The sequence below is a fragment of the Aquimarina latercula DSM 2041 genome, assembly GCF_000430645.1.
GTDB classification, from domain to species: Bacteria; Bacteroidota; Bacteroidia; order Flavobacteriales; family Flavobacteriaceae; genus Aquimarina; species Aquimarina latercula.
In genome coordinates, this window is the sequence record NZ_KE387186.1 from 57672 (window position 1) to 115342 (window position 57671).

The following is a 57671-nucleotide window of genomic DNA, read 5'->3' on the forward strand; positions in this document are numbered from 1 at the left end:
AGTTAGGGCTAGCTAAAAATGAAAACCCAATTCAGGGATCTTTTATTATCGAAGAATTAACCGATTTGGTAGAAGAGGCTGTACTTACAGAATTTGATAGAATTACAGAGCGTGGAGGTGTATTAGGAGCTATGGAGACCATGTATCAACGTAGTAAAATACAAGAAGAAAGTTTGTATTATGAAACACTTAAACATACAGGTGAATTTCCTATTATAGGTGTAAATACTTTCTTAAGTTCTAAAGGATCTCCAACGGTAACTCCAGGAGAAGTAATTCGTGCTACAGAAGAAGAGAAGCAATATCAGATTACTATGTTAAATGAATTGCAGAAAGGAAATACAAATGAAACTTCTGAATTATTAAAAGATTTACAGCAAAAAGCGGTTACTAACCAGAACATTTTTGAAGCATTAATGGAAGTGTGTAAGAAATGTTCTTTAGGTCAAATTACTTCTTCATTATTTGAAGTAGGTGGGCAATATCGAAGGAATATGTAATTGAAATATTTTTTTCAATTTTAATACTATCAAAAACTTATAGAATCCCGCTTTGACGCGGGATTTTTCTTTTCTGTTAGTTTTTCTATCTTTAGAGAAACACAACTCATCATGAAAAGAATACTCATAATATTATTCCTTGTTTGCTGTAGCGCTTTTGGACAGCAAAAATCATTAAAAGCTTTAGTCGGTGGAACATTAATCGACGGCTTTGGTGCTTCTCCCATAAAAAATAGTGTAATAATCATAGAGAATGATAAAATCAAAGCTATTGGTACAATAGAAACCTTAAAAGTGCCTGCAAATGCAGAAGTAATTTCTACAGAAGGAATGTCGGTGTTGCCGGGACTTTGGGATATGCATGTGCATACAATGATTAATGGTCATGCCGATTATTCTTATTGGGATAAAACGTATCCACCATTATTAGAGGATGTTATCATGCCTTCTTCAGCAGAACAATTATTAATGGCAGGAGTTACCTGTGCTAGAGATCTTGGAGGCCCGCTGAAAGAAAGTATTTCTGTAAGAGATCGAATTAATAAAGGAGAAATTCCGGGAGCTACTTTGTATGTTTCAGGGCCATTTATCCAGAAAAAACCCTATCCTGGAACCGAAGCATTTCGTTGGGGAATTAATGGAGCAGAGGATGCTAAAAAGAAAATTAAAAAATTGGCAGATGCAGGTGTGGACTGTGTAAAATTAATCGATCAAGATCAAATGACTACTACAGAATTAAAAGCTGTAGTTGATACGGCTCATAAGTACAATTTAAAAGTAGTTGCTCATGGACATAGACCACAAGAAATAAGAGCAGGACTTACCGCTAATGTGGATTGTTTTGAACATACAGGTTTATCATCTGCTCCTAGATATCCGGATGATGTAATGGATGCGATTAAAGAGCGCACTGCTCAAATGAATCTTGGACCACTATTTTGGTGTCCAACGGTAGAAGGATTATACAATTATGAATATGTAAGGGATAACGGAGAGCATTTAGATAATGATTCTTGGCATAGAGGGCTTCATGATACTATAATTACAGATATAAAAAATAGTTTTGCGCATAAAGATCGTTTACCATATTTTCAGTTAACACCTTTACGTAAACCAACATTAGAAACGAAGATTAAACAATTAATGGATGCAGGAGTAGTATTAATGATTGGGACTGATAGTGGTATCCCAATGAAATTTCACAGTCAATCTACTTGGAATGAATTAGATGTGTGGGTAAATGAGTTTGGGATAGATCCTATGTATGCAATAAAAGCAGCTACGTATTGGCCATCAGTTTGGATGGGAGTTTCTGATAAAGTAGGTACTATTACAGAAGGTAAGTTTGCTGATATTATAGCAGTAAAAGGAGATGTTTTAAGACATGTAAACTTATTGCAAGATGTTGATATGGTGATTAAACACGGTAAAAGATATAAATAAGATTAATAATGAAAATAGTAAACTATAGGTTGCGGCAAGATTTTTGATTATAGATGTAGCATCAAAAAACATCTTATGAACTTTTACAAATACCGTGTAATACTCTTATTTACTCTTCTTGTTCATTCTTTTGGAGCATCTCAGACAAAACAAATTATTATTGTTGATGAGCTTACTAATATGCCAATAGAAGGAGTTCATTTGTTATATGCTAATCTAGAAGAAGGAAGTTATACAAATGCTGATGGTGCTGCAAATATTATCGTTAGAGAAGAGATATTAACGATCTCCCATCTTAATTATCAAGATGTAACTATAACACCAAAAGAAATAACATTGTTAAATACTATTTCTTTAAAACCCGATGATGTTCAGCTAGATGAGGTAATTGTTAACTCTTTTGATTTAAGAAAAGCGTTGCAATATGTATTGGATAATTATTATAACCTATACGTGGATTATCCAACAGAAAAAGAATGTTCTTTTAAGGAAACCCTATTAGTGGATGATAAAATACATCGTCTAATCCTTTCGGATCTTAAAATCTGGACAAAAGATGCAGGTTTTAATAATAGAAAACTAGAGAGAAACATAAAACTTAAATTAGGTACTGTTAGTCAAAGCAAGAACGTTCCTATGGATTTTGATATTAATGATAAAGGCGAATCTAATCCAGAATCTAGTGGACATATTATCACTAAAAGTCTATTACTTAATACATACTTAGATGTAGCTATAGCTGGATTTTTGAAATATTCAGGAATGATAGAAGAAACGGTAGAAGTATCTTCATCTGATGTTATAATAGTTTCCTTTACAACGGACTGGAAGAACGTTAATGAAATAGCTAACCGAACAAAAGGCAGGTTTGTTTTTGATAAAAAAACGCAAGCAGTTATCGAGTTTGTTAAGGAGATTGAATTACGTAATGATATAAAGAAAAAGACTTCTACTTTTTCTAATAGAGAATATGAGTATGAAAGTAAAAGTCAGGTTATCTCGTATAATTTTGCTAAGAAAGTTGATAAAAAATATAGTCTAAGTAAATTTAGTATAGAAGCTAATGTGACTTTATCTTATGATAACAAAAACTATAATACTAAATTTAAAAATGATCTTTTTGTTCTAAAAGAATCCAAAAAAAGGAGGTTTGGAAATACTGGGGTAGTGGATTTAGAACAACCGATTTACAAAATGTTGCCGTCTAACGTGATTAATTCTAATGCTATTGTATTAACAACAGAAGAAAAAGAGTTTTTAGAATCTAAAGATTGATCTGATTGTGTTTTTTTAGCAATAGTTTTCTATAAAGCTGATTAGTAATAAAATATAAAACTTTTTTAGGGAATAAATTTTATTTTTTTATCTTCATCTAACTATATAAACCAGTAAATTATTTGCTTTATTTTCGATCAATTGGGAGGAAATAACCTTCAAAAGGTAAGTAATTGATTCAAAAGATATAAGTAATGTTAAGATATATCATATTATTGAGTATTTGTGTAAATACTTTTGCTCAAACCTATGAAACAGGAAAACTCATAGATTCTATTCTTGTCTCTGATAAAAGTAAAGAGACATTTGCGATGTATCTTCCTAGTGCTTTTGATGCCAATGTAACATCACCAATTGTTTTTATTTTTGATCCAGGAGCAGAAGGTAAAAGAGGAATACAACAGTTTATTAAAGCTTCTGAAATTTATGGATATATATTAGTATGCTCCAATCACACTAAAAATGGACCGTACGATCGTAATTTTGATATTACCAATCGTTTGTTCGAATTTATGTTCGCTAATTTTAAGATTAAGCAAGATCAAATATATTTATCTGGCTTCTCTGGAGGATCTCGCTTAGCTTCGGCCATTGCAGTATTAACAAATCAAGTAGCTGGCGTTGTAGGATGTGGTGCAGGCTTTTCTTTAGAATCTTCTCATGTTCCCAGTACGCAGAGTTTTGCGTATGCCGGTGTTTGTGGTGATAGGGATATGAATTATCAAGAAATGATTCGTGCAAAAGGATATTTACAAAAACTAAATTTTACAAACACATTAATAACCTATGATGGTCATCATAGTTGGACGCCTCCTGATCAAATTTTAAGAGCATTCGATTGGCTCGAAATTCAGGCACATCTTCAAGGTATTCGTAAAAAAGATGATTCAGAAATTTATAAGAATTATCAAAAAGTTTACAACACTGCATTAGAGGCGCAGGAAGAAGGAGATTTACTAATCGCTGTAGAAAATTATGAACGCGCTTTGACTACTTATAATTCGTTTTATAAATTGGATAGTATTGTGGATAAATTAAAAGTAATCCGCAAGAGTAAAGAATATAAGAATTTATTAAAATCTGTGTCTAAGGCATTTGATAAAGAAGTTACTTTGACCAAGAAGTTTACTACACGTCTGTTTGAAGATTATAAAAAACCTGATAAAATTGATCTTTCTTGGTGGGAAAAAGAGTTGGGGAAATTAGAAAAGCTAGACGAAAAAGAAGATCCGCAAACAAAAAAAATGCTAGAAAGGTTGAGATTCCAGATTTTTGCTGTTGCACACTCTATGAATAATCCCAATCTATATCAATCTAATCAGAAACAGAAGGAACTTACTAAGAAAATAAGGAAGTTGATTTATCCATAAATTGATTATAAGGACATCATCCAGTTACGCTGAAGTTTTTTGAACTTTTTTACCTCTTTGCGAAGTAGTCTAACAAAATCTTTACCATTACTTTCAGAATGTTCTAGTCGTTGACAATTTCGATAAAGTTTATTAGTTAAATTCTCTAATAAACAAGCATGTTTTAAACGATCATTTTGGAAAACTTGATTTTCTGCCTTAAGAATTTCAGGAACTAAAGAATCAGAATCTTTTATAATATCACCCGTAAAATAAATAAAAGGATTTTCATTTCCGTTTTTCTCTAACGCAGAAAAATCATGAACTAAATATTTAGAAACACTCTTTGATAGAATGAGTATTTCCATAGCTTTTTTATATAATATTTTATTTTTAGGGCTCGAATTCATGGTTAAGTCAAAATTAAGAGTATTTATAGGGATATTGCTTTTTACTTTAAGGTATAATGTTTAATTTGCTTTAGAAAATAATGTAAATTCTATTTTTTACTTAAAATTATAATGGATATCACAAATTGGAAAATTCTTCAATTATTACAGGAGAATGCGAGACTATCTAATGCGGAAATAGGAAGAAGCGTGGGGCTAAGTTCCCCAGCTGTTGCCGAACGAATTAAAAAAATGGAAGATTATGGTATTATTGAAGGATATACAACCAAAGTCTCTTATGCCAAAACGGGTTATCAACTAAAAGCTATTATAACTTTAAGAGCTTTTATGGGACGTTTAAAACCATTTCTATCAAAAATATCTGAATTTAAAGAAGTACTTAATTGTTATCGAATTACTGGTAATGAAAATATTATTATGGAAGTAGTTCTGGAGGATCAGGTTCATCTTCAGGGTTTTATAGATAGATTGATAACGTATGGGGAGGCTAAAACTCATATTATTTTATCTAATGTGGTCGAAAACAACCCGATTTTGAATAGAAATAATAAATAAAATATATACTATCTTTAGAATATCATGTACGTTACTTTAGAATATTATGTTACGGCAATAGTTTGTTTAATTACTGCTTTCGTAATACATAGGATTTATTATAAAGAGAAGATAAAGAATCAGTCTTCTATAGCGATTAGTGGTATTAAATGGTTCGGATTTGCAATTTTTTTATGGGGGTTGGGCGCTCTCATAAATGTTATATTGGTCCAATTAATAGATATTGAAACCACTAATAAGATTGTCATTTATCTGGGAGTATTTATTTCTTTAACCAATTCACTTAGTATTTTACTGTCATTACCATCTATAGAACATCAGAAAGAACGTAATATCGTGGTTAGATTGGTACAGCGTTTTTCTGAGAAAGAGTTTGTAACACTTTTTAGTGGTGTTCTAGCAATGATTGCTTTTGTATTTATCGTCACTTCTTATAGTAATACAGAGATTAGTAATAATTTTATTTGGCTTATAGATATTCCAATTTCTTTAATTGTGGCATTTGCCTTATTAAATGAACTAAGCAAAGCTTTTGCAAACCGGGCTATGAAATTTATGGTAGTTCCTTGTTTTTTGTTATTTGTACTTATCGTAATTGCTGTAACGCATAGAATTATACCACAAGATAAAGTACTGGGTTACATAGATCAGGAATTTTGGAGTTTACTTGGAGTAATTGCTGGAGTTTCCTTCAAGTTTTTATTTATCCTGCTATTTTCCATTTTATTATATAGTTGGAAATTTCTTTCAGAAAAAGAACTAAAACAAACAGAATTGGAGGTTCTTCTTGACGAAAAACAGCTGCTACTAAAACAGCAAGAAAAATTAGTAGTAGCTAACGAAAGTCATCTAGATACAATTACTACATTACAAAAACGCTTAAAAGAAAGTGAAGTAAAAATTAATGTGTTAGAAGAATCTACAAGAATAGCACTTTCTGATAGACAAAAAGAAGTGTTAGGAAATCTAGGAGCGTGTGGAGCTAGTAAATCATATACCGAGATTGCTGAAGCTATGAATATTAGTTTAGATGGTTTTCAAACCCATATTTACCAGATTAAGAAAGTACTTAAAATTAGTGGAGCTGATGGAAAAGAACAACTTATCGCATTTGCTAAAGCCAATGAATTACTAAAGTACGCTAGTATCCAAAATAAAAATACTGATTAAGTATATGCTTAAGCATACGTAATGTCGATTTTGATCAGTACGTAATCTTTTCTTAAAGCTAGTTTTATTCAATCTTCGTCCGAAATCATAATACTCGGAACAGATGAAGAAAATTACAGCAATGTGTATTTCTTTTTTTGCGTATGTATATACAAATGCGCAGGAAAAACTAGAAAGCACTATTGATCAAAACATTAATGAAGGTTTTAAGAATGCTACAGATTGGTTTGTAGATGGTATTTTTGCAGAAATACCAATTACTTCTCAAGTTGGAATTCCTTGGGTTTTGGTCGTTTTGTTAGTAGGAGCATCTTATTTTACAATCTATTTTAAAGGAATAAATTTTAAGAGTTTTTGGACTTCAATAAATATTGTTAGAGGTAAGTATGATGATCTAGAATCCTCTGCTCCATTGGAGGTGTCAGAATCAGTTTATACAAAAGAAGGCGATCAACCGGATACAATTAGGATAGAAGGTGAAATAGGCGAGGTTAGTCATTTTCAGGCTTTAACTGCAGCTTTATCAGCAACAGTTGGTTTAGGAAATGTGGCAGGTGTAGCGATTGCTTTATCTATTGGAGGAGCAGGAGCGACTTTTTGGATGATTTTAGTAGGTTTTTTGGGAATGGCATCCAAATTTGTTGAATGCACTTTAGGGGTAGCTTACAGAGAAATAGACGAAAATGGTACGGTGTATGGCGGTCCAATGTATTATCTAAGTAAAGGTTTAAAAGAAAAAGGACTTACTAATCTAGGAAAAATTTTAGCCATAATTTTTGCAATTATGTGTGTAGGTGGATCTTTTGGGGGAGGCAATATGTTCCAAGCTAATCAAGCTTTTAAATTATTCGAACATGTAACAGGCGCTGAAAATAGTTTTATCTATGGAAAAGGATGGTTGTTTGGATTAGTAATGGCTATTCTGGTCGGTATTGTTATTATTGGTGGTATAAAAAAGATCGCTAAGGTAACTGATAAAATAGTGCCTTCCATGGTTGTTTTGTATGTAGTAGCTGTAATAACCGTTATAGCTATTAATTATAGAGTAATACCAGATGCTATTTATGCTATTATAAATGGAGCTTTTAGTCCAGAAGGGATAACAGGTGGAATGATAGGAGTGATGATCCAGGGATTTCGAAGAGCTGCTTTTTCTAATGAAGCTGGAATAGGTTCAGCTTCTATCGCGCATTCTGCGGTAAAAACTAAATATGCAGCAAGTGAAGGGTTAGTTGCGTTATTGGAACCTTTTATAGATACTGTGGTAATTTGTACGATGACAGCTATTGTTCTCATAATTACAGGACAAATTGATGTAGGAACAGAAATCTCTGATGAGCAAGGAGTTTTACTTACTGCTAAAGCCTTAGAGAGTGGTATTTCTTGGTTTCCATATATATTAAGCTTTGCGGTTACCCTTTTTGCTTTTTCATCTATGATTTCTTGGTCTTATTATGGATATCAGGCCTGGTCTTATTTATTTGGTAGAGGAAAGTTCACTGGATATATCTATAAAAGTATATTTTGTATCTGCGTAATTATTGGTTCTGCAGCTAGTCTCACTGCAGTTACTGACTTTTCTGATGCAATGATTTTTTCTATGCTCGTTCCTAATATGATCGGTTTATTTTTGATGGCGCCAAGAGTGTCTAAAGAACTAAAAAAATATAAAAGAGCTATTTCAGAAAATAAATTGATTTAGAGCTCGTTATTTGCTTTTTTGGCATAAGATTTGATACCTATATAAGTGTATAGAATTTATCAAAATCTTGTGTGAGGACATTGGTTCAAAAGAACTAAAGATAGTACGGGAAAAGGATAAGAAAAACGCTCGAGCAAAACTCTGAGCGTTTTTTTATTTTATTTTTCTATTTTAGATATTATAAAAATCGCACCATGGAAAAATTATACGAATATTTTGAAATAGCCATTGATAAAGTTGTCTTTTTCGCTCCAAGAATTATTGGAGCTGCTTTGGTATTTTGGATAGGGTTCAAAATCATTAAAAAAGTACTTCAATTATTAGATAAGACCTTAGAAAAAACGGGTATTTCGGATACTATGCGCCCTTTCCTGCTTTCGATTATATCGGTAGTTCTAAAGATAGCTGTCATTTTTGCGATTGTTACAATTTTAGGAGTAGATTTATCAGGGTTATTAGCTATTCTCGCTGCAGTTGGATTTGCCATTGGGATGTCTTTGCAGGGAAGTTTAGGTAATTTTGCATCAGGAATCTTAATTATGTTTCTAAAACCATACGAAGCAGGAGATTGGATTCAGGTTGGTGATTCTTTTGGAAAGGTTCAGGAAATAGGTATTTTTAGCACTGTTGTAATAACTCCTGGAGATAAAGTTTTAATTATTCCTAATGCTAAAATAACCGATGATGTTGTTGCTAATTACTCTAAGAGAGGTGTAGTACGTTTAGAGATAGGTGTTACAATGCCGTATAATGAAGATTTTTCTAAGGTTAAGCGTGTAATCGAGAATGCCATAGCTCCAATTGATAAAATTTTAGATTCACCAAAAACAGAAATTGGAATTGAAAATTTTGATTCTCATAATATTTTGATAGCTGTAAGACCTTATGTAAAACCTGATGATTTTTGGGAGGTAACCTTTATAACTCATCAAGAGATTAAAAAAGCATTTAGTGAGCATGATATAAAAGTTGCTTATTCAGAAGGTGTAGAGTTAGGGAACATTGGAGTATAATGCTAGATATACTTTTATGTAATAAAAGATGTGAATGGCATTTTTTTTGCTGCTTTTATTTTAGTCAAAATTTTCAAGTATGAAATTTACTTCTATTAAGAATATATTGTTTTACATGTTTTTGTGTGCTATTACTTATTCGCATAGCCAAAATACTTTAAGGCTAAAAAAAGGGCAGGTTATAGATTCATTGACAGTACCTTCCAGTAACGGAGTTTACAGTATTTATTTGCCAACATCATTAGATTTAAACAAAGGTTGGCCAATACTTTTTGGGTTTGACAGTACAGGAAGGATGAATGAATTTACCAATGTATTTAAAAATTCAGCAGAGGAGTTTGGATACATAGTAGTGGTTTCTAACTATTCAGGAAAATTAAGTTCCGAAGAAAAATCCAATTATATTGCTCTTTTTATAAAACATATTGTTTCTCTTTTTCCAATTCAAAATGAAAGAATGTATGTTTTTGGAGTAGGAAAAGATGCACCCCTAAATACCTCATTACCTCTTTTATATAAACATTTCAGTGGCGCGATTGCTATTGGCGATAGTTATAACTATTATCAAAAAATAGGTAGAAATAAGAATTTCTCATATGTAGGAATGGTTGGGGATAAAAATTTTAGAACGCTTGATTTTATAGATATTGATAAGTATTTTAAAAGGAAAAAAATAAGTTCTGAAGTTTCCTTTTTTGATGGTAAAGATGAACTTCCATCTTCGGAGGTAATATCAAAAGCATTACCATATTTTACCTTGGATGCTATGGCTAAGGGAATGATACCAAAAGATTCTGTTTGGATTGCTAATAGATATAAGAGAGATAAAGAACTCGTTTCTTTACTGAAAAAAGAAGGTAAGTATATACGGGCATATGATGAGCTAACCCAAATTATGAATAGATATGATTCTTTTTTTAATGTAGATAGCCTTAAAGAAGAAAAAAAAGAAATCAAAAAAAATAATAGCTATAAGAAAGAAAAGAGACTTATAACTAGATATCAAAATCAAGAAATATTTTTAAGACAGTCATTGTTTTTTTCGTTAGAAGAAGATATCGAGCTTAATCAATATGATAATCTTGGCTGGTGGCAATATAAAATGGGTGAACTGGAAAAAAGACAGAAGGATGGAGACGCATATGCTACGAATATGGTAATTAGATTAAGAGGTTTTCTGAAAAATGTTTTGTCTGACTATAAAAAAGAACTGGTTAATAAAAACGAAGAAGACAGGAAAATATTTTTAAATATATTGAGTACGATAGTAGATAAAGATGATTTTGAATCATACAGAAATATTATTTCATTAAGCACGATTGATCAAGACGATGAAACAGCCCTTTTTTATTTAGAAAAAATGCTTCAACAAGGATATAAGGAAATAGAATCACTTTATAACATAGATGGGACTTTAGCTCTAAGGGTTTCAAAAGAATATAATGGTATTATCAAACAATATTTGGGGACTTCAAAGTATTTCAATTTTGACTAAAAAGTAAGTTATTGTGTGTTTTGACGATATTAAATAACACTTAATCGATATTTTGTTAATAACTTTTTTTTAGATTACGGTTTTGAAGTAAAAATTCATATATCTTTATAACACGTAAAATATGAACGGTGTGTATTGTAGAAATTAACATATCAAGAAATATGACGATATGGATTTGAAATTTTAATTTGGAATATACATTGGGATAAATTAAGTGTGAGGACATTAGTCTAAAGACCCCGAATCTAAAAACTAAAGAGAGTACGTAATTTGCCCCGTATGAAAAAGCGATCTTGAAAAAGATCGCTTTTCTTTTTTAACAGATTTTTTTAAAGAATAAAGGGGAGAATTACTGTATAAAATAAAACTTTAATCGATTTTTATTGATGAAAAAACCTTTGATAAATACATTTTTGTGTATTTCATCGATTTTTATTGTTTTTTATCGTTAAAAATTTTGTGTTAACAATTTTTTTACAATATATTTACATGTGCTTAAAAAATACTTCGGTGTATGGCCAGAATTAACATTTTAAATTGTATGACGATATGGATTTAAAATTTTAGTTTGGAATACATCAGGGCCTATTAGGTGTGAGGACATTAGTCTGAAAGACCCCAAATCTTGAAGCTAAAGAGAGTACGTAATTAGCCCTAAAATTGATGAAAGCGTTCCTTGATCGGAGCGCTTTTATGTTTTTAGTGTACTCCAGATCTATTTTGAAATTACCAAATGCGGTATGTTTTCTAAATTCCAATCAATTACAAGCCCACCTGCTAATGATCGAGCAATTTCTGCTCCGTATAAATGTTCACATAAATATAAGGCTGCCTCAAAACTTTTAGCTCCGCCGGCGGATGTGATATATTTTCCGTCATGTACAAATAATACCTCTTTTCTTATATCCAAATCAGGAAACATTTCTCGCATTTTGTCAATATCACTAGGAAACGTTGTAGAAACTACATTGTTCAATATTCCTGCTTTAGCTAATACGAAAGCACCATCACAATGTGAAGTTATGTAAGAAGCTGTTTGATTCACTTTTTTCACAAAATTTATCATTGCTTCATCTTCTAAATCTGTATCCAGATGATGCTCTGCACTTGGTACTACTAGAATATCAATTTTAGGTAAGACATCTTTTAAGTAGTTATAATCTGGGATTATTTTTACACCTTCAAAAGTAGTAATTGGTTCATCTGTATTGGCAACTGTAAAAACATTCATTTGTTTAATGTTTTTTCGATATTGAGTATGTTGAAAAATATCAAAAGGAGCAGTGAATTCGGTATTGTAAGTCCCATCCATCAATAAAAAAGCTGCATTATATCTGTTAGGTTCTAGTTTAGGGAAAGTTTTCTCTTTCTTTAATACCTTAACTTGTTCTTTGTTACTTAAAATAGATTTTTCTTGACAACTAATTATTATTGCTGATAGAAAAATGGCGTATAATATAGATCTCATAATTTATTTCTTAATTAGAATTTAATGCCTTTAAAGTATTTTCTTTATTGATTTTTTGTTTTACAATGAATAATAAAAGTATTCCTACTGCAGAAACTATAGTCATGAGTATCCAAGTGTTATTATAACCATACTGATTTATGAATTGCATTCCAGAATTATGTCCAAATATATGAGCAAAAGAAAAAGACATACTGTATAATCCCATATATGCACCTTGTCTACCTCTTTTAGATCTGTCTAAAGCAAAAGCATTTCCAAAAGGAAACGAAATCATCTCGCCAAGTGTTGCTATGATCATACCTATAATGACAATCCCAGTCCAAGGAGTTATTAATAACAATATAAAGCTGATCCCGGTTAGAAGAAACCCGTTCATTACATTTCTAATTTTAGATATTGAAGTGGATTCTAAATAGGCTATTAATGGCATTTCAAAAATAAAAATTAACACTCCATTCATAGCTAAGATTAATCCTATATTTCTTTCAGAAAGAAGGTGTACTTCCTTGTAATACAAGGGGATTGTAGAAAAATACTGGACAAAAATAAACCCGAAGAGTGTTAGTGCTACTAGAAAAATCATATAAACTCCATCACTATAAGCTGGGGTTGGATTATCTGCAATAATTTCTTTGTCAATTATTCTAGCTTTTTTAGGATGTAAGGTCTTAATCATAATTATTCCAGCAATAATGCAAGTGACTCCATCCACCCAGAACAATCCAGAATAACCAATTGTTGCAATCATAAAACCACCTAAAGCAGGAGCCATAGAAAACCCTAGGTTTATCGCTAATCTAATAAAAGTTAAAGATCTAGTTTTGTTTGCGGGTTTGCTATAGGCACTAAGTGCTACAAAAAAAGCAGGACGTGCAGCATCGGCAACCGCGATTAATACAAAAAAGCTGATACAGATACTCCAAAAACTAGTGAAATATTGAACAACAAAAAATGAGAGTCCTGTTAATAGTAAAGAACCTAAAATTACTTTATAATAACCAATGCTGTCGCTTAATTTTCCTCCAACCCAAGCACCTAAAAGAGAACCCAGTCCATAACTAGTCATTACCCAACCAATCTGGCCAAGAGAGAAGCATAGATTGTCGGATAGATACAAAGATAAAAAAGGTATTACCATTGCACCCATTCTATTAATTAAGGTAATAAGTGCTAACCACCAAACTTCTTTTGATAAGCCAGAAAAAGTATCGATATAATTTCTGAAAAGTTTTTTCAATGTATTGATGGTTGGTTTTCTGAAAACTGGTAAAAGTAACCTTTTGTCGAAAAACTAACAGCAATTTTAGAGAATATTAACTTGTTTATTGCTAATGCTTTGTACTTTTGCAAAAAAATAAGGGGACAGTGCATAAATTATCTTTTTTACTAATATTATTCTTTAGTCATATGATGGCTCAAGATTCTACGACCATTAAAAAAATATTAATATTTCAGGATGAACTTAATAAGGAGTTTGCATCCGAAGAAGAATCACCATTAACCCCAAAAGATTTTAAAGTATTTAAAGAGCTTGATTTTTTTGATATTGATACCACGTATAGTGTTACGGCAGAGTTTGTTCGAACCCCATATGAGACTCCGTTTATTATGAAAACTACAACGGATAGAGAACCTATTTATGTTAAGTTTGGAGAAGCTCATTTTACACTTCAAGAAAAAGAATGGACATTGAATATATATCAAAATCAAGGTTTAAAGACACAATCAGAATATGAAGATTATCTTTTTCTTCCTTTTACTGATCTAACCAATGGAGAAACTAGTTATGGAGGAGGGCGTTTTATAGATCTTAAGATACCAGAGGGAGATATAATTCTTATTGATTTTAATATGGCTTATAATCCATATTGTGCTTATAGTGCAAGATATTCTTGCCCAATTCCTCCAGAAGAAAATCATTTAGAGTTAGAAATACCTGTGGGAGTTAAGAAATATGATATACACGAAGTAAACAAATAAATAAAAAGCGCTCTGAATAAACAGAGCGCTTTTTGCATAAACAAACAAATATATTAAACTATAATATATTAAAATTTATAGATGGCTCCAAGAACAAAAGATGAAAGGCTTTTTGTTGCTTCTCCATCATTATCCGAAAAGAAATCTTCAGAAGTTGAATCTAATCTTAATTCAGGCTTAAGCGTTAGGTCACCAATATCATAACTTCCTGTAAGTGTCGCAGCAATTACGCTACCATCACCTTCGGCATCTAAACCTACTACATCAACTAAGCCTCCGTTGAATACAGAAAAGTATTCACCTCTTAATCCAATACTAAAATTATCAGTTGCTTTTACTTGCGGGTATAATGCTACGCCATAAAATCCAGATGCATCAGCATCTCCTTGATCTTCTGTAGTTAAATAAGTAGTGTTTACTCCTAAGTAAAATTTTTCTGAAAGATCCCAACCTGTAGTAAGATCCACTTGAAAAGTTGGTCCTACTAATCCTGGTTCACCTTCATTTCCATATCTAAAGTTTAAATATGCACTACCGTTATCAGCAGCATATCCAACTTGTGCTCCAAAAATATAGGTGTCAAAAGGGTTATTTTCTGTGTAATCTGTTGGATTCATAACTGCTACCATTGCAGACCAATTATCATTGATTGCAAAATCTGCTTTAAGTCCTGTATGAGAAAAAGGTCCATAAGAGAACATATACGATGTTGAATAGTTAAAGTTACCTGTAGGTGATATTACTTCGTAACCTAGAAACGTATTAAAATTTCCAAAAGTAAATTTAACTTTGTCAGATACATTCCAGTATGCATATAACTGGTTTACGATTTGAGAAGAACCATCTGAAAGAAATACAGCATCTTCACCTCTTGGGCCAAATACAAGATCAGCTACAAATCCTACTTTTTCCCCTTCATAGCCAAGTATTAGATTAGCCATTCCTAAAGCAAATCCAGATTGATTAGCAAAAGAAGTTGCTGGTGCTGTGGAGTTGTCATTTTGTGCCCCAAAATTATATCTAAAATATCCATCAACGGATCCATTAACCGAAAAGTTATCGAACCATTTTTTTTCTTCCTCTTCCTGTGCTACGGTGGTTAAACTAACTAGCGCAAGAGAAAAAAGGCATACTTTTTTGAAAAGTTTTGTTACGGTTTTTGTTTTCATAATAAACATTAATTGGTATTAATTTGTTTTTAATTGGAGCTGTAAAACTATGTTAAAACAATTTTACCCCAATAAAAAATAGGGGTTGAGTAGTTATTTTTACATATTTTCAATTTTATGCCCTTAAAAAATTAGACATTAATGTTTAATTCGTGATTTTTTAAGAATTTTGAAAGTGGGTTTTTAGAAAAAGAAGATAAAAAAGTGACTTTAAGGTCTATAATTTGTTAAATTATTTAAAAATAAAAGTTAAGAATATCACTTAAACAAAAAAGACCTACCAATAGGTAAGCCTTTTCAATATATGTATAAAAAAATTAGTTTAGAGCTTGATTACCATGTTCACCAGTTCGTATTCTGTAGGTGTTTTGTATTTCTGACACAAAAATCTTTCCATCTCCTACGTCTCCGGTTTTAGCTGCATTGATAATTGTTTCAACAGTTTTTTGTTCAAATTCATCAGAAACAACTATGGATAGATACCTACGCTGTATATCTGTAGTGCTATAGCTAATGCCTCGATATACGTGACCTTTTTGTTCATTACCTACGCCAGTAACATCCCAGTACGTAAAGAAGTTCACTTCTATTTCGTGCAATGCATCTCTAACTTCTTTAAATCTTGATTTACGAATGATCGCTTCTATTTTTTTCATTTATTCTTTATGGTGTTTAAGCGGATAAAAATCTTTATATCATTTTTGCTATCCACATTCCTAAAAATACTAAAAGAAATCCTATCACAAAAGTACCTATAGCATATAAACCAAAGTTTATAAAGTCACCAGATCTTAAAAGCATATGGTTTTCATAGGCAAAAGTGGAAAATGTTGTAAATCCTCCACAGAAACCTGTGGCGAGAAATAGAATGGTATTCTGAGATAAAACATTGTTTTTTAGAGCTAGTCCTAATATAATACCAATCAGAAAACTCCCCAGAATATTTGCTGTAAAAGTTCCATAAGGAATTCCAGTAGCTTCATTATTTAAGTATTTACTGATAAGAAACCTTGCTACACTACCTGTGCCTCCTCCTATAAATACAAGAAGTAATTGTTTCATTTAGTATAAGTATCTATTATTTTATCGGTATATAAATCTCTGTGATCCAAGCTGCCGGATTTGGTTGTAAGGTTGCATTGGACCTATAAACTTCAAAAGCAGAAGACTCTGGATTAGCTTCTAGTCCATTTTGATCTATATATTTATAGCCAGTCTCCCAAGCTTCTTTTAAGTTTATATAATCTCCATTTAAAGTTATCTTTACAACTCTTTGTTTAGGTAATGAGCTACATAAAATATTACTGTCAGAAGGCGTAATTACTTCTTCTCTAATAGGTACTCCCGTCGAATAAATAGCCGTTCCTTGAGCTTCATTATATTCATTATAAAGAGTAAAAGGCATACCAGTTTGCGGAAGTTTGTTCTGTTGCACATATGATACGACCGAAAGAATCATTTGCTCCGTTTTTTGAGAAATTTCCGCAATAGATGATGCAGTAGCCATATACATGTAAAAACCACCTTGGTGTTCTGTAACTCCATCAACATTGATAGAATATTCTTTCATTTTTTCTTTTGCGTACGAATCTAGTTTTTCTAGTCCTTCTTTGTACATAGGTCTTAAACTTTCAGACATAGTACTATCCTTTGTCATCCAAAATAATTTTTCCATAAAGCCTTGTTCTCCTTTGATTCCCCAAGTGACTTTAGTTTTATTACTTTCAAGTCTTTCAAAATTCCAATAAACGTCATTAGTAATTTCATCAACTACCGGAAGAACTATAGAGAGTTTTTGTTCGATACTAGAAAAAGGTGCAACTTTTACTGTCTTCATTTTTCCATCTTCCTGTGTTTCACTTTTCCAGCTATAAGAAGCTCCATTACCACTGGTCTGGTTTCCGTATCCTAAAATTAAATCATCAGAATTATCCATCCAAGGGTTCCATTTTTTCCATGTTTTGTATTCATTAACAGTGTTAAAAAGGAGTTCATCAGGTGCGTCAATTACTCTACTTTCTTCTAGCTGAAATTTACCATCAATCATAGCGACATAAGCACTACCACCAATAATTAAGATAAGTAGAAGAAAGAATAGATATTTTATGATTTTCATGTTAGTTAGTTTAGATCTTTTCAGAAGCTAATATAATCAATTTTTAAAATGGGTTTTAGTTTTAAGATTTCCAATAGGTTATGATGTTATTAGTTTTATGTCTTATTAAGATAGGACTTGGTAAGTATTTAAAAAAGTGATTTTTTTTATTTCGTTACATTTGCTGGAAACAATAAACATAAACAAATGAAACTTAATCGTATAATATTTTTTATGATAGTTAGTGCAATGCTAATTGCTTGTAAAAAGGATCCAAGTATACAGGATCAGATTAATCAAGAAGAAACAAAACAAGAAGTGAAAGAAGAAAAATTCGATCATCTTGTGGAGCAATTTTCAGATATTAAAGTGCTTAGATATCAAATTCCTGGATGGGAAAATCTTTCTCTTAAAGAACAAAAGTTAGTATATTATCTTACCCAAGCTGGTTTAAGTGGAAGAGATATTATGTGGGATCAAAATTATCGCCATAACCTAGCAATTAGAAAGTCTTTAGAAAAAGTGTATACCTCTTATGCAGGAGATAAAACTACTGATGATTGGAAGTTTTTTGAAACATATTTAAAGAGAGTATGGTTTTCTAATGGAATTCATCATCATTATAGTAATGATAAAATCAAGCCAGAATTTGATAAGGATTATTTAGTATCTCTTTTAGCAGAAACTAAGACTGAATTATCAGAAGATGCCACGAACGTAATTTTTAATGAGGATGACTCTAAAAAGGTAAATCAAGCAAAAGGAGTAGATAATGTAGCCTCATCAGCAGTTAATTTTTATGGGCCTGGTGTTACTAATAAGGATGTTACTTCTTTTTACGCTAATATGAAATCTCCAGATCCTAAAAAACCTTTATCATATGGTTTAAATTCTCAGCTAATTAAAGAAAATGGAGCATTAAAAGAAAGAGTATACAAATCTGGAGGTTTATATGGAGCTGCTATTGATGAGATCATCAAATGGTTAGAAAAGGCACAAGGAGTTGCGGAAAATAAAGCACAAGGAGATGCATTAGGATTATTGATAGCGTATTATAAAACTGGTGATTTACAGACATGGGATGATTATAATGTAGCATGGACTGCAGCTACCGAAGGTAATATTGATTATATCAATAGTTTTATCGAAGTATATAATGATCCATTGGGATATAGAGGTTCTTATGAAACAATAGTACAGATCAAAGACTTTGATATGTCTAAGAAAATGGCGGTTTTATCAGAAAATGCACAATGGTTTGAGGATAATTCTCCATTAATGGATGAGCACAAAAAAGATAGTGTAGTTGGAGTAACTTATAAAGTAGTTACAGTTGCTGGAGAAGCAGGTGATGCATCCCCAAGTACACCAATCGGAGTAAACCTTCCTAACGCTAATTGGATTAGAGCAGCAGTTGGATCTAAATCAGTTTCTTTAGGTAATATTATTAATGCCTATAATAATGCTGGTGGATCAGGTCGTCTTAAAGAGTTTGTTCACGATGATGAAGAATACGAATTAGAAGAGAAATATGGGCAATTGGGAGATAAATTGCATACAGCTTTACACGAAGTTGTCGGACATGCTTCTGGACAACTAAATCCTGGAGTTGGTGAGACTAAAGAGACGTTAAAGAATTACGCATCTACTATGGAAGAAGGGCGTGCCGATTTAGTAGGGTTATATTATTTAATGGATCCAAAATTACAAGAATTAGGATTGGTTGATGATTGGGAAAAAGTTGGAAAAGCAGCTTATGATGGTTATATAAGAAATGGATTAATGACACAGTTAATTCGCCTTAATTTAGGTGATGATGTAGAAGAAGCGCATATGCGTAATCGCCAATGGGTGAGTGCTTGGGCTTTTGAACAAGGAGAAAAAGATAATGTGATCGAAAAAGTGACTAGAGAAGGGAAAACATATTATAATATTAATGATTATACAAAGCTACGTGAAATTTTTGGTCGTCTTCTAAGAGAGACACAACGTATTAAATCCGAAGGTGATTTTAAGGCAGCTGAGGCATTAGTAGAAGGTTATGGAGTGAAGGTGGATCAAGATATTCATGCAGAAGTCCTAAAAAGGAACGAACAATTTACTTCTGCTCCTTATAGTGGTTTTGTAAATCCAGTATTAGTTCCTGAAATGAATGAGAATGGAGAAATTACTAAGATAAATGTAACACAACCGAAAGATTTTGTTACTCAAATGTTAGAATATAGTAAGACTTATGGTTTCTTGCCAGAGGTAAACTAGTAAGAAGATATTTTATTTATGTAAATCACCTTCTAAGTTAATTCCCTTAGAAGGTGATTTTTTTAAGCTACTTTAAGAAGCAATATCAAGTATTCCAATTTTAGATAGCTGCCGGGTTACTAGAATTTTACTTTCATCATCAAGATTACAATGGATTTTATGGATAGGTAATGCTTGATTTTCGTTTATAAGTACATTAAGAAATGATTCACATTGTATTGGCATAGATAGTTTTAGATCATAAAATTTCACATCTATTTTTTCGCAGTTTTTGATCATTCTAAATTTGTTCTTTTCTCGAATCTTGATTTTAGAATCTTTATTAATACAATCAATATTCACTATTTGACTTAGTTGGCCTTGTGCGATAGCTTTTTGCCTACTATAAAAGTCATCAATAATCTCATCATCTTGTTGTAATTTTTTGATGAGTTCTGTAACAACATTGGTAACTTCGATAATCTCTTCATTTTTATCATTTTCGTTAATAGAATGAAATTTTGTGAATTTCCTTAACGGTAATATGGATTTAGATTTTTCTAAAAGAACTTCTGCTAAATGTTCTGCCCAAGTTTTGCCAATGATACCTGTAGTAATGTGCCCAGAATTTTGATTAGTACAATAGGCGTCATGAACAATTCCTCTTGGGATATATAATACGTCTCCCTTTTCCAAGGTGAATTCGTCGATTACTTTACCAGGAATGAATTCTTCTTTGTTAAAAGGAGTTGTTTTATCAGCCAATAGAACAGGTTGGTCATAGATACGCCAATGCTTAGAACCTTCAAACTGAAATATAAATACATCATGAGTATCGTAATGAGTAGAAAACCCTTGGGATTTTTTTGGAGTTAGGTAGATGTTTGTTTGTATTTTATGTTTAAAAAATGTCTCTAATTCATTAGTTAATTTTCTTAAACTGTAAATTTTATTTTGCAGTCCAGACATTACTAAAGTGCTTCCATTTTCGAATGCGTTAGAGAATTTTAGAGGATCTATAATATCAGAATCTTTTATGGTATATTCTTTAGAATCTGGTTTTTCGGTTTTAGAATGATCAGCTAATCTAAAATCCGGGTGATGATTAGTTTGTGAAAATAAAATAGAATCTAAATCTTGAATAGATAGCAATTGATCAAAGAAACTTCTGTTTCTGTTTTTTATTATTAGGTGTTTTTTTTCAAAATATTCATTAAAAAAGACATCTGTAGTAATTGGATGTAATATTTCTTGCAGATTCATACGTGGTGTTTTATTATAAAGAAGGATTTAAATAGTAACTTTTATAAATTCATCGGTTGATGAAAAGAACAAGAGGAGATTAAAAAAAACGAAACTAAAAAAGCAGTAGTGTAAATCTTATTTATAGTTGTCTTTTTTAAATCTTTGAGTAATCTTTTAGAGAATGTAAAAACTTTAATCATAACTTTTATTGTTTAGTGTTATGTTAAAATTACTATTGAATTAAGTGCAAAAAAATACCCAAAAGAGGGTATTTTTCCAGTTACAATTTTATTGAATAACAAGGTAACTTCTTTTGTTTTTTTAAAATTCGAGTAAATTAATCTGAGTCCGCACAGTTAACACCAGCTCCTACCGCATCCCCACTATTGCTATCGGTGCAAACGGGACTGTCAGTAGTACAAGAAGTTGTTACTGCTAGAGATGATACTAATAAAGCAGAATAAAATGTCCTTCTGAAATTGTAGTTCTTAGAAACATTGTCAATTTCAAAATCTGAAAGTTTCAATTTAGTCATAATTAAAATATTTAAAAGTTTTGTTAAAACTAGGCAGGAGATTAGCAAAAAAAAATACCCAATTAGGGGTATTTTCTTAGCTAACTTGACTCACTAAAAAATAAAGGTCTAGTTTTTTGTGTATGTTAATGTGTTAGAATTTCCACTACTGATAGTACCATTAAATGTATTTACAGTGTTACCATTATCTCTTACAGTTATAGTATATGATGTAGCGCTTCCAGTAAAAATATTTACATAGAATTGATATGTGCCTGAAGGACCTCCATTGGCCCAAGTGATATTCTCTGAATTACCACCTGAACAATTTCCTGTACAATCTATATCTAATGCACCTCCAGAATTTGATTGTGGATTGTTAAAAGATAAAGTTTCACCATTCGGATCTTGAACGTACAAATCTAAATCAGCACTGCCGGACCAAGTAAGGTTAAATCTCGGACTTCCGTCTTGTCCAGCTAATACTCCGCAATCAGATGCATCAACTAAACCTTGACACGAAGGTTCATCACAATTACCGCAGAGCATAGCTACATCCCTTATGTTCGCTCTAGAGATATTTCCAGAAGATGTTTGTGCAAATTCATAGCATTTGATATCATGACATACTTGTGATAAATCTGCACAGATTCCTTGATTGATTAAAAAATCAAAATTTCCAGTACCAGCAGTGGCACCGTTGGTATTTACAGGAACAAAATAAATAGGCCCTGTTGTACCGAATCGCATTCCTACAGCATTTACATTTCCGTTTGGAGCGTTAAATGATATAGAATTAGTCATGGATTGTCCAGAAGCTAATGGCACAATGCTAGAAGAACCATTACCAATAGTTATGGATTCATCAATTTGTACGGTATTTGGATCTACCGTAAAAGAACCAGGAGGTAATATTAAATTGTCGTTCATAATAGTAGCAATTTGCGCAGGATCAGATATCCCTGAATTTCCTGAATCGCCATTGTCTTCGCTACAACTGTAGCAACATAGTATTCCAATAATTGTAATTAGATAAAAATTTTTCATTTGAATGGTATTTTTTGTTTACATCAAATCTACCTTCGAAATGAGCATAAAAAAATACCCGTAATAGGGTATTTTTGATTTGTATTGGATAAGCTTTAGTCTTTTAAAAATCATATTTTTTTTCAATAGCATATCGAAGCAATTCTCCTTTTCCTTGCAACCCTAATTTTCGTATAATATTTTTACGATGTGTTTCTACAGTTGATACAGAGTTGAAGCGAATTGCTGCTATTTCGGATGAGGTTTTTCCTTGGCCAATAAGCGTTAGTATTTCACGTTCACTTTTAGAAAGCACCTGTTTCTTTACTTGTTGTTTTGTCTCTTCCGAAAAAAAAGAAGGATCAATAGAAGCGTCATAATATGTGTTACCTTTCATAACTTCTTGTATAGCAGTTAAAACTTCTTCTAAAGGGGAGTTTTTTAATAAATACCCAGACGCTCCCGCAGCCACCATTTGTCTCACAGCATTTTCTTGATCAAACATAGAGAAAGCAATAATCTTAGTGTATGGTAGTTCCTTTTTTATGATTTTAGTGGCTGCAATACCATCAATTTTGGGCATACGGATATCCATAAGTACTACTTTGGGTTGTTTTCTTCTAACAATAGCTAACAATTCTTCGCCATCATTTGCCTTGCCGATAATGCTTATTTTTTCTTCGTATTTGAGAAGTAAATCTATTCCATCGATAAGTGATTGGTGATCTTCTGCTATGGCTACTGTGATCATATAGGTATATTTATAATAATGTTAGTTCCTTTTCCTATGGTAGAATCAATTTCAAAAGTTCCTTCTAGATGTTCTATACGTTTTTCAATACTTTTTAATCCCATTCCATCTTTTTCGGGTAATACTTTTGCATTAAACCCCTTTCCGTTGTCCTCTACAATGATATTCAATAAAGAGTCGTGATTAGTAAGAGAAATACCAATTTCTGAAGCGCCTGCATGTTTGATAGTATTGGTAATAAGTTCCTGAATAATTCTAAAGATAGAAATTTCTAATGCATTGTCTAATCGTTCATTTAGGCCGTAATCTTGAACTTCAATTTGTAATCTATTACCATTAGAAGCTTTTTTTGCAAGGTTTCTAACAGCAGGTAATAATCCTTGTTTGGCCATAACACCACTGTTTTTTTCATGGGCAATAGTACGAACCTTTTTATACGCTTCATCTAGTAGGTTGTTTGTTTTACTATATAACTCTTCTATGTTTTCTACTTTTGGATTATTTCGATTGTTTTTCAGGTGATCAAAATGCAGTTTTACGGTTGCTAGTGTACTACCTAGATTATCATGTAGATCATTAGCCAATCGTTGTCGTTCTTTTTCTTGTCCAGAAATCATAGCATCAATCGCCGTAAGTTCTTGTTCTTTGAGTAGTTTTTCTGTCTTTTGAATTTCGATCTCCCGTTCTTGCTCTGCGATACGTTGTTTTCGTTTGGTGTTTCTATAGATAAGAATCGCAATAACACTTCCTAGAAAAAGGGACCCACCTAAACCTATAGCTATGTTTTGGTTTCGTTTCTTTTTTTGCTGTTCAATTAAGATCTGTTTTTCTTTTTCTGCGGTTTGAAATTTTGTTTCATATTCTGAAACAATTTGTAAGTTTTTAGCTTGATTGTTTTTTAATTCATTAATAAGATATTTATTATAATAATAAAGGCTTTTTGTTGAATCACCTTTTGTTTTATATAATTTATATTTCCAAAAATGTAAATAAGTCCTTAATAATTTAAATAAGTAACCATCTTTTTTTATTTTAATATTATTAAGTGAGATTTCGCTTTTTTGTAACAACCCTTTTTTAAATTGTAAAACAGCATTATTTATTATGGCAGCTTGTAAACGTTCATTTTCAAAATAACCATCTAAATTCTTTAATATATTTATTGAGTTAGTTAAATAAATATGGCTACTATCTATATCTTTTGTAACTAGCTGATGGTAAGCTGAATTAGTAAGGTCTAATTTCGCTTTTAAAAATTCCGGACTACTTTTATCAATAAATTTGTTTGCTTTTACATAATAATTTTTTATTTCCTCCGGGGTCTTATAAAAGTATCTTTGTGTTATGCGATATTCATAGAATGTACAAATTTGGTTATCTAATGTGTTTGTGGTGTTTTTTTTGCACTCATTTATAAAATATTTATATGAAGTATCTTCAATCATCATATTAAAGCGTTCGTAGATCTCTAAAATGAATTTAATAGATTCACGAATTAATAATTTATCATTTCTTTTTTTTGCAATTTCTAAGCTTTTTTTAAAAATTTTAAATGCTGATATTTCATTGCCTTTTTTTAAATAATCATATAAACCATTATTTAATGTTGAAATGTTATTTTGAAGAGAAAATGGATTTTTGGAATTTGATTTTTTATAATTTTTAGGAAAAATACCTAGATGAACTATATCCAAGAATATATTTAATTCAGTTTTTAACTCTTTATTAGGTAGATTATTTAATGAAGTTCTAGCTAAATTATAATTTCCAGTATTTATGTAATTGAAAAATATCTCCATTTCATTAGCATTTAATGAAATGGAGAATAAAAAAAAGAGTAGTGAAATTTTTTTCAATTCGTATGATTTATTTTATGATTGATCTATCAGGAATACAAGGCCCAAATTCACATCCAATATCTTTTGGAATAGGAAATGGTTCGTTAGATCCTAGCTTTCTCGTTGATATTTCGGAATAAGCTTCACCATCTCTTATAAGACGATAAGGACTTAAATATACTGATTTATCAGGATTAGCTGGGTCAAAAAGATGTTGTGGCGGTGCATTTAAGGTGAAATTAGTTTGTAATGTCATACCTGCTTGTATTGGATGTTTAACAATGATGTTTTCATCAAGTATTTCATTGTTAATGTAAAAGGGAGAAACAGAAATGTTTAGAAAAGCATCAACACCTTCAACTGCAGTACTATCAATTTTTATATCCGGTGATCCCGAAAGTCCCATAGTAATTGCACCTCTATAATTTTGTAATTTAAAATCACAGGTGTATAAGAAAAATGGAGTACCATCATCACCAGTTATATCTTGGATGTTTTTAATCTTAATATAAATCATATAAAAAGTACCAAAATCTTGCGAACCAAATACAGGTTGCCAAACATCTCGATCTTCTAAACGAATTACGAATTTTAAATTTTCATGTGCCATATTTCAATTATTTGTAAAGTTATTTAGTCTTCAAAAAACACTCCTTTTGGTTGTTTTTGTAATGCTGAGTAAAATTTATCATATTCTTGCCAAGAGTTATCGAGTTTGTAATTTAAAGGAAAGTTGATAGGCTTTATTTCTTTAACACCAGAATTATCTCTTATAACTCCAGTAGTGAAAAACTCATTGAAGTTTATAATATGTAAGTCACTAATTTCTTCATCGAGAGTTATTTTTTCTCTAATATTTTCTAATAAATCAAATTCTAGATGAAAACCTGTTGGTACTTTTGGAATACATAAAATAGTTGATAATGAGTCAAAATCTTTCCATTCTTTTTGATAATTTTCATTAATAAGTGATGATTCTTCAGTATCGAGATTTTCATTGATAAAGGAAATGTTTACTCTAAATTTTGATTTAAGATTATTTATTTTATCAATTTTAGAATTAAAGCTCTTTGAAAACTCTTCGAGATCATTGGTAACATTAGGGTCCAGTGCAAGATTTTTATTATTAACATCAACTTTTTTAACTTTTGATGCCCAAAATTTTGCTACATTTGAATTCAAAATATATTCTTCTAGGAATACATCAAAACGAACATATTTTTCTCCAATACCAGGAGAGGGATCTCCAATAAAGACATAGTTGCATTCAGGAGTTTTTCCATAACCACTAATTAGAACCATATGTGCCATGGAAGTATTCAATTTTAAAACAATTGGAGAGTCGTTTTCTTCAAGTTTTTCGATAATGAAATCAATATTTTTAAGATTATTGGTTTCCAAAAATTCTTCGCATTCAAATCCGGCTTTATTGAAGATTTTGATAAAATGTTTATCCTTTAATCCAATATTACATTCATTAAAAAACTCTCCTGAATCACTACAACAGCTGGTAAGATTAAGTTGATCATCATTATTATATGTAGATAAAACATGGTTTTTGTAATATGAAACAATTTCACATTTACTTGTGCCTATTTCAGATTTTGAGTAAAGTCCTTTAATCATTTTTTCAGCACATGCAGCCCAACACCAATAGGAGTTCTCAGGTTGATTTACATGGCATAGGTCAGTAAATCGATAAAAATTATCTTCCATTTTTAGGTTATTTAGTTACTCCAAATCTCATTAAAATAAGTTGTTGTTTGTATACCCAATACAAGGTATATTTCTAAAGGTATCTAAAAAAACACCATAACAACACCTTCCTACTGATCCAATGATCCTAGGTAATAGGAATTACTATTTAATTGAAAACTAGGGGTATAGTTTTTATTCTGGCCTTAAATACGTTTTTAGTACGAAAAGCAGTAAAATAAAGATAATAAAACCAACGAGAATAAAAATACTGCCTTTGTAGTATTTGCGATGTAGTTTAAGATCTTTTCGGTAGCTGATAATCATTAAAACAATAAAAGCTATTACAAAACATCCTGCAAATATCCATTGACCAGTACTAAACATATTTATGCTATTTTTACAGCAAAGATAACTTATTAGAGGAAATACATGAAAGATAAAATTGCTGCTGTACAGGAATTTCATACAGCATTCGAGATAGGATATAAAAATGAGCCTATTGCAGATTTAGGAGAAGCTAAAAACACACTGCGCTTTAATTTAATGAAAGAAGAAAATGAAGAATATCTAGAGGCTGCACAAAATAATGATTTGGTAGAAGTGGCGGATGCATTAGGCGATATGCTTTATATTCTATGCGGTACTATTATAGAACATGGAATGCAACATAAAATAGAAGAAGTGTTTGCAGAGATACAACGAAGTAATATGAGTAAATTGGGAGAAGATGGAAAACCGATATATAGAGAAGATGGTAAAGTGCTAAAAGGCCCTAATTATTTCAAACCGAATATCAAGGAGATTTTAGACCGATAATTATAAATCAGAAATGCCTCAAGAATTCTCTTGAGGCATTTTTGATTATATCAATTCGTAATTTGTTAATCTTAGTTCAGTAATTACACCTTCGTTCTCCATCCAAAAGCATCTTCAGCTTTATTATACTGAATATCCATAAGAGCTTTCTTAAAATGGGAAGCATATGAATTTTCTTGTTTTTCTAGCTCATAATGCTCTCCTTTATAACCGAATGCTTTTACTGGACTTACTACTGCCGCAGTTCCTGCTCCGAAAATTTCTTTAAGACTACCATTTTTAAAAGCATCTACAACCTCACTAACTTTTATAGGGCGTACCTCTACATTATATCCTTGTTTTTCTGCTAAAGCAATCAAACTTTTACGAGTAATCCCATCTAAGATTCTATCACTAACGGGTGCTGTTAATAAAGTGTTATTAATTCTGAAGAAAACATTCATGGTTCCAGCCTCTTCCACATATTCATGAGTGTTAGAATCTGTCCAGATAATTTGTTGATATCCTTGCTCTTTAGCTAGTTTGGTTGGGTAAAATTGCCCCGCATAATTACCAGCAGCTTTAGCATATCCAAAACCTCCGCTTGCAGATCGACTAAATTTTTCTGCAACTAATACACTAACATCACCACTATAATAAGATTGTGCAGGTGAACAAATAATCATAAAGCGATATTCATCAGCTTCTGATGCAGAAACACTGGGTTGTGTAGCGATTACAAATGGGCGTATATATAAGGAGTTACCAAAACCAGATTTGATCCATTCATTATCTAGTTTTAATAACGTATTTAGTCCGTCAAAAAAATACTCTTCGGGAAATTCTGGCATTGCTAATCGCTCAGCAGACTTGTTAATTCGTTTAAAGTTTTCATCTGGCCTAAACAAGAAAGTATCACCTTGATCATCTTTATAAGCTTTCATTCCTTCAAAAACAGCTTGCCCGTAATGAAATACTCGAGCAGATGGATCCAGTGTTAGAGGTCCGTAAGGGACAATCTTTGGTGTTTGCCATTCGCCATTAACATAATCACATATGAACATATGATCTGTAAAAACTTTACCAAAAGCTAAGTTTTCAAAATCTACTTGACTGATTTTTGATTCATTTATCTTGGTAATTTCGATCTCTTGCGGAACTGCATTTCTCATCCGATACTTAATTTATTGGGTTATGAAAGTTTTTATTAATTGTTGTATTAGTTCTAAAATAATAATAGATCTATATACTCATTTAATATTTTAAACAAAAATACCCTTTTCTTATAAATTAAGAATTTTAAAAATGTTTAATTTTGCTAAACATCATTAATAATAATGTATCATGAAAAAAATCACACTATTTTTTGCCGGATTATCATTTCTAGTATCTTGTAATTCTGTTCAAAAAGAAAAAGAATCTTTCTCAATTGCGGATGTAACACTAAGTCAATATGATAATTTTGGAGGAGAAGTTTCATCAGAAACAGTTCTTTATAAGGATGCAATAGCAGAGAGATATGAAAATCTTAGTGAAGGAGATACTATTGATATCGCTTTTTCTAGTACAGTAAACGATGTTTGTAAAGCTAAAGGATGTTGGATGAAAGTTGCTTTAGGAAATGATCAAGAGACAATGGTGAAATTTAAAGATTATGGTTTTTTTGTTCCAAAGGATATAGAGAACGACACAATAATTGTTCAAGGTAAGGCGTATGTTTCGGAAACTTCTGTGGAAGAATTACGTCATTTAGCTTCTGATGCAGGAAAATCAGAAACTGAGATAGCAGCAATTACTGCTCCTAAGAAAACATATTCTTTTATGGCAGATGGAGTTTTAGTAAAACAATAATGAAAAAGAATCTAAAAAGGGAGATTATTACTACTTCTGATGGTTCTACTACTATTCATTTTCCGGAACTTGATGAGCATTATCATTCTAAACATGGAGCTATCAATGAGGCAAAACATGTTTTTATAGATAAGGGTTTTGATCATGTTTTAGAATCAAAAGCATTTCAAGAGTTACACGTTTTAGAAATAGGTTTTGGTACCGGTTTAAATGCTTTTATAACATATTTAGAAGCGCTTAAAGTTTCTCAAAAAGTATATTATGTTGGAGTAGAGGCGTATCCTGTTTCGATGGAAGAGGTGAAATGTCTAAATTACTTAAAGCAATTATCGGCTCAAGATCAGGTAGCTGTTTTTGATCATTTTCATCAATCTTCTTGGGGGGATCAACAAGCTATAACGGATTCATTTTTTCTTACCAAGAGACAACAGTTTTTTGAAGATATTGATGATAAGTCTTGTTATAACCTGATTTATTTTGATGCGTTTGGAGCTCGAGTACAGCCAACTTTATGGGAAGTAGATATCTTTAAAAAGATGTATGATGCACTTTTAGATCAAGGGGTATTAGTTACGTATTCTGCAAAGGGAAGTGTAAGGCGTGCGATGCAAGAAGTAGGTTTTACTGTAGAAAGACTTCCTGGACCTCCTGGCAAGAGAGAAATGCTTCGAGCTACTAAAATAATGAACGGTTGATAATGGATTTTAGAAAATTAAAATACAGTTTTCTTAGTGTGTTAAACCTATAATAAATCGGTAGGTTATGTTAAACCCTCGTATTACTTTGCAATAAATTACTTTATTATGAAAGTTTTAATTACTGGCGCAACCGGACTTATTGGTCAGGAAATTGTAAGGTTATGTCATCAATCTTCTATTGATGTCAATTATCTTACTACAAGTAAAAATAAACTGACATCTGAAAAGAATTATCAAGGATATTATTGGAATCCAAGTTCTGGAGAAATTGATTTAGATTGTTTTAAAGACGTCGAAGTTATTATTCATCTTGTGGGTGCTACAGTAGCGAAACGTTGGACGAGCAGTTATAAAAAAGAAATTATTGACAGTCGTGTTCTTACAACTTCACTAATCTTAGAGTCATTAAAAAAAATAAAACATTCGATACGTCAAGTTGTATCAGCTAGTGCGATTGGGATTTACCCAGATTCTTTTCAGAATTATTATATGGAAGATTCAGACAAGGTGGATACTGGCTTTTTAGGAGAAGTCGTAAAAAAATGGGAATCTGCTGTCCAAGAGTTTGATACACTAAATATAGAGGTAAGTTTACTAAGGATAGGATTGGTTCTTTCTGATAATGGAGGCGCATTTCCTAAAATAGCAAAACCTATAAAGCAAGGAATGGGAGCCGTATTTGGAAATGGAAAGCAATGGCAAAGCTGGATACATGTAGAAGATCTAGCAAAAATGTTTATGCACGTGGTTCAAGAAGAATTAAACGGTTTATATAATGCCGTCGCTCCAAATCCGATTTCTAATCATAAATTAACAATGGTTATAGCTGACCAAATGGAGAAAAAAATAATACTACCCAATATTCCTCGTTTTGCTATGAAACTTGTTCTTGGAGAAATGCATATGCTTCTTTTTAGCAGTCAAAGAGTATGTTGTGATAAAATTTTAAAAACAGGTTTTCAATTTAAATATGAAAATATTACTCAAGCAGTTGAAGATCTAGTTTAATGAAATTTTGAAATAAAAGGTCTCGTTTATGCAAAACAAGACCTTTTTATCGTAGATGATTGTTTTATTTTTTTGTAAATAATTTATATTCTTTTTTGTCAGTTTTTAATATAAATATTCCTTTTTTGAGAGTTGAAATATTAATTAATTTTCCTTTTCCTGATTTTATTTCCTTACCATCTAAAGTATATATTTGATAGCGAGTTTCTAACAATATTTCAGGACCTTCTAGTTCAATATAATCTTCTGAAGGGTTTGGGAAAATTATTAAGCTACCGTTATCATTTTTAGTGATAATTGGGTTTTCTCTACTGCTGTTAAATGTGCAATTTTCAGTGTTAAATGTCACGGATTTTTCAGCTATATCTGTATAATCCGCTTGGAATTTTATCGTATAATTTTGACCAAGATTCATAGTTACAAACGTATAGGTTGTGGATGAACTAAAATCAAAATAATAATACCCATTTTCTAAAGACGGTGGATAGCAACTGTTATCTACGCACATATAAATGTTACTTTGATAACCATTATCTTTATGATATACTCTCGCCGTATTGTCATTTATATAAGACATTCCAAACTCACCACAGATACTAGAATCATTATCTCCGTCCGTTTCGCAAGGAGAACAACTACCACCGCAGTCTATTCCTGTTTCGTCTCCATTTTGCTGATTATCATTACAAGTTGTTGTGTTGTCTGTATTATCAGATGTATAACCAATAAGGTCAAAAAGTTCATCTGATGCTTTGATCCAATTAGAAGAATTGATATTTTGATTCCAGTTAGATGCGATAAGATTATTAGCTTGAACTCTAGAGTCCCCCCAGTATCCCATTTGATATGGAGCATCCCAGAATCCTTGCGAATCCCAATCTGCATTAATATAGGTTGCTAATCGAATAACATCTTTGTTTTTATCGATATAGTTGAAAAAAGGTTGATACCATTCATCCCATATTTGTTGTGCAGTTTTTTGTGTTTTGACTCCTACATTATTTCCAAATACAGGGGCGATAGTATTATCGCTGACATCATATCCTTGCGGTGTAGCTTCCGCAATTATTACAGGTTTTCCTTCTTGTCTAGCAAAATCTAATAATGTGTCTTGAGCTCTATAATTGCAATCTTGTGGAGTGAAAACAGAAATCCCCATTAGATCTACATATGATTTACCAGGATACCAAGAAGATATAGGGTTATTGTTGTAAGTTGATCCGCAAAAAGCACCAGAATGCCATACCATGGCAATATTATTATCGGCATTCTTAGATTGAATCCTATTATACATTTTTCTCCAAGCTGTTACAAATTGATTTGGATCATAGTGATTATGAGGTCCATCAAATTCATATCCCCATCTTAAATAAATTGGTCTGTCTAAAGCTATTAACTTGTCAATAAGTGAATCCATTTCATTATCAAGATTACCGCTATTAAAGTTTTGTAAATGGTCTACTAGATATACAGCTACTACGAGACCACTATTAGGATATTTACTAGCTAGACTTGCTAAGTGCTGTGGGCCTGTTCCATAAGAGGCTTCTATATCAATGGCTTCAACGTTATTAATGCTAGTGTAACCAGATGTGGCAGCTGGGATGGTATTTGTGGATGAAGAGAAATTATCAATACTAGTTACATCTTGACCAATAGCAAGTAAAGTACCCGGGCCATCAATAACAAATTTCCCAGTAATGTAATTAATTGAATTAGTGTCGCATGGACTACAACTACCTCCGCAATCTATTCCGGTTTCATCTCCATTTTGTTGGTTGTCAGAGCAAGTAGAAGTTGTTTCACAAGGATCACAACTACCTCCACAATCTACACCGGTTTCATCTCCGTTTTGTTGGTTGTCATTACAAGTAGGGGTTGAGTCTCCATTACCAGGTATGATACCTGGGAGCGGGACGTTTTGTACATTTGCTTGTGTATTAGATTGGTAGTTTTTTTCTATCCGTTTCCAACTACCATTAGATGAGTAAGTATTGATGAGTTTCAGTGCCTCTTCATGAGAGATATAATGTAATTCTGCTGTTTGCCCGGGTTGAACTCCAATAATAGACTTAAGGTGAGAAAACCCAGATCCAAATGCGGATTGTTCTGGAGCAGGATTATGTCTTGTTTGTGCTACTAAAATAGCTTGCGCGGTATGGGTTCCTGTTAGACTTATGTTCATTACCGCTTGTATTTCTCCATTAATATAAAAAGCACATCCGTATCCAGGATCTCCGGATATTAAAGGATCATATCCTTCGTTAGTATGAAAACCGGCAAAAAGAACATTGGAAAGATCAAAATTGCCATCATTTCTTCCGAATAAAGAGCCAAAAGTATACGCAAATCCGCCGGTACCAAAGTCTCTAGCTTGTTCTCCTCCAGAATATCTCGGGGACCAAGAAGAATGTTTCCATCCTGGAGCATCTAGGGGATTAAGACCAGCTACAGAGGAATATACTTCAGGGACAGCATGTATAAATTGACCGTTAAAATTGAATCCCCACCAATCTTTTGGGGGAATCGGTAACTGAGCTTCTCCATTAGCTGGAATTACAGTCATTACTTGCCCAGGTTGTTCATTACCGGGAAAAGTTCCAGAAGAAACTAAATAGCTATAAGGAGTATTGTTTACAATCTTTACGCGATCTATTCCTCTTCTAGTGATATTAGGGTTGTTTACTATTTGTCCGTTTTGGAACGTAGCTCCAGTATCTGTCTCTAAGTCTCCATATGTTAGTGGAGCGCCTTGGTTGTTGCCGATAGTGGGCCACCAGTTTCCTTCTGTGAAAACAGGAATTTTTCCATTGAAATTGTTAGGTATTGTAATTCCATAACTTAAACTAGTTCCATCATTTCGATATGGGTTGGATAATAAACCTGATGCAGAACTTGGGTTCAGATCTCCTCGATTTTTTTTCCATTCTGACAATATGTTATTAGGGTATATCCAATTCTCATATCGATGGATAAACCCCATTCTATTCATGCCTTCTCCATTTAGACCAGGGTCTGAGGATTGACTAAAAATTGTTTGACATACTATGAGGAATAGTATCGTAAGTTTAATTTGTTCTCTCATTACGTTTAGTTTTAAGTTTTAAGATTTTAAAACTAACTAACGTAAAGTGTATAATAATATGGAACACACCATTTATTTATGACGTATAGCTACGGTGCTACCACGCAAAACATTGTTTTTTGTTTTTTTATTATGATTATTTGGTTTTTCTTAACTCATTTCCGTGTAGGTTCGAGGAAAAAGATGTAATTAAAAGACTAAATTGGAAACTCTTTTTTTGTCAAGTTTTTTTGAATAAAGTAATATTGGAAAACATAAAAAAAGTCCAACATTTAGAATGTTGGACTTTTTTATTTTATAAAATCTTTTTGGATTAAGCTTTGGTCGCTTTTAAGCTAACTTTTAACTCGATATCATCTAAAATGAACTTGTCACCTAAATTTTCAAATACTGATTTAGATCCATAATTTACACCCCAATCTGTGCGATTGATAGTAAAAACTTCACTGTTTAATGTCATAGTATTTCCTTCTACAGAAGTTGATGCTGGGAAAGAAATATTTTTCTTAATTCCTTTAATAGTAAGATTACCATCAATAACAGTTTTTCCTTCTTTTTCAGAAACACCAGTTACTTCAAAAGATGCATTTGGAAATTGTGCTACATTGAAGAAATGATCTTCTTTACCTTCTCCTTCTCCTTTAAGATGACCTTCTAATCCTGCTTTTTGCTTACCTTCTAAGTCAGTTACGTTAATTGATGTCATATCAATTACGAATGATCCGCTTTGGATTTTACCATCCTGTGTTTTTACCTTACCATCTGCGATATTGATGGTTCCTGTATGATTTTCTGTTGGCTTTTTTCCAACCCAATCTATAGTGCTTGCCGCGTTGTCTACTACGTATGTAATTGCTTCTACTGGTGCTTCTACTACTTCTTCAGCTGCAGTAGCTTCTGTTTCATTTTTTTTCTCACCTTTACAAGAAGTTGCCGCTACAATAATTGCAGTCACAGCAAATAGGTTAATCAATTTGGTTTTCATAATAACGTTAGTTTATAGTTTGAATTTTCAAAATTATTTTTTTAGAAAATGAATACTCTTAAATATATACTAAAATATTCCTGTGACATTATGACATTTATTCAAAAATGGCAGTACTTTTGCATCTCCAAAAAAAAGAAACTTATAAAAGGTACTAGTTACATGAGTAAGAAAAATAAAAATACAGAAGATATAAAAGATCAAGTAGAAGAAGTACTTGATACTACTGTTGAAGATACTGAAGTAGAGGAAGTAGATGTTGAAACACAATTAAAAGAAGATCTGGAAAAGGAGAAAGATAAATTCTTGAGGCTTTTTGCAGAATTTGAAAATTATAAAAAACGTACTTCAAAGGAACGTATAGAATTATTTAAGACAGCTGGTCAGGATGTAATGCAATCTATGTTACCTGTTTTGGATGATTTTGATCGTGCTATGAAAGAGATTGAAAAGTCTGCTGATAAAGATGTGTTAAAAGGGGTGGAGTTAATCCATAATAAATTGAAGGAAGCTCTTAAAGGGAAAGGTTTGTCAGAAGTTGAGGTAGCTGCTGGAGATGCTTTTAATGCGGATGATCACGAAGCAATTACACAAATACCTGCCCCAACAGATGAATTAAAGGGTAAAATCGTAGACGTTATAGAAAAAGGATATAAATTAGGAGATAAGGTAATTCGTTTTCCTAAGGTAGTAACCGGACAATAAGATAAATGATGAAAGAAGATTTTTATGATATTTTAGGTATTAGTAAAGGTGCTACTGAAGCTGAAATTAAAAAGGCATATCGTAAAAAAGCGATAGAATACCATCCGGATAAAAACCCAGGAGATGCTACAGCAGAAGAAAAGTTTAAAAAAGCTGCAGAAGCGTATGAGGTCTTAAGTGACCCAGATAAGAAAGCACGTTACGATCAATACGGACATCAGGCCTTTGAAGGTGGTGGTGGTTTCGGCGGTGGTTTCGGCGGTGGCGGAATGAATATGGATGACATATTTAGTCAGTTTGGAGACATCTTTGGTGGTGGCGGTTTCGGTGGTGGTTTTGGCGGCGGAGGAAGACAACGTCGCGTAAAAGGTAGTAATCTCCGTATCCGAGTAAAACTTACATTAGAGGAAATCGCTAACGGTGTAGAGAAGAAGATTAAAGTAAAACGAAAAATTCAAGCACCTGGGACTACATATAAAACGTGTAGTACCTGTAATGGTAGTGGGCAAATGACTCGTATTACCAATACAATTTTGGGTAGAATGCAAACCTCTACTACTTGTTCTACTTGTGGAGGAGCTGGACAAGTTATAGATAAAAAACCTTCGGATGCAGATGGACAAGGACTAAAAGTTTCTGAAGAAACTGTAAGTATAAAAATACCAGCTGGAGTAGAAGATGGTATGCAACTTAAAGTTTCTGGAAAAGGAAATGAGGCACCAGGTAATGGTGTTGCTGGAGATCTTTTAGTTGCAATAGAAGAATTAGATCATTCAGAATTACAACGCGAAGGAGATAACTTACATTATGACCTTTATATTAGTTTTTCTGAGGCCGCTTTAGGAGCATCTAGAGAGATTGATACGGTATCTGGTAAAGTTCGTATTAAAATAGAAGAAGGGGTGCAAAGTGGTAAAATATTAAGATTACGTGGTAAAGGAATTCCTAGTATCAATGGTTACGGAAAAGGAGATCTTTTAGTGCACGTGAATGTATGGACTCCAAAAACATTGAATAAAGAACAACGAGAGTTTTTTGAAAGAATGGCGCAGGATGATCATTTTAAACCTAGCCCTGATAGTAAAGACAAATCATTTTTTGAAAAAGTTAAAGATATGTTTTCATAAAAATAAGAATGATAAAATATAACCAGAATCATTCTTGAATGCTAATTTTTGTTTAATAAAAATTCGTATATTTGAAACATCACTAGCGCATTTAGTGATAATTTTTCTTTTTCATAGCAATTTTTTTCCCATCCTTAATACTTGTATTTAGGGTGGGTTTTGTTTTTTTATAAACACTAAATTTTCTAGACCAATCTAGATCCTATATTTAGAACATATCTGATGTGTAACTTCAATCTTACTATTGAATGATCAGTTTAAATTCGTTATTTATTTCATTTCATTAATATTTTGACTTAATTAGCATTGTTTTTAATTTTTTAATAAACCATACCTTTTTATGACTAATCTTTTAGAGGTACAACAGGCATCGAAACAATTTGGCGATTTTATTGCATTAAATGATGTTTCTATAAAAGTACCTAAAGGAAGTATTTTTGGTTTATTGGGTCCTAACGGAGCTGGTAAAACTACTTTGATAAGAATCATTAATCAAATTACATTACCAGATACTGGAAGTGTATTTCTTGATGGAGAACCATTGCAACCACATCATGTAAAAGATATTGGTTATTTACCCGAAGAAAGAGGTTTGTATAAATCTATGAAAGTAGGAGAGCAAGCATTATACCTTGCTCAATTAAAAGGGTTAAGTAAAAAAGATGCTAAAGAGCGTCTTAAATATTGGTTTGATAAATTTGATATTTCGCATTGGTGGGATAAAAAAATACAAGAGCTGTCTAAAGGAATGGCTCAAAAAGTTCAATTTATTGTTACTGTACTACATAGGCCTAAATTATTGATATTTGATGAACCCTTTAGTGGGTTTGATCCAATAAATGCCAATGTGATTAAAGATGAAATACTTCAATTGCGAGATGAAGGCGCTACGGTAATTTTCTCAACACATCGTATGGAGAGTGTAGAGGAGTTATGTGATCATATTGCTTTAATAAATAAGTCAAATAAAATACTGGAAGGAAAGGTATCTGATATTAAAAAAGAATATAAGTCAAATACTTTTGAAGTTGGACTACTATCTGATAATAAAGTAGAATTACAGAAAGATTTACAAGCCAGATTTGTAACGGAGCCTGCAGATTTTAAAACTATAGAAGACCAATTGAAGTTAAAAATTTCTTTGGATACCAATACTACTTCAAATGATTTATTAAAGTATTTGTCTGAGAAAGGGCAAGTTGTTAGGTTTAACGAGGTAATACCAAGTGTAAACGAAATATTCATTAAAACCATCACCGAAAATGAGTAGTAATTTACAGTTAATTATAAAGAGAGAATTTATATCTCGTGTTCGCAATAGAACTTTTGTTGTAATGACTTTTCTGAGTCCTTTAATCGTAGTGGGGATGATTGCATTGATCGCCTGGTTAACGACTCTTAATAATGACGAAGTTAAGAAGGTAGCTTACGTAGATGAAACAAAGTCGTTTGCTGCAGATCTTAAAGATACAGATGAGGTAAAATATATAGATTATAGTAGCTTTGATTTAGAAACTGCAAAAGACTCTGTAATATCGCAAAAGTTGTATGGTTTATTATATATCCCAAATAAATCTACCAATAAAGAGCTTGCGGAATCCATACAGTTTTATGCAGAAGAATCTCCTAATTTTTCAATATTAAATAAGATTGAGAGAATTATAGCTAATAAGCTAACAAAACAGAATTATAAAGCAGAAGGTCTAAATTTAGAAGCGATAGAGAGTTCTAAAGCCAGAATAAATATTCAAATAGAGAATTTTTCTGGAGAGAAAACTTCTAAAATGTCTAATTATGTAAAAATGGCATTTGGAGGTTTTGCAGGTTATCTGTTAATGATGTTTATCATCATCTATGGTAATATGGTGATGCGATCTGTTATAGAAGAAAAAACGAATCGTATTATAGAGATTATAATTTCTTCTGTAAAACCAATGCAGTTAATGATGGGTAAGATTCTAGGGACATCCTTTGCTGGTATTTTACAGTTTTTTATTTGGGTAATTTTAGGAGGAGTTCTTCTATTAGTTGCTACCTCTGTATTTGGAATAGATCCGCAACCGGTAGGAGTTGATCCCTCGATCGCGTTACAAGAAAATAATCAACAAGAAATTCAGCTTTTGGTACAGGATATTCTAAAACTTCCTTTATTAACATTGGTGTCGTCCTTTTTTGTATATTTTATAGGAGGTTATTTTTTGTATAGTTCGATATATGCTGCTATTGGAGCAGCAGTAGATAGTGAAACAGATTCTCAGCAGTTTATGTTGCCAATTATATTACCTTTAATGTTAGGGATTTATGTTGGTTTTTTTGCAGTAATTGAGAATCCACACGGAACAGTATCTACGGTGTTTTCTATGATTCCTCTTACTTCTCCGATAGTGATGCTTATGCGTATACCTTTTGGAGTTCCTTGGTGGGAAATTCTAATTTCTATTGCATTACTTATAGGGAGTATTATTTTTATGGTATGGTTTGCAGGTAAAATTTATAGAATAGGTATCTTGATGTACGGTAAAAAACCTAGTTATAAGGAGTTGTTTAAATGGTTGAAGTATTAATATGATTCAGGAAGAAATAACAGAGCAGGTTAAAGAGGTAATCCAAGAAGATGTATGGGGTAATATCAAGAAGTTTTTAGATTACGAAATATTTCATTTCGGTCCAGATGATCATTCTATTATACTTACTGTGGGTCTTCTGTTATTCGTGATATTTATTCTCATTATTACTACGATATCACTAAAGTTTATTCGACGAATCGTTACAAGAAAATTACAAAAGGAGGATAAACTAAAATTTGAATCTGTTTTTTCTTTTTCAAAGTATTTTATCTATATAATTGTTATTCTTATAGCCTTAGATAGTATAGGGTTTAATATTACAGCTATTTTTGCTGCCTCGGCTGCACTTTTGGTAGGTGTAGGTTTGGCATTACAAACATTAATTCAGGATGTTATCTCTGGGATTTTTATACTAATTGATCAGACGGTTCACGTAGGGGATATTATTGAATTAGACGGTAAAGTAGGTAGGGTGGAAGAAATTAAATTAAGGACTACTAGGGCAGTTACCATAGATAATAAAGTGTTAGTTATCCCTAATCATAAGTATCTTACGTCAACATTATATAATTGGACCCAGAATGGATCAATAACAAGAGAATCCATAGAGATTGGAGTAGCATATGGTAGTGATATAAATTTAGTAAAGCAATTGCTTATAAAAATAGCAAACGATAATGACAAAATTCTGAAAACTCCAGAACCACTAGTATTGTTTACTAACTTTGGTGATAGCTCTTTAAATTTCAAACTTATTTTTACCATGAATGATAGCTTTCAGGCCAGTATTCCAAAAAGTGAAATAAGATTTGAAATTGATCGTTTATTTAGGGAGAATAAGATAAATATTCCGTTCCCTCAGCGAGAAGTTACTATCTTAAACCCCAAACAGTAGTATAGCCCCTAGATATAAAAATGAATAATAGAACCTTACTAATAATTTGTATTACTCTTTGCTGTATTATTAATACGGTAAGATCACAGGATACTAATTTAGCTAGGGTAGAGTACGCGTATATTCCGCAAGCTAATAGTGATAATGAATATAATAGTTTAAGAATTTCTGGAAACTATCCAATTAAGATGGATGACAAGGGAACTTATTTGGTGATGTCATTTCAGTATAGATTAAATAACTTATTGTTAAATGATGATTCTATAATCGTTGATAAAGATGGTCTTCAAGAATTTCATACGATAGGTTTTGAATTAGGATATACCTATAAAATGAAGAATAATTGGAGATTCGGGGCTAAACTGGGGGCACGTCTTTCCTCTAATCTTGAAGGTTCTGGAATAGACGGAGATGATTTTAGATATGTAGGATCGGTTTACTTTGTAAAAAGTTATGGAAAGAAGACATCTCCAAAATCTGCAAGATTAGTGTTGGGATTGCGATATGCTGCACCAGCCAGTATTAACTTTCCGTTGCCTATAATTAATTATTCTAAACGATTTCATCCAAGTTGGTCATATTCTATAGGAACACCAAAAACAAGTATAAAGTATTTTTTTAATGAGACCAATACTTTACAAGCATTTATAGGGCTAGATCGATTTTATGGTAACATACAGAATAATAGGGTGTTTGTCGATGAAAATGGCGAGACTAAAACTGCAGAAAACGCTTCAATGTTATTAATTAATAGTGCTTTGGGGTATGAATACTATTTTACGGAACACTTATTGTTATTTGCATATGGTGGATATACTTTAAGTAATGAAATTCGCTTGCGAGATAAGAATCAAGAAAATGTTTTAATTCTCAATGATAGAAATACATTTTATCTGAGAGGTGGAATTAAATTAAAATTATAATGGCAAAAATATTAGTAATAGAGGATGAAGCGGCAATCAGAAGAGTGCTCGTTAAGATATTATCAGAGGAAAGTGATAAATATGAAGTTTTTGAGGCAGAAGACGGATTAGTTGGAATTGAAAAAATCAAGAATGAGGATTTCGATTTAGTACTATGTGATATCAAAATGCCTAAAATGGATGGGGTAGAAGTATTAGAAGCCGTAAAGAAAATAAAACCAGAAGTTCCTATGGTTATGATTTCGGGTCATGGTGATTTAGATACAGCTGTAAATACCATGAGATTAGGGGCTTTTGATTATATTTCTAAACCACCAGATCTTAATCGATTACTAAATACTGTTCGTAATGCTTTAGACAGAAAAGAATTAGTTGTCGAAAACAAAATGCTTAAAAAGAAGGTCTCTAAAAATTATGAAATGATCGGTGAGTCCACAGCTATTTCTGATATAAAGAATATTATCGAAAAAGTGGCAACGACGGATGCAAGAGTTCTTATAACAGGTCCAAATGGTACTGGTAAAGAATTGGTAGCACATTGGATACATCAAAAAAGTGAACGATCTAAAGGTCAAATGATAGAAGTGAATTGTGCTGCTATTCCGGGTGAATTAATCGAAAGTGAGCTTTTTGGTCATGTAAAAGGAGCATTCACCTCTGCTAATAAAGATCGTGCAGGTAAATTTGAGGCAGCAAATGGCGGAACTATATTTCTAGATGAAATTGGAGATATGAGTCTTTCTGCACAGGCCAAAGTACTTAGAGCTTTACAAGAAAATAAAATACAGCGAGTTGGTAGTGATAAAGATATTAAAGTAGATGTACGAGTGGTAGCTGCAACAAATAAGGATCTTAAAAAGGAAATTGCAGACAATAAATTTAGAGAGGATTTATATCATCGATTAGCGGTGATCCTAATAAAAGTACCAGCATTAAACGACCGTAGAGAAGATATTCCTTTATTAGTAGATTACTTCACAAAGAAAATTTCTAATGAACAAGGATCTCCTGCTAAGACTTTTTCGGATAAAGCAGTTAAGCAATTACAGCAATATGATTGGACCGGTAATATTAGAGAATTACGTAATGTTGTGGAACGTCTTATAATACTTGGTGGAAAGGAAGTTAGCGAGGAGGATGTTAAACTTTTTGCTGCGAAGTAAGAAGAATCATTATCTTGCGACTTACCCCTAAAATATATTGACCCCAAAAATGAAGAGAATACTGTTTGTAATTATATTAGCTTGCCTTTCATCTGTATTGAATGCGCAGTATGAACCAAGTGCAATAAATTATGGGGTAGTTGCTATTAAAAGTTTTAGTTCGATAGAAGAAGTTGGGCTGGGAGTAAGAATAGAATACGCTCCAAATTGCTATACAACCTATATGGGAGAATATAATCGTTTGTTTTCGATTGGAACAAGCGATGAGATAGAAGGGTACAATGAACTTGCTCTCGGAGTTAATTTAATTTTGTTTAATTGGTATCCAACAACGATAACTGCAGGGTTTGGTTACATAGGAAACGATTCTAGTGTTTTTGAAGAGATAGAAGATGATGCTTTAATAGCGTTTAGAAGTGGAGATTTTAATCATGGAGCTCAAATTAAATTACGAGCTTTACATCAAATTGCCGTTCCTGTTCATATTTTTGCCGAATTTAATTTAAAAAGCCTTGGGAAACAATATCATACGTTTCTTATTGGATTTAGTTATGACTTTGATGCACGATAATGATGTTGTTTTATTGTGGTAAAAGTTACTCTTTATTTTGACCTTTATATCTTCTCAAGAATCGTATTATGAATGAGAGGAATATATCTTGAGATTACATCCAAAGAATTTTAGAATACATTACATTACCCCTCTTTTATTCTCAAATATCCTTTAAGTAATTAATCTTACTTAACATTTTTCTTTTTTGACCAATCTAAAACTTTAGTATCTTACCAGAGATAATACAAATCAAACTATGAATAAAATAGATCACGAAGATTTTAAAGTTTCTCAACCGATAGAATTGTCAAAAATCCCTACAACTTATGACCTCGGAGAGAGTGAAAAAAAAATTGAAAAAGAACTAGAAAAGGTCAGAGAAAAATTAGGCAAATTTCAAGACACAATATATGCGCACGATAAATATGCCATTTTAATTTGTTTACAAGGAATGGATACAGCTGGGAAAGACAGTCTTATCCGAGAAGTTTTTAAAGATTTTAATACGAGAGGAATTGTTGTACATAGTTTTAAAGTTCCTACGGAATTAGAACTTGGACATGATTATTTATGGAGACATTATATAGCGTTGCCACAACGTGGAAGATTCTCTGTCTTTAATAGAACACATTATGAAAATGTTTTAGTGACTAGAGTACATCCACAATATATTATAGGCGAAAAACTACCGAATATTAATTCTGTAGATGATATAAATGATGAGTTTTGGGAAAAGCGTTTTGAGCAGATAAGAAATTTTGAAAAACATATAGCAGATAACGGGACACTTGTTTATAAATTTTATCTTCATTTATCCAAAGAAGAACAAAAAAACAGATTACTTCGTAGGTTAGAAAAGAAAGAAAAAAACTGGAAATTTTCTTCAGGAGATCTTAAGGAAAGAAAATTATGGGACGATTATCAATCTTGTTATCAAGAAGCAATAAATAAAACATCCCTACCACATGCACCTTGGTATGTAATTCCTGCAGATGATAAACCCACCGCAAGATATATTGTAGCAAAAACATTATATGATACTTTGATAAAATTTGATGATATAAGAGAGCCGGAATTAGACGAAAAAACCAAGTCTAATATAGAACAATATAAGCAACAACTGGAAAACGAATAATAATACGATTACATTTAAAATAATATTATAAAAAATACATCTGTGAGAAATATAGTCTTTATCCTTTTTATAACTTTTTCTTTTTCCTCTTATAGTCAAAAGGATAACAGAAAAGAAGATTCAATAGCAATTAAAAACTTTTATACAACTTCATTATTAGAAGGTAAAAGCTATACTTGGTTGGATTATTTATCTAATCAAATAGGGCCTAGGTTGTCAGGATCTTTAAATGCTCAAAAAGCAGTGGAATGGACAGAACAGGAACTTAAAGATATAGGGCTGGATAAAGTATGGTTGCAATCTGTAATGGTACCTAAATGGACAAGAGGAGTTACTGAATTTGCTTATATAGAAACGGATCCTGGACAAACAACGAATGTCCCAATTTGCGCTCTTGGAGGTTCTGTTCCTACACCTATAGGTGGAGTTAAGGCCGAAATAGTTGAAGTAAAGGATTTAGAGGATCTTCGAAAACTTGGAACAGATAAGATAGAAGGAAAAATAGTATTCTTTAACCGTCCGATGCAAGCTGATTTAATAAATACTTTTGAAGCTTATGGTGGATGTGTAGATCAACGCTATTCTGGAGCTGCAGAAGCTGCTAAGTTTGGAGCGGTTGGTGTAATTGTACGATCAATGAACTTGAGATTAGATGATTTTCCGCATACAGGTTCAATGAGTTATGGAAAACTAACTGATTTAGAAAAGATTCCGGCAGCTGCAATAAGTACAAATGGAGCAGAATTATTACACTCCATGTTAACGCTAAACCCAAAGGTTAAGTTCTTATTAAATATGAATTGCCGTAGTTGGAAGGATGTGGAATCTTTTAATGTAATAGGAGAGATTACGGGTAGTGAATTCCCTGATGAATATATGGTTGTAGGAGGGCATCTGGATTCTTGGGATTTAGGTGACGGCTCACACGATGATGGAGCAGGAGTAGTACAATCTATGGAAGTACTTAGGTTGTTTAAAGATACAGGATATAAACCAAAAAGATCCATTAGAGTAGTTTTATTTATGAATGAAGAAAATGGACTAAGAGGAGGTAAAAAATATGCAGCTGTAGCTAAAAATAAAGGGGAGAATCATGTATTTGCATTAGAAAGCGATGCAGGTGGTTTTACTCCAAGAGGTTTTTCTTTTGACTGTAGTAATGAAAATTTTGATCAGATTAAAAGTTGGAAACCTCTTTTTGAACCTTATTTGATTCATTATTTTGTTCAGGGAGGTAGTGGAGCAGATATAGGTCCATTAAAAAAAGATGGAATAGTATTGGCCGGACTTCGTCCAGATTCTCAACGGTATTTTGATTATCATCATGCTAAGAATGATACTTTTGATGCTATTAATAAAAGAGAATTAGAATTAGGTGCTGCCACTATGACAAGTTTAATTTATCTTTTTGATAAATATGGAGTCAAGTAATTTTCGAAGTTAATTTAATAAAAATTTAGGCATAAAAACTTCTTAAAACACGTTAATATAGTTTGTTTTTTTGGGGAATTTTGCGCTTTTTGTCTGATATTGTGTAAAAGTGTAAAAATTCTGTAAGTTGTTTCTTGTTTAAAAATTTAACTTTTTTATGAAAATTTTTATAAGAAAAAACATTTAAAAATGATTTTTTGTTAATTTAGGCTGTGGTTTTACCATTGAGAAGGTTTTCTTTTTTTGTAAATCATCTTTTTTTTTGTCCTTTTTCGCATTCTTTTTTCTTAGCATCTTCTTAACAACGAAACTTTTTTCTTTTTTTAAGATTTAAGAAAAGTATTTTGATTCTTCCTTTACGCCCCAGAAACAGTAAGCTCAGAGATTAATGCTAGAAACTAACAAGTTTTAGATAAAACTTGTTAAGACTTAGTAAAGGTGACTAGTGTTACTTTTTTACCTGAGAGTTGTCATAACTTTATTCAACGTTTCAAACGATATTTTTAGATCAAACCTTAATAACTAAATCAAGATTTGATAAAAGAGTTTATCGATGAACGGAAAAGTAAACGTAACAATCGTCATGTCAAGCATTTTCCCAATTTATGTTTGATATGGTTTTAATGACAATTAACTTAAAACTGTACTAACCTATGAACAAACTCAAAAAAAACAAAATAGCATTGTCTTCTATGTTATTTTATTTAGAATCGAATTTTTTTCATCATTCTAAACCTATTGGTCTTAACTAAAGATTTAAGACACTACAGTAAAAAAATAAACAAAGCTTTAAAGGAGAGTTAATAGTATCAATGAATATTTAGGTTTCAATAAATTGGTCAACCAATTTATTGAACGAATTCTAAGAATACTATATCGGATTCTCTTTAGACCAGATCAATTAATAAATCGAAGTATATGACTAGTCTGCATAAGACTATTTTCACTGCTTATAAAATCAAAATCAAAAACAATTTTCAAAACACAATTCTTAAAACTACACTAACAATGAGAAATTTAATTAAGATAAGTACTATTATATTATTGTGCTTATTCTGTGCTAAATCATCAGCACAGTTCAATTATGGAGAAGCACTGCAAAAGTCTTTGCTTTTCTATGAAACACAACAGTCCGGAAAGTTACCAGATTGGAATAGAATAAGTTGGCGATCCGATTCGGGAGTCAATGATGGAGCAGATGTAGGTCTTGATCTAACCGGAGGTTGGAATGATGCTGGAGATCACGTTAAGTTCGGTTTTCCAATGGCTTTTTCTGTAACTGCTCTAAACTGGGGATTCCTAGAGTATAAGGACGGATATGATACGGCAAATCAGACAGAACATTTTAAAAGAAACATTAAATGGGTTACGGATTATTTTATTAAATGTCATCCCTCTCCTAATGTTTTTTATGCGCAGGTAGCGGATAGTAAATCACAAGATCATAATTTCTGGATGCCAGCAGAAATGGTTGACGTGCATCCTATGTATGGACAACGAAAATCATATGCTTTAACCACAAGCAATCCTGGTACAGATGTAGCTTGTGAGACAGCCGCTGCACTTGCATCAGCAAGTATAATCTTTAAAGATAGCGATCCTGCTTACAGTGCTACGTTATTGAGTCATGCAATTGAATTGTATGAATTCGGAGATAATCATAGAGGACTTTATACTTCAGAAGGTAATATACCAGCTGTAGGTACTTATACATCTGGTAATTATCAAGATGAATTAACCTGGGGAGCACTTTGGTTGTACAAAGCTACAGGAGATCAAAAATATTTGGATAAAGCTGAAGCGGAATATGCGCAGCCAGATTTTTTATGGAGTCTCGTATGGGAAGATAAGTCATATGGTAATATGGTTTTGTTATCAATTATTACCGGAAAAGAAACATATAAAATTGATGCCGAGCGTCATTTAGATTGGTGGCAAGAAGGAAACGGAGGAGTTAATTATTCTCCAGGTGGTCAAGCACATTTAACACAATGGGGATCTTTGCGTCATGCAATGAATGCATCCCTTACCGCACTTATTTATAGTGATAATGTGAACACACCAAAAAGTACTCAGTATCGTAATTTTGCGATTAATCAGGTAAATTATGCCTTAGGCGATAATCCTAACAACAGAAGTTTGGTTACAGGTTTTGGAGTAAATCCTCCTACAAAACCTCACCATAGAGGACAACATTCTAGTTGGTCTAGAAGTAGTGCTAACCCAGTAGAATCAAGACACACTATGTGGGGCGCATTAATGGGAGGTCCTGCTAAGCCAGATGATTTCTTCATAGAGGATAGAGATGACTTTCAAGCGAATGAAGTAGCTACAGATTATAATGCTTGTTATCAAGGAGTTTTAGCAAGAATGGTGATGGAATTTGGAGGGTCATCATTACCTAATTTTCCACAGCCAGAGACTCCTGGATTAGAGTTTGCTAACGAGGTTAAACTAAATAATGATCAGTCAAAGTTTACAGAAGTTGCAATATGGTTAAATAACCGTTCTGGATGGCCAGCGAGAGTACCAAATACTCTAAAAGCTCGTTATTTTGTTGATATTTCAGAAGGTATTGCAGCTGGATTTACTGCTAGTGATTACGAGCTTACTGCTCGTGGAGCAGGAAACACAACAATTAATAGTTTACAAGAATGGGATGCTTCTAGTAATATTTATTATGCAGAAATAGAAGTTGATCAAGATAATATGCCTTTTCCTGGAGGTCAAGGCGAGTATAGAAGTGAAATTCAACTAAGAGTTTCATTACCTACTAGTGCTCCAGAATCGGCTTGGGATGCATCTAATGATTTTTCGTATCAAGGATTAACCAGTGGATTACAAATTTCAGATAATGTACCAATCTATGCAGATGGAATATTAGTAGGAGGTCGAGAGCCTAATGGTGGTGAAGTACCGACAGCATCTTTTACGGCTACTCCAGAATCAGGAACGGCTCCATTAGAGGTTTCGTTTGATGCTTCAGCTTCGTCTGACCCGAATGGAGATTCATTGAGTTATAATTGGGATTTTGGTAATGGTCAAACATCTTCTGTTGTAGATCCATTGATTACATATACAGAGATAGGATCTTATTTAGTAACTCTTACAGTTAATGATGGAACTAATACTTCCTCAGAATTTACACGAACAATTACCGTACTTGATGGGAATATAGCACCTATAGCTGATTTTTCAGTAACACCAACTACAGGTGTAGCTCCGGTAATAGTTAATTTTGACGCGTCAGCTTCTTCCGATGAAAATGGTGATTCTTTGACATATGTATGGGATTTTGGTGATGGAGAATCAGGGTCTGGAGTAACAATTGCACATGAATATGTTGTAATAGGAGAATATGATGCTCAACTTACGGTAAGTGATGGTAGTAAAGAAGATACAAAAACCATAACAATTACAGTTACAGATGGAAGTCCAGTAGCTGCTTTTACTGTAACTACAGATTCAGGAGTTGCACCATTAGATGTTACTTTTGATGCCTCTGGATCCGCAGATCCAACAGGAGGAAGTCTTACATATAGTTGGGATCTAGGGAATGGTCAAACAGCTTCTACAGTAACCACTTCCGCTACATATACAGATGTAGGAGAAGTGATTGTAACACTAACAGTTACAAATGCTTCGGGAGATACAGATACAGCGACAAAAGCTATTACTATTACTGATGGTAGTGTAAGCTGTACGTTTGATACTCCAATACCTAATGGATTACCTTCTATTAATGAGGAGTTTCAGAATATTTTTGTTTTAGGAGATGGAGGACCAAATTTGGATAATATTGCCAAGTTTAATATTAACTGGAGTTTAGAAAATAATGGATTATATCAGTTTTCTATGAATACCAATAATGGTACTCCTAGTTGGTGGAATGATTTTTTACCAAACATTACACAAAACTTCAATTCTTCTCAGCCAGAGATTACAATTACAGGTTCTGGTTTTGTCGGGCTTGATGGTTCATATTATGTAACAATCGATGAGGGTAATTTTGTTTTAGTTTCTAAGACTGGTGGATTTACTATTTATTTTAGCACTTCTGCAACTGCACCGGATTGTGATGGAGGAATATCGAATCCAATTATAACGGATGGTGGTAGTATCACTGGAGGCCCATTTGTATTTACAGTAGGGGATGGTGTTGCTGATAATGTATCAGGAATTACTTTAACTGGGAATACAGGCGCTAATTCTCAATGGGTAGTAACAGATGATCAGAATGTTATTCTTGGATTACCAGGAAATATCGAAGATGTTGATTTTGATGGAGCAGGAACAGGAACTTGTTTAATCTGGCATTTAAGTTATGAAGATGGATTACAAGGTTTAGAAGCAAATAATAATGTTTCAGCATTAGTAGGAGATTTTGATTTTTCTAACTCAATTGATGTAGTAAGAAATCCAGTAAACCAACCAGGTCCTGATGGAGGAGTTATATCAGGAGGTCCGTTCACGTTTACCGTTGGAGATGGTATTACAGACAATGTTTCTGGAATTTCTTTAGCAGGAAATACAGGTGCTAATTCTCAATGGGTAGTAACAGATGATCAGAATGTTATTCTTGGATTACCAGGAAACATCGAAGATGTCGATTTTGATGGAGCAGGAACAGGAACTTGTTTAATTTGGCATTTAAGTTATGAGGATGGATTACAAGGTTTAACACCAAATACGAATGTTTCGGATTTAGTAGGAGATTTTGATTTTTCGAATTCTATAGCTGTCATCCGAAATCCAGTCACTATTGGTGGCGATTGTACTTTTGATACACCAATTGCATCAGCATTACCATCTATTGATAATAGATATACTAACGTATTTGTATTAGGCGATGGAGGTCCAGATCCTAGTAATATTAGAGAGTTTTCTATCAACTGGAATCTAGAAAATAACGGATTATATCAATTTGCATTAAATACAAATAATGGTACTCCTGATTGGTATGTAGATCTTAGTGGAAATCTAACTCATAATTTTAACTCTTCTCAACCAGAAGCTATTTTAACAGGAACTCAGATTAGTGGTTTGGATGGCGAGTATTGGGTGAATGTAGATGGAGATAATTTTGTAATGGTTTCTAAAAATAATGGATTCACACTTTATTTCAGTTTAAGTCCTACAACGCCTGATTGTGGTGATACTGGAGGAGGAAATACAGATCCTGTGGCGGATATTTCTGCAACCCCTATTTCTGGAGAAGCACCACTTTTAGTAACATTTGACGCAGTTGCTTCTATCGATGCAGATGGAGATGCGTTAAGTTACGCTTGGGATTTTGGAGATGGCAATACTGCTAATGGAGTGACTGTAGAAAATACATTTACTTCTGTAGGAGATTATTCGGTAACATTAATTGTGGATGATGGTAATGGAGGTACAGATCAGGCAGTGATAACAATTACGGTAACGGATGGTGATATTATAATTAACCCTCCTACTGGTGAAAATGCATATATCGATCGTTTTATCGAAATGAGAAATGAGTTCTATGATCCTGCAAATGGATATTTTAGTGCAGATGGTTCTCCACATCACTCAGTGGAAACATTAATTGTAGAAGCTCCTGATCACGGTCATGAATCAACTAGTGAATTATATTCGTACTGGTTGTGGCTAGAAGTTATGAACGGTAGAATTACACAAGATTGGGCTCCGTTAAATAATGTTTGGAATAAAATTGAGGAATTTATAATTCCTACTACAGCGGATCAGCCTAGTAATGGTGCCTATAATGCTTCATCTCCAGCAGCATTCGCAAGTGAATTCCCATTGCCAAGTGATTATCCGGCACCACTTAATTTTAGTGCTCCGGTTGGATCAGATCCAGTTTCACCAGATTTAACTGCAACATACGGTGCTGATATTTATCAGATGCATTGGTTATTAGATAATGATAACTTTTATGGATATGGTAACAGAGGTGATGGTGTAAGTACGCCTTCATATATAAATACCTTCCAAAGAGGAGAACAGGAATCAGTTTATGAAACTGTGCCTCATCCTTCTTGGGAGAGTTTCGACTGGGGAGGAACCAATGGATATCTTCCACTATTTATTGAAGATCAAAATTATGCACAGCAATGGAGATATACAAGTGCTCCAGATGCAGATGCAAGAGCAGTTCAAGCAATGTATTGGGCTCAAGTGTATGCAAAAGAACAAGGTGCAAGTTTAGGAAGTTTAGATTTAGATAAAGCATCTAAAATGGGAGATTTCCTTAGGCTATCAATGTTTGATAAGTATTTTAAACCCATGGGAGTACAAAGTGCGACCAGTGGAGCGGGATCTGGATATGACAGTGCACATTACTTAATGTCGTGGTACATGTCTTGGGGTGGTTCGGCAGATCCTGCTTCGCAATGGGCCTTTAGAATAAGTTCTAGCCATTGCCACTTCGGATATCAGAATCCTATGGCGGCTTATGCGTTAACGCAGGTAGATGAATTGAAACCAATATCTCAGAATGGAGAAAGAGATTGGACTGAAAGTTTAAAAAGACAAATGGAATTTTATACTTGGCTACAGTCTAAAGAAGGTGCTATTGCTGGTGGAGCTACTAATAGTTGGAATGGAGATTATAGTCCATATCCTGCTGGTAAATCTACATTCTATGATATGGCTTTTGATACTGATCCAGTATATCATGATCCAGGAAGTGGAACATGGTTCGGATGGCAAGCTTGGTCTATGGAAAGAGTGGCAGAATATTACTATATCACAAATGATCCAATGGCAAAATCTTTAATGGATAAATGGGCAACGTGGGTTAAAAGTGAAGTGAAACTTATCGGAACGGATGATTTCGAAATACCTGCTACCTTAGAGTGGACTGGTGAGCCAGATACTTGGAATCCAGATAGTCCAGGAAGTAATGATAATCTTAGTGTTGTGGTTACGGATTATGGTAAAGATTTAGGTGTTGCTGCTTCTATGGCAAAGGCACTTATTTATTATGCCGCAGCAACTCAAAAACATGCTACTTTAGATACAGAATCTCGTGATTTGGCTAAAGAAGTATTAGATAGAATGTGGAATACGTATAGAGATGATAAAGGAGTTTCTTCTCCAGAAGATAGAGGAGATTTTGCAAGAATCTTTGAAGAAGAAGTATATATTCCTAATGGATTTAGTGGAACAATGCCTAATGGAGATCAGATTAAACCTGGAGTAACATTCCTAGATATAAGATCAGATTATAAAAATGATCCAGATTTTGATAGATTAGAAGCAGCATACAATGCTGGAGAGGAATATACACAACGTTATCATAGAAGTTGGGCTCAGATAGAAGTAGCATTAGCAAATGCAGAATTTGGATTCTTTTTTGGAGATCAAGAACCAGGAGTTAAAGCTCCAGAAAAAGAGCTTACAGTAAGTGCGACACCAAATCCTGCTTCGGATTATATTACACTTTCTACTAATTTTGATATGACAAATGTTAGAATTAGAGTGATAGATATTGCTGGTAATGTGATCAGAACAGAATCTATGAAAAATGAACAAAAGTCTACTAGACTTTCTGTTAATGAACTGCCTTCTGGTATGTATATTTTAGAAATTTATGATATAACTACTGGAGATAAATTCAGAAATAAAATTATCAAAAAATAGTTTTAAAAAGAGAGAGGTTATATAACCTCTCTCTTTCTTTTTTAGTTCAATAAAATTAAATCTTCTTAAGATAGTTACGCGAATGAGAGTTTGCTAAAACATAGTTGTATCATATACTCTTTAGTAATCATACTTCTATGATGATTAATATCAATTACTATAACTACGATGCTAGTTATTGAAAAAAATATATACATGAAACGATTTATAAATTATATGATGATTCTGTTACTGTTTTTCAGCAGTATTACAGAAATTATAGCACAACAACAAAATTTCTTAACTGTATCAGGAAATAAATTATATGATACAACAGGAAAAGAAGTACGCCTAACTGGTGTAAATTGGTTTGGTTTTGAAACACAAAACTATTCTCCTCATGGAATTTGGTCAAGAGATATGAAAAGTGTTTTACAACAAATTAAAGATTTAGGTTTTAATACCATACGAGTTCCTTGGTGTAACGAGATGTTAAACCCTAGTTCTACAATTGCCATAAATTCTTATGGTACTGATGCCTATAGCGGAGTATCACCAATGAATGAAGAAGAAGCAACAGTAAGCAAGCCAATAGAATTACTTGACATTTTTGTAAAATGGTGTCAGGAAAATGACATGAAGATTGTATTAGATAATCATTCTAGAGCCGCTGATGGTTTTTTAAACGAAGCGGTTTGGTATACTCCAGAATATTCTGAGGAACGTTGGATTAACGACTGGGTTTTTATAGCTGATCGTTATAAGGATTATTCTGCAGTGGTAGCTATGGATTTAAATAACGAACCACATGGATCTACTTGGGGTGATAGTAACCCTGCTACAGATTGGAATAAGGCAGCAGAACGTTGTGGTAATGCAGTTCTTCAGGCAAATCCGAATGTTTTAATTATAATTGAAGGTGTAGGAGAATTTGAAGGAAACTCATATTGGTGGGGTGGACAATTAATGGGGGCAAAGAAATATCCAGTTCAATTGTCTGACCCAAGTAAACTTATGTATTCTGCTCACGAATATGGTCCTGAGGTATCTCAGCAGGACTGGTTTACTGCCAGCGATTTTCCTCAAAATATGCCCGGTTTGTGGACGGATAATTTTCACTATTTATATGAAGAAGGTACTTCTCCATTGTTTTTAGGAGAATTTGGAATTAAAGATCAAGATGCCTTCGGAGGCATTTCTTATACTTGGTTTACTGAATTTACAGATTTCATGGGTGATATTTATTCTTGGACATTTTGGAGTATGAACCCTAATTCCGGCGATACCGGAGGAATTTTACAAGATGATTGGACAAATGTTAATCAATGGAAATTAGATGTGTTAACTCCCCATTTGGCACCATTTATTCCTAATGTTGTAGGGGGAACAGGAAATCTTCCTCCTACAGCTAGATTTACTTCGGATATAGACTCGGGTAATGCACCGTTAACAGTGCAATTTGATGCATCTGGATCTACAGATCCCGATGGAGATAATTTATCTTATTCTTGGAGTTTCGGGGATGGGTCTACTGCCACTGGAGTAGGAATATCTCATTTGTTTACGCAACCAGGTACTTATCAAGTTAGTCTTACTGTTAATGATGGAGCATTAAGTGATACTGCTAATAAAACCATAATTGTTATAGACGATACGGTTTCCACGGTTACTGCTAATTTAGTTACGGACAATAACTCGGGAGTAGCGCCAGCAACTATTAATTTCGACGCTACAGGTTCTATATCTTCAGATGGAAGTGCATTGGTTTATGGCTGGGATTTTGGAGATGGAACTGCTGGTTCTGGAGTAACTATAAATCACGTGTTTGTAGAGGCAGGTAGTTATGATGTTGTATTAACAGTATCTAATGCAGACGGAATCTCTGATACAGCAATTACTACTATTGTGATTACAGAATCAAATACTGGAGGTGATTGTAATTTTGGAGCACCATTAGCTAACCCTTTACCAACTATTCCTAATGCTTCGTACAGCAATATATATATTCTTGGATCTGGCGGACCGGACTTAAGTAATGTTACTAATTTTACTGTTAATTGGGATTTACAAAATAATGGTCTTTGGCAATTCTCTATGAATACCAATAATGGAATTCCAAGCTGGTGGAATGATTTAAAAGCTAATGTTACTATTCAAAATTTTAATACTGCGCAACCTAGTATTACCATTGCAGGTACAGGTTTTTCTAACTTAGATGGTGCTTATTACGCAACAATTGATGGGGATAATTTTGCATTGGTATCTAAAAGCGGAGCGTTTACAATTTATTTTAGTAATAGTAATACAGCTCCTAATTGTCAGGAACAGTTAAAAGATCCAATTGTTGAGAATGACGTAATAAGAATAAAAGCATATCCAAACCCTGTGTCGGATAAATTAATGATAAGTCAGGATAATAGTTTTAATAATGCACAAATGAAAATAGTTGATATATCAGGAAAAGTAATTAAAACATTTTCTACAATTACTGATACAAATATGATAGAGTTAAATGTTTCAGAATTAAAGGCTGGCGTTTATTTTATAAAAATATTTGACCAAAAGAATATTGTAACAAAACAAATTATAAAGCAATAATTTAAAGAGTAGTATAAAAGAGACTCTAAGATGATTGATATGTTAGTTGTCTCTTTTGTACTAATATCCTGAAAATACCTACAACAGACTTTTCTTTATAGAAAAGAAACAGCAAAATAATTTACAAAACTCACCACTTATTATGGGACCAACACCAAACAATAAGCGTGGATGGCGTGCGTATATAAAAGATACTCGTAAAGCACTCTTTTACACGATAGCAATATCAATATCATTAGGCCTTGCCGTCATATCATTCGTAGATGTATATGATGGAACAGAAGGACCAATGATGACAACCCAAACTTGGCCTGCGGGAACTTTTCTTTCTAATTTTCCTGAGGGAGATAGAATTAATACTTACCATCGTAATTACTTGATGATTAATGGCCAAGCTGGAACAGGAATATGGGATGTTTCTAACCCTACGGCTCCCAAAAAAGTACAATTTAGCGATGCAGCAAATAACGGACATAGATGGTGGAAATTAGAAGGAGATCTTTTCTATAGAGAATATTCGGTTCCCGAAGTAGAAGGAACTGGATATAAATATTTAGATCTTTCTAATATGTTAGAAAGAAAACCAATTACTACTTCGGATATTCTCTATACCGTACAAGACGGGCAATCTAATTATGATAATTTAGAAACTTTTCCACATACTATAGATGGTAATAGAGTTTTTGATATGAGAACTGGAGAGCAATTAGATGACATCCCAACTTCAGTTTCTTTGCCAGATGTAGTAGTTAGAATAGGGAACTATGTTTTTTATGCACCACAAACAGGGGATATAAGTGTATTTGATTTTGGTGACCCTACTAATATTAAATTTCTTGGTTCATTCGGAGGAGATATTCCTCATGAGCAGTATAGTACAGGGTTTCAATTATGGCGAAATCACTTAGTTTTCATGAGTGGAAATGAAGGGCCAAATGCTTTGGTTGGATTTGATATAAGTGATCCAACTGATGTTAAATTAGGTTTTAGTTTACATTCTGATCAAGCCACATTAGGAAGGTATATGATATTTCAGGATGAGTTTGGTTTTTCTGGTCGTTTTGATCGGGGAGTCAAATTTAATTTTGAAACTATGGAAATTGAACAAGAGTTTTTTCCACCATCAAGTGATGAGACACTTCAGTTTATAGATAATCAATGGATGCCAATAGGCCATATTCTTATAGCAAGTGGAGATGATAAGACGTCTATTTTTGCTCATCAGGATGGACTTGATACAAAACCTCCAACAGTAGGTCATCATTTTCCTATTTCGGGAGCAATTAATCAACCGACTTCTTCTACAATAGGTTTTGTAATAAATGAAACATTAAATGATTTAACGCTTAGTGACGAGACTATACAAGTAAGTCCTTTAGGAGGTGATCCAATTAGGGGTGATGTGACCACAACATCTTATCAAGTTATAAATTATGCCCCAAAAGAAGATTTACTTCCTAATACAACCTACGAAGTAAAGTTTGTAGAAGGAGGTGTAAAAGATGCTGTTGGTAATGGGATTGAAGAGTATGTGTTTTACTTTACTACTGGAGGCGATGCTTCTAATCAATCCCCTGTAATTACAGAAATTGATGTAGACATCTCTT

Annotated in this window: 45 protein-coding genes (2 of these 45 cut by a window edge); 28 read left to right on the forward strand and 17 right to left on the reverse strand. The window is 32.7% G+C overall.

The features are described from left to right. The 4 genes from H526_RS0124860 to H526_RS0124875 all read left to right on the forward strand — a co-directional run. Window positions 1–500: the final stretch of a methylmalonyl-CoA mutase family protein gene (locus H526_RS0124860; protein WP_027395432.1), read on the forward strand. 2935 nt of this gene lie to the left of the window's left edge; 500 of the gene's 3435 nt are visible here — the last part of the coding sequence; its start codon lies off the left edge, out of view; its stop codon occupies window positions 498–500. Window positions 501–611: 111 nt separating this feature from the next. Further along, window positions 612–1943, forward strand: a complete 1332-nt coding sequence (locus H526_RS0124865) for an amidohydrolase family protein (protein ID WP_027395433.1) — start codon at window positions 612–614, stop codon at window positions 1941–1943. A 75-nt stretch (window positions 1944–2018) separates the two neighbouring features. Then, entirely contained in the window at window positions 2019–3218 is a 1200-nt protein-coding gene (locus H526_RS0124870; protein ID WP_027395434.1) for a peptidase associated/transthyretin-like domain-containing protein, read from the forward strand. Window positions 3219–3412: 194 nt separating this feature from the next. Next, window positions 3413–4588, forward strand: coding sequence for an alpha/beta hydrolase (locus H526_RS0124875; RefSeq protein ID WP_027395435.1), 1176 nt, complete (start codon window positions 3413–3415; stop codon window positions 4586–4588). Between the two features lie 5 nt (window positions 4589–4593). Here H526_RS0124875 and H526_RS0124880 read toward each other — a convergent pair whose 3' ends face one another. Beyond that, on the reverse strand, window positions 4594–4935 hold the full coding sequence (locus tag H526_RS0124880) for a thioredoxin domain-containing protein (protein WP_233557568.1): 342 nt from the start codon (window positions 4933–4935) through the stop codon (window positions 4594–4596). A gap of 153 nt (window positions 4936–5088) precedes the next feature. Between H526_RS0124880 and H526_RS0124885 the strand changes: the two genes are divergently transcribed. From H526_RS0124885 to H526_RS0124905, 5 genes are all read left to right on the forward strand, one after another. Then, on the forward strand, window positions 5089–5532 hold the full coding sequence (locus tag H526_RS0124885) for an Lrp/AsnC family transcriptional regulator (protein WP_247666477.1): 444 nt from the start codon (window positions 5089–5091) through the stop codon (window positions 5530–5532). 24 nt (window positions 5533–5556) lie between these two features. Next, window positions 5557–6702 (forward strand): helix-turn-helix transcriptional regulator, encoded by a 1146-nt coding sequence (locus H526_RS0124890; RefSeq protein WP_027395438.1) that lies wholly within the window; start codon window positions 5557–5559, stop codon window positions 6700–6702. 103 nt (window positions 6703–6805) lie between these two features. Further along, window positions 6806–8404, forward strand: a complete 1599-nt coding sequence (locus H526_RS0124895) for an alanine/glycine:cation symporter family protein (RefSeq protein ID WP_027395439.1) — start codon at window positions 6806–6808, stop codon at window positions 8402–8404. 194 nt (window positions 8405–8598) lie between these two features. Continuing rightward, entirely contained in the window at window positions 8599–9417 is an 819-nt protein-coding gene (locus tag H526_RS0124900; protein WP_027395440.1) for a mechanosensitive ion channel family protein, read from the forward strand. 79 nt (window positions 9418–9496) lie between these two features. Next, window positions 9497–10912 carry a hypothetical protein gene (locus H526_RS0124905; RefSeq protein ID WP_027395441.1) on the forward strand — a complete coding sequence of 472 codons (1416 nt, stop codon included), beginning with the start codon at window positions 9497–9499 and terminating at the stop codon, window positions 10910–10912. Window positions 10913–11627: 715 nt separating this feature from the next. Here H526_RS0124905 and H526_RS0124910 read toward each other — a convergent pair. Both H526_RS0124910 and H526_RS0124915 read right to left on the reverse strand, forming a co-directional pair. After that, on the reverse strand, window positions 11628–12380 hold the full coding sequence (locus H526_RS0124910; protein ID WP_027395442.1) for a DJ-1/PfpI family protein: 753 nt from the start codon (window positions 12378–12380) through the stop codon (window positions 11628–11630). 10 nt (window positions 12381–12390) lie between these two features. Then, complete coding sequence (locus H526_RS0124915; protein WP_027395443.1) at window positions 12391–13620, reverse strand: MFS transporter; 1230 nt, start codon at window positions 13618–13620, stop codon at window positions 12391–12393. Window positions 13621–13748: 128 nt separating this feature from the next. On the opposite strand from H526_RS0124915, the gene H526_RS0124920 reads away from it, so the two are divergent. Continuing rightward, on the forward strand, window positions 13749–14363 hold the full coding sequence (locus H526_RS0124920) for a DUF1684 domain-containing protein (RefSeq protein WP_027395444.1): 615 nt from the start codon (window positions 13749–13751) through the stop codon (window positions 14361–14363). A 68-nt stretch (window positions 14364–14431) separates the two neighbouring features. Here the strand turns inward: H526_RS0124920 and H526_RS0124925 are convergent, their stop codons facing one another. The 4 genes from H526_RS0124925 to H526_RS0124940 form a co-directional block, all read right to left on the reverse strand. After that, window positions 14432–15532 carry a porin gene (locus tag H526_RS0124925; RefSeq protein ID WP_027395445.1) on the reverse strand — a complete coding sequence of 367 codons (1101 nt, stop codon included), beginning with the start codon at window positions 15530–15532 and terminating at the stop codon, window positions 14432–14434. Window positions 15533–15849: 317 nt separating this feature from the next. Beyond that, window positions 15850–16188: a P-II family nitrogen regulator gene (locus H526_RS0124930; protein WP_027395446.1), complete on the reverse strand. Its 339-nt coding sequence runs from the start codon at window positions 16186–16188 to the stop codon at window positions 15850–15852. 34 nt (window positions 16189–16222) lie between these two features. Further along, window positions 16223–16594: a fluoride efflux transporter CrcB gene (gene crcB, locus H526_RS0124935; RefSeq protein WP_027395447.1), complete on the reverse strand. Its 372-nt coding sequence runs from the start codon at window positions 16592–16594 to the stop codon at window positions 16223–16225. 16 nt (window positions 16595–16610) lie between these two features. Next, window positions 16611–17648 carry an SRPBCC family protein gene (locus H526_RS0124940; protein ID WP_027395448.1) on the reverse strand — a complete coding sequence of 346 codons (1038 nt, stop codon included), beginning with the start codon at window positions 17646–17648 and terminating at the stop codon, window positions 16611–16613. Window positions 17649–17834: 186 nt separating this feature from the next. Here H526_RS0124940 and H526_RS0124945 point away from each other — a divergent pair, with 186 nt between their 5' ends. Then, window positions 17835–19886: a dipeptidyl-peptidase 3 family protein gene (locus H526_RS0124945; protein WP_027395449.1), complete on the forward strand. Its 2052-nt coding sequence runs from the start codon at window positions 17835–17837 to the stop codon at window positions 19884–19886. Between the two features lie 72 nt (window positions 19887–19958). Here H526_RS0124945 and H526_RS0124950 read toward each other — a convergent pair whose 3' ends face one another. The 7 genes from H526_RS0124950 to H526_RS0124980 all read right to left on the reverse strand — a co-directional run bounded on the left by H526_RS0124950 (window position 19959) and on the right by H526_RS0124980 (window position 26955). Continuing rightward, a complete protein-coding gene (locus tag H526_RS0124950) occupies window positions 19959–21128 on the reverse strand; it encodes a cupin domain-containing protein (RefSeq protein ID WP_027395450.1) in 1170 nt (389 codons plus the stop codon). 319 nt (window positions 21129–21447) lie between these two features. Then, a complete protein-coding gene (locus tag H526_RS0124955; protein WP_027395451.1) occupies window positions 21448–21645 on the reverse strand; it encodes a hypothetical protein in 198 nt (65 codons plus the stop codon). A gap of 108 nt (window positions 21646–21753) precedes the next feature. Further along, window positions 21754–22671 carry a YfaP family protein gene (locus H526_RS31270; RefSeq protein WP_027395452.1) on the reverse strand — a complete coding sequence of 306 codons (918 nt, stop codon included), beginning with the start codon at window positions 22669–22671 and terminating at the stop codon, window positions 21754–21756. A gap of 103 nt (window positions 22672–22774) precedes the next feature. Further along, window positions 22775–23401 carry a response regulator transcription factor gene (locus tag H526_RS0124965; RefSeq protein WP_027395453.1) on the reverse strand — a complete coding sequence of 209 codons (627 nt, stop codon included), beginning with the start codon at window positions 23399–23401 and terminating at the stop codon, window positions 22775–22777. Next, entirely contained in the window at window positions 23398–25257 is a 1860-nt protein-coding gene (locus H526_RS31275; protein WP_162144514.1) for a sensor histidine kinase, read from the reverse strand. Before H526_RS31275 ends, H526_RS0124965 begins: the two co-directional genes overlap by 4 nt. A 10-nt stretch (window positions 25258–25267) precedes the next feature. Then, a complete protein-coding gene (locus H526_RS0124975) occupies window positions 25268–25849 on the reverse strand; it encodes a hypothetical protein (RefSeq protein ID WP_027395454.1) in 582 nt (193 codons plus the stop codon). A gap of 23 nt (window positions 25850–25872) precedes the next feature. Then, window positions 25873–26955 carry a papain-like cysteine protease family protein gene (locus H526_RS0124980; protein ID WP_027395455.1) on the reverse strand — a complete coding sequence of 361 codons (1083 nt, stop codon included), beginning with the start codon at window positions 26953–26955 and terminating at the stop codon, window positions 25873–25875. A 411-nt stretch (window positions 26956–27366) separates the two neighbouring features. Between H526_RS0124980 and H526_RS0124985 the strand changes: the two genes are divergently transcribed. After that, complete coding sequence (locus tag H526_RS0124985) at window positions 27367–27753, forward strand: pyrophosphohydrolase domain-containing protein (RefSeq protein WP_027395456.1); 387 nt, start codon at window positions 27367–27369, stop codon at window positions 27751–27753. Between the two features lie 83 nt (window positions 27754–27836). Here H526_RS0124985 and H526_RS0124990 read toward each other — a convergent pair whose 3' ends face one another. After that, window positions 27837–28904 (reverse strand): branched-chain amino acid aminotransferase, encoded by a 1068-nt coding sequence (locus tag H526_RS0124990; protein ID WP_027395457.1) that lies wholly within the window; start codon window positions 28902–28904, stop codon window positions 27837–27839. 172 nt (window positions 28905–29076) lie between these two features. Between H526_RS0124990 and H526_RS0124995 the strand changes: the two genes are divergently transcribed. The 3 genes from H526_RS0124995 to H526_RS0125005 all read left to right on the forward strand — a co-directional run bounded on the left by H526_RS0124995 (window position 29077) and on the right by H526_RS0125005 (window position 31289). Further along, on the forward strand, window positions 29077–29583 hold the full coding sequence (locus tag H526_RS0124995; protein WP_027395458.1) for a DUF4920 domain-containing protein: 507 nt from the start codon (window positions 29077–29079) through the stop codon (window positions 29581–29583). Beyond that, a complete protein-coding gene (gene mnmC2 / locus H526_RS0125000; protein WP_035086648.1) occupies window positions 29583–30278 on the forward strand; it encodes a tRNA (5-methylaminomethyl-2-thiouridine)(34)-methyltransferase MnmC2 in 696 nt (231 codons plus the stop codon). Before H526_RS0124995 ends, mnmC2 begins: the two co-directional genes overlap by 1 nt. 108 nt (window positions 30279–30386) lie before the next feature. Beyond that, on the forward strand, window positions 30387–31289 hold the full coding sequence (locus H526_RS0125005) for a TIGR01777 family oxidoreductase (RefSeq protein WP_027395460.1): 903 nt from the start codon (window positions 30387–30389) through the stop codon (window positions 31287–31289). Between the two features lie 64 nt (window positions 31290–31353). Here H526_RS0125005 and H526_RS0125010 read toward each other — a convergent pair whose 3' ends face one another. Together H526_RS0125010 and H526_RS0125020 are read right to left on the reverse strand one after the other, a co-directional pair. Continuing rightward, complete coding sequence (locus H526_RS0125010) at window positions 31354–34374, reverse strand: family 31 carbohydrate-binding protein (protein ID WP_027395461.1); 3021 nt, start codon at window positions 34372–34374, stop codon at window positions 31354–31356. A 313-nt stretch (window positions 34375–34687) separates the two neighbouring features. Further along, window positions 34688–35359 carry a YceI family protein gene (locus H526_RS0125020; protein WP_027395462.1) on the reverse strand — a complete coding sequence of 224 codons (672 nt, stop codon included), beginning with the start codon at window positions 35357–35359 and terminating at the stop codon, window positions 34688–34690. A gap of 162 nt (window positions 35360–35521) precedes the next feature. Here H526_RS0125020 and H526_RS0125025 point away from each other — a divergent pair, with 162 nt between their 5' ends. The 13 genes from H526_RS0125025 to H526_RS31280 all read left to right on the forward strand — a co-directional run. Further along, window positions 35522–36064, forward strand: coding sequence for a nucleotide exchange factor GrpE (locus H526_RS0125025; RefSeq protein ID WP_027395463.1), 543 nt, complete (start codon window positions 35522–35524; stop codon window positions 36062–36064). Window positions 36065–36072: 8 nt separating this feature from the next. Next, window positions 36073–37191, forward strand: a complete 1119-nt coding sequence (gene dnaJ, locus H526_RS0125030; RefSeq protein WP_027395464.1) for a molecular chaperone DnaJ — start codon at window positions 36073–36075, stop codon at window positions 37189–37191. 340 nt (window positions 37192–37531) lie between these two features. Beyond that, window positions 37532–38461 carry an ABC transporter ATP-binding protein gene (locus tag H526_RS0125035; RefSeq protein WP_027395465.1) on the forward strand — a complete coding sequence of 310 codons (930 nt, stop codon included), beginning with the start codon at window positions 37532–37534 and terminating at the stop codon, window positions 38459–38461. Beyond that, complete coding sequence (locus tag H526_RS0125040; RefSeq protein ID WP_027395466.1) at window positions 38454–39755, forward strand: ABC transporter permease; 1302 nt, start codon at window positions 38454–38456, stop codon at window positions 39753–39755. Before H526_RS0125035 ends, H526_RS0125040 begins: the two co-directional genes overlap by 8 nt. Before the next feature lies 1 nt (window position 39756). Next, complete coding sequence (locus tag H526_RS0125045; RefSeq protein WP_035086658.1) at window positions 39757–40653, forward strand: mechanosensitive ion channel family protein; 897 nt, start codon at window positions 39757–39759, stop codon at window positions 40651–40653. A gap of 20 nt (window positions 40654–40673) precedes the next feature. Continuing rightward, a complete protein-coding gene (locus H526_RS0125050; protein ID WP_035086660.1) occupies window positions 40674–41576 on the forward strand; it encodes a DUF6268 family outer membrane beta-barrel protein in 903 nt (300 codons plus the stop codon). Further along, window positions 41576–42739: a sigma-54-dependent transcriptional regulator gene (locus tag H526_RS0125055; RefSeq protein ID WP_027395469.1), complete on the forward strand. Its 1164-nt coding sequence runs from the start codon at window positions 41576–41578 to the stop codon at window positions 42737–42739. Before H526_RS0125050 ends, H526_RS0125055 begins: the two co-directional genes overlap by 1 nt. Window positions 42740–42788: 49 nt before the next feature. Further along, complete coding sequence (locus H526_RS0125060; RefSeq protein WP_027395470.1) at window positions 42789–43310, forward strand: hypothetical protein; 522 nt, start codon at window positions 42789–42791, stop codon at window positions 43308–43310. 238 nt (window positions 43311–43548) lie between these two features. Further along, the gene (locus H526_RS0125065) at window positions 43549–44427 is read left to right on the forward strand and encodes a PPK2 family polyphosphate kinase (protein WP_027395471.1); all 879 of its coding nucleotides are present in this window, start codon (window positions 43549–43551) and stop codon (window positions 44425–44427) included. Between the two features lie 42 nt (window positions 44428–44469). Continuing rightward, the gene (locus H526_RS0125070; protein ID WP_027395472.1) at window positions 44470–45858 is read left to right on the forward strand and encodes a M20/M25/M40 family metallo-hydrolase; all 1389 of its coding nucleotides are present in this window, start codon (window positions 44470–44472) and stop codon (window positions 45856–45858) included. Between the two features lie 1008 nt (window positions 45859–46866). Next, window positions 46867–53487 carry a glycoside hydrolase family 48 protein gene (locus H526_RS30140; protein ID WP_081415700.1) on the forward strand — a complete coding sequence of 2207 codons (6621 nt, stop codon included), beginning with the start codon at window positions 46867–46869 and terminating at the stop codon, window positions 53485–53487. Between the two features lie 195 nt (window positions 53488–53682). Next, window positions 53683–56064: a cellulase family glycosylhydrolase gene (locus H526_RS30145; RefSeq protein ID WP_035086662.1), complete on the forward strand. Its 2382-nt coding sequence runs from the start codon at window positions 53683–53685 to the stop codon at window positions 56062–56064. Window positions 56065–56206: 142 nt separating this feature from the next. Further along, window positions 56207–57671, forward strand: partial view of a PKD domain-containing protein gene (locus H526_RS31280; protein ID WP_051336350.1) — the beginning only. It continues 5480 nt past the right edge of the window; the window shows 1465 of its 6945 coding nt (coding positions 1–1465); the start codon lies at window positions 56207–56209; the stop codon falls past the right edge of the window.

What these genes read in the sequence shown, in the direction of transcription:
- H526_RS0124865 (WP_027395433.1), top strand. Translation starts at nt 612, where the DNA reads ATGAAAAGAATACTCATAATATTATTCCTTGTTTGCTGTAGCGCTTTT.
- H526_RS0124870 (WP_027395434.1), top strand. Translation starts at nt 2,019, where the DNA reads ATGAACTTTTACAAATACCGTGTAATACTCTTATTTACTCTTCTTGTT.
- H526_RS0124875 (WP_027395435.1), top strand. Translation starts at nt 3,413, where the DNA reads ATGTTAAGATATATCATATTATTGAGTATTTGTGTAAATACTTTTGCT.
- H526_RS0124880 (WP_233557568.1), bottom strand. Translation starts at nt 4,935, where the DNA reads ATGGAAATACTCATTCTATCAAAGAGTGTTTCTAAATATTTAGTTCAT.
- H526_RS0124885 (WP_247666477.1), top strand. Translation starts at nt 5,089, where the DNA reads ATGGATATCACAAATTGGAAAATTCTTCAATTATTACAGGAGAATGCG.
- H526_RS0124890 (WP_027395438.1), top strand. Translation starts at nt 5,557, where the DNA reads ATGTACGTTACTTTAGAATATTATGTTACGGCAATAGTTTGTTTAATT.
- H526_RS0124895 (WP_027395439.1), top strand. Translation starts at nt 6,806, where the DNA reads ATGAAGAAAATTACAGCAATGTGTATTTCTTTTTTTGCGTATGTATAT.
- H526_RS0124900 (WP_027395440.1), top strand. Translation starts at nt 8,599, where the DNA reads ATGGAAAAATTATACGAATATTTTGAAATAGCCATTGATAAAGTTGTC.
- H526_RS0124905 (WP_027395441.1), top strand. Translation starts at nt 9,497, where the DNA reads ATGAAATTTACTTCTATTAAGAATATATTGTTTTACATGTTTTTGTGT.
- H526_RS0124910 (WP_027395442.1), bottom strand. Translation starts at nt 12,380, where the DNA reads ATGAGATCTATATTATACGCCATTTTTCTATCAGCAATAATAATTAGT.
- H526_RS0124925 (WP_027395445.1), bottom strand. Translation starts at nt 15,532, where the DNA reads ATGAAAACAAAAACCGTAACAAAACTTTTCAAAAAAGTATGCCTTTTT.
- H526_RS0124930 (WP_027395446.1), bottom strand. Translation starts at nt 16,188, where the DNA reads ATGAAAAAAATAGAAGCGATCATTCGTAAATCAAGATTTAAAGAAGTT.
- crcB (WP_027395447.1), bottom strand. Translation starts at nt 16,594, where the DNA reads ATGAAACAATTACTTCTTGTATTTATAGGAGGAGGCACAGGTAGTGTA.
- H526_RS0124940 (WP_027395448.1), bottom strand. Translation starts at nt 17,648, where the DNA reads ATGAAAATCATAAAATATCTATTCTTTCTTCTACTTATCTTAATTATT.
- H526_RS0124945 (WP_027395449.1), top strand. Translation starts at nt 17,835, where the DNA reads ATGAAACTTAATCGTATAATATTTTTTATGATAGTTAGTGCAATGCTA.
- H526_RS0124950 (WP_027395450.1), bottom strand. Translation starts at nt 21,128, where the DNA reads ATGAATCTGCAAGAAATATTACATCCAATTACTACAGATGTCTTTTTT.
- H526_RS0124955 (WP_027395451.1), bottom strand. Translation starts at nt 21,645, where the DNA reads ATGACTAAATTGAAACTTTCAGATTTTGAAATTGACAATGTTTCTAAG.
- H526_RS31270 (WP_027395452.1), bottom strand. Translation starts at nt 22,671, where the DNA reads ATGAAAAATTTTTATCTAATTACAATTATTGGAATACTATGTTGCTAC.
- H526_RS0124965 (WP_027395453.1), bottom strand. Translation starts at nt 23,401, where the DNA reads ATGATCACAGTAGCCATAGCAGAAGATCACCAATCACTTATCGATGGA.
- H526_RS0124975 (WP_027395454.1), bottom strand. Translation starts at nt 25,849, where the DNA reads ATGGCACATGAAAATTTAAAATTCGTAATTCGTTTAGAAGATCGAGAT.
- H526_RS0124980 (WP_027395455.1), bottom strand. Translation starts at nt 26,955, where the DNA reads ATGGAAGATAATTTTTATCGATTTACTGACCTATGCCATGTAAATCAA.
- H526_RS0124985 (WP_027395456.1), top strand. Translation starts at nt 27,367, where the DNA reads ATGAAAGATAAAATTGCTGCTGTACAGGAATTTCATACAGCATTCGAG.
- H526_RS0124990 (WP_027395457.1), bottom strand. Translation starts at nt 28,904, where the DNA reads ATGAGAAATGCAGTTCCGCAAGAGATCGAAATTACCAAGATAAATGAA.
- H526_RS0124995 (WP_027395458.1), top strand. Translation starts at nt 29,077, where the DNA reads ATGAAAAAAATCACACTATTTTTTGCCGGATTATCATTTCTAGTATCT.
- mnmC2 (WP_035086648.1), top strand. Translation starts at nt 29,583, where the DNA reads ATGAAAAAGAATCTAAAAAGGGAGATTATTACTACTTCTGATGGTTCT.
- H526_RS0125005 (WP_027395460.1), top strand. Translation starts at nt 30,387, where the DNA reads ATGAAAGTTTTAATTACTGGCGCAACCGGACTTATTGGTCAGGAAATT.
- H526_RS0125010 (WP_027395461.1), bottom strand. Translation starts at nt 34,374, where the DNA reads ATGAGAGAACAAATTAAACTTACGATACTATTCCTCATAGTATGTCAA.
- H526_RS0125020 (WP_027395462.1), bottom strand. Translation starts at nt 35,359, where the DNA reads ATGAAAACCAAATTGATTAACCTATTTGCTGTGACTGCAATTATTGTA.
- H526_RS0125025 (WP_027395463.1), top strand. Translation starts at nt 35,522, where the DNA reads ATGAGTAAGAAAAATAAAAATACAGAAGATATAAAAGATCAAGTAGAA.
- dnaJ (WP_027395464.1), top strand. Translation starts at nt 36,073, where the DNA reads ATGAAAGAAGATTTTTATGATATTTTAGGTATTAGTAAAGGTGCTACT.
- H526_RS0125035 (WP_027395465.1), top strand. Translation starts at nt 37,532, where the DNA reads ATGACTAATCTTTTAGAGGTACAACAGGCATCGAAACAATTTGGCGAT.
- H526_RS0125040 (WP_027395466.1), top strand. Translation starts at nt 38,454, where the DNA reads ATGAGTAGTAATTTACAGTTAATTATAAAGAGAGAATTTATATCTCGT.
- H526_RS0125045 (WP_035086658.1), top strand. Translation starts at nt 39,757, where the DNA reads ATGATTCAGGAAGAAATAACAGAGCAGGTTAAAGAGGTAATCCAAGAA.
- H526_RS0125050 (WP_035086660.1), top strand. Translation starts at nt 40,674, where the DNA reads ATGAATAATAGAACCTTACTAATAATTTGTATTACTCTTTGCTGTATT.
- H526_RS0125055 (WP_027395469.1), top strand. Translation starts at nt 41,576, where the DNA reads ATGGCAAAAATATTAGTAATAGAGGATGAAGCGGCAATCAGAAGAGTG.
- H526_RS0125060 (WP_027395470.1), top strand. Translation starts at nt 42,789, where the DNA reads ATGAAGAGAATACTGTTTGTAATTATATTAGCTTGCCTTTCATCTGTA.
- H526_RS0125065 (WP_027395471.1), top strand. Translation starts at nt 43,549, where the DNA reads ATGAATAAAATAGATCACGAAGATTTTAAAGTTTCTCAACCGATAGAA.
- H526_RS30140 (WP_081415700.1), top strand. Translation starts at nt 46,867, where the DNA reads ATGAGAAATTTAATTAAGATAAGTACTATTATATTATTGTGCTTATTC.
- H526_RS30145 (WP_035086662.1), top strand. Translation starts at nt 53,683, where the DNA reads ATGAAACGATTTATAAATTATATGATGATTCTGTTACTGTTTTTCAGC.